Below are 46,888 nucleotides of genomic sequence, written 5' to 3'. Positions count from 1 at the left end.
TTGAGGCTCAAAGAATCTCACCGTTAGTTCGTTATGAATTAACTGCGCTTCACTCTTCAAGACTTTAAAACGTATTTTTTTGTGATACGGTCTTGTGAGTGCCCACACAGATTGTCTGATTAATTGTTAAAGAGCGGGCCAACATAAAAATTATCATTCTCCGTCAGCCGGGCTGCGTATACTACGCTTTTCGCCCGCAGAGTCAAGCGCTTATTGCCTTTTCCCTGCCTGACCTCACCCGGTTTATCCACGTTGTGTCGGTCAGTGGTGGCGCATTATAGGGCCTTCTTCGGCGCTGGCAAGCATTATTTTGAAAAAAGCCAACGACAGACGATTATTTCAGCAGATTTAACTTAAGAATTCAATTTTAAGAATTCAATTGCTCCAATTTTGAGAATCCATATGCCTGCAAAACGGGGATTAATGCATCAGTATCAACATTTATTTTCATACAATAAGCAAGGCTATCTATTGAAGTACAAACCAAGTTTTCTTGATGCTTAACCAACCATGCTGTTCTCCGGGCAATAGCGGCGCCGGAATCAATTAAACGTGTGCCATCAGGTAATACCTGAATTAATTCTTCCGCCAATAGTGGAAAATGAGTACAACCCAATACCACGGTATCAGGTGGTTCTTTCATTCTGAGCCAAGGTCTCAATATCTGTTTTAAGGCTTCGGAAGATACTTTACTACCATGTAATTTAGCTTCAGCTAATTCTACCAACTCAGCTGAACCTATAGATTCAATTCTGCAATCTGCCGCAAATCTTTCGATAAGTTCTTTTGTATAGGATCGGTTAACTGTTGCTCTCGTCGCCAACAGCCCAACTATACCATTACAAGTCAACTTTGCTGCGGGTTTTATCGCAGGGACCACACCAACTACCGAGAAATGAAATCGTTCACGCAAAGCTGGCAAACTGACGGTACTTGCTGTGTTACATGCAATAACAACTATTGCTAGAGGGTGTTTTTGCTGAACAGCACCAATAATTTTAACAACTCGTTCAATAATAAATTCTTCCGATTTTTCACCATAAGGGAATGCTTCATTATCAAAAACGTATATATAATGAAGATCCGGCAATAGCCGTCGGATTTCCTGGTAAACAGATAAGCCGCCTACACCAGAATCAAACACTAAAACTGTCGGGCGCACAGTTTTATTCATCAACTCAGAAGTTATAGCTCCCAGTGAGGTAGTATTCACGTCCTGGAATGCGATAGCCATAAACTGTCTCATAATCTTTATCAAGCAGGTTGGCTATTCTACCACGAATTGTCAGAGAAGAAGTGACCGGATATGAAACAGTTAAATCCCAGAGACTAACTCCACCTAATTTCACACGTTTAGCAGGAAATGTCTTGAAATCATTATCATAGCGCTGGCCCAGATATTGATAAGTTAGCCCCCAATCAAAATCATATAGCTGCCAGTCAAGTTGATATTTCACTTGTTGCTTCGCACGACGAACTAAAATTTCATTAGTTTCACCATTACGTGATTCGACATATTGTAATGTCAATTGGTGTTGGAATATACCTGTATCCATTGAACCAGTCCACTCAGTACCTTTAATTTTTGCTCTTCCAATATTGTAGTAATGGCTATTTGCATAATTAATTAATTGCTCAATGTCATTGTGATATACAGTAAAACGCCAATTTAGTAGGCCCGTTATTCCCTCAATACCACCCTCCCATTGCTTACTTTCTTCAGGTTTTAAATCATGATTTCCACCAAAACCATACATCTGGCTGAGAGTCGGCGCTTTAAACGCCGTACCATAAGAAATAATCAAACGATAACCTTCAATAAACTCCCAGCCTGCGCTGGTTTGCCACGTTGCATTCCAACCAGCATCTGAATGTTTGTCTGAACGAACTGCACCTTCCAAAATTAAATCTTGTAATTGCTGCTGTGCTGTTAAATATATCCCCGTATTACTTACTGTTTCACTCGTCGGAATATAATTTGTTCCAGCTTCTATAGATTGTTTTTGGAAATCCACACCGGTACTCACCATCCCCTGATATAGTTGAAACGTATTTCCCCATTGCAGGTTATATTGTTCAGAATCATCAAAGCTAGCGGATTCATCATAACGTCCATATTTAGGATCAAAATTATAGTCTTTTATATGGCTGTAGCTTGCGATCAATTGAGACGAATAGATCCCTTGGTTAAATCGAATCCCTGTGTCATAGTGACGGTTATAAAGTTCACGGGTATCCGGTCTGGCATATCGATAGCTCCAATTAATATCTACATCATAAGAGGTTCTATTGTTATAGCCATAAGCTCGAGCAAACCCGCTGAATTGATCATTAAATTTTTGATCGACCCCCAGCCAAAGCATTTTACTCATAAAACCGTCACGGTCAGGCTGTCTAAAACCACCGGTATTACCATCAGCAACAATATCGTATCCTTTGGTATAGGTATAACTAGCTGCTGCTGTCAGTACTGTGTTTTCAGTTAGCTCTTGCTGAATTGCACCATCGTAAGTCTGATAACCATATGAGCCAATACCTACGCTAAGGTTAGTTCCTGATTTTTCCCTAGTAGTGATGATATTAATAACACCACCAATTGCATCAGAGCCATAAACAGCAGAACGCGGTCCACGGATATATTCAATTTTCTGAACCAATGATACAGGTATTTGGCTTAAATCAGAAGAACCACTAATACCAGCCTGATTCAAACGTATTCCATCCATTAGTACCAATACATGACTAGATTGAGTGCCACGAATAAACAAAGAGCTTAATTGTCCAATGCCACCATGCCGCGCAATATCAACACCAGGTAGACGACGTAAAATATCGGCTACACTATTTGATTGCCAGCGAATAATTTCATCTTGTGTTACAACCGTATAAGGAGCCAATATACTGGATACAGGCTGTTTAAAACGGCTTGCCGTAACAACCAATGAATCCTGCGCATCCTCTGCAACAGAGGAATGATTCCAACCAAAAAATACCACGATTGAAACAACAGATAATAAAAATCGGTTTCTATTTATCATGAGAGAAAACATCCCACAATCTATTGTCAGAAAGACACGTTACGACGAAGCATTAAGCTCTACCCAAATACATAGTAAGCATAGACAAGATTATGCATGAGTTATAAGAAAACTGGACATCCTTTGTTCTTTCCCTACAATTTCGCACGAAAATTTTTCTCACTACTAAGATAAGAGAACAAACATAATGCAAAATCCCCTGCCAACGGAAAGTTATGAACAACAACTTACAGAGAAAGTAAGCCGCTTAAAAAACATGATGGCGTCTTTCCAAACCCCGGAGCCAGAGGTTTTCCGTTCACCAGTATCTCATTACAGAATGCGTGCAGAATTTCGTATTTGGCATGAGCAGGATGATTTGTACCATATTATGTTTGATCAACAAACGAAACAGCGTATTCGTATTAATCAATTCCCTATTGCTAGTAACTTAATCAACAAAATGATGGAAGTACTAATTGACTCCATTAGATTTGAACAGACCCTACGCCATAAGCTATTTCAGATTGATTATCTATCCACTTGCAGCAATAAAATCCTTGTTTCTCTGCTTTACCACAAAAAATTGGGTGACGAATGGATACAACAAGCATTAAAACTGCGTAATGAATTAAGAAATAAAGGGTTTGATGTTGAACTCATTGGCAGAGCAGCTAAAACTAAAATCATGTTGGATCATGATTACATTGATGAGGTTTTATTTGTTGCAGGCCGAGAAATGATCTACCGCCAAGTGGAAAACAGTTTCACCCAGCCAAATGCCAGCATCAATATTCATATGCTCGAATGGGCGATTGATATTACCAAAGGCTCAAAAGGAGATTTGCTTGAGCTTTACTGCGGTAATGGAAATTTCTCTCTGGCATTAGCTCAGAATTTTAAAAAGGTACTGGCAACAGAAATTGCCAAGCCATCTGTTGCTGCCGCTCAATATAATATCGCAGCCAACAATATTGATAATGTGCAAATTATCCGAATGTCAGCTGAAGAGTTTACTCAAGCAATGAATGGACAACGTGAGTTTAATCGCCTTCAGAACATCGATTTGAAAAGCTATCAATGTGAAACTATTTTTGTCGATCCACCACGTAGTGGCCTTGATAAAAAAACCGTTGAAATGGTCCAGGCATATCCGCGAATTCTTTATATTTCCTGTAACCCGGAAACTCTTTGCCACAACCTAGAAACATTAATCCAAACGCATAAAATCAGCCGTCTGGCTCTATTCGACCAGTTTCCTTATACACATCATATGGAATGTGGAGTACTTTTGGAAAAATTAAGTTAATATTTAGCTGCTATATAAGACAAAAGCGCCGCAAATATTTTTTATCCTTGCGGCGCTTTTGACCAACTAATCGCAACCTTCCACAATTGCCTGATTTTTACGGATTCTTATTTTTCTATAAATCCAAAACACCAATACGGTACCAATTACCGCAGGTAGAAAATTAGAACCAATTTCAGGATATTCAACCCTAATAATTGCACTATAACCAAATAATCCTAACAGGAAGCAAGCAGCAACCAGTTTAGGCATCCCATCTGACATTGAATAATTCAAATAGCGCTGATGGAGACAGTAAATAGATAAAACCAGTGTTATCAGTGGGAAAACTGAAAAAGAAACAACTGAGCTAAAAACTGCTGAAAACGTTCCATTAGTTGCTAATCCGACAATAAAAGCAAGTAACAATGTACTTTTGTCCTGGCGGTATTGTTCCATCATTTCGTTCTCCTTATTCATAATTATTTAAGTTTAGGGTCCGGTGAATTCATTTCTCTGCGATACCAATAATATGCACCTTTAGCAATCATCCGTAGTTGCAAGACTAAACGTTCTTCCAAACGCTGTCTTTTCTCCAAATCAATATCCAGTGCTTCTGCACCTGCACTGAATACTATTGTTACCATCGCCTCTGCCTGCACTTCTGTAAAATGTCTCGGCATATGACTTTCTTGTTCTAAATAGTCTGCCAGTTCAGCAATAAAATGTTGGATTTCTCGTGCTACAGCGGCACGGAATTCAGCAGAGGTTCCTGAGCGTTCACGTAATAGTAATCGGAATGCATTTGGATTATTACCAATAAATTCCATAAAAGTTGAAACAGATGTACGGATAACACTGCCACCTTTAGCAATACGTTGTCGGGCTTGCCTCATTAACTGACGTAGCATTAAGCCACTTTCATCAACCATAGTCAGTCCTAATTCATCAACATCACGGAAATGACGATAAAATGAAGTTGGCGCAATGCCGGCTTCACGGGCAACCTCACGCAAGCTAAGGCTAGTAAAACTCCTTTCAGCACTCAGTTGGCTAAATGCAGCCTCAATCAGTGAACGACGGGTTTTTTCTTTCTGTTTCGCTCTGACGCCAGTAATATTACTCACACGAATCCTGAATCTTTGCCTGAATATAATCAAATTTTATGATGATGCTCTCATCATGTCACTGATACTGATCTGTTTCATCATTAAACTGTGACCCAAAATCCTTATGACGTTTGGGTTATTAAGTCAACCAATGTTAATATGGCGTTGTAATTTTGTGTAAAAACAGGTCTTTCCTCTATGCAACATATTCATTTTGACGCCATTGTCATTGGCTCCGGCCCCGGTGGAGAAGGAGCAGCAATGGGACTGGTGAAACAGGGTAAAAACGTTGCTGTTATTGAACGTTACAATAACGTCGGTGGCGGTTGTACTCACTGGGGTACTATCCCGTCTAAAGCCCTTCGCCATGCAGTCAGCCGTATTATAGAATTTAACCAAAACCCTCTATACAGTGATAACTCTCGTATTCTTCGTTCTTCATTTGCTGAAATCTTACGCCGTGCTGAAATTGTCATCAATCAGCAAACTAAAATGCGTCAAGGATTTTACGAACGCAACGGGTGCCGTATGTTTTCCGGGGAAGCCACTTTTATTGATGAACACCGGGTAAGTGTGCGCTATGCCGATGGTAACCACGATATTTTAAGTGCAGATAAGATTATTATCGCAACCGGTTCCCGTCCCTATTGCCCACCAGATGTTGATTTCACACATTCACGTATTTATAACAGCGATTCAATTCTGAAACTGGATCACGAACCACGGCATGTCATTATTTATGGTGCCGGAGTGATTGGTTGTGAATATGCCTCAATTTTCCGAGGATTAGGCGTGAAAGTTGATTTGATCAATACTCGTGACCACTTGCTGGCTTTTCTTGATCAGGAGATGTCAGATGCACTTTCCTACCATTTCTGGAATAGCGGTATTGTGATCCGTCACAATGAAGAATATTCCAAAATTGAAGGTGTTGATGATGGTGTCATTGTTCACCTCAAATCCGGTAAAAAAGTCAAAGCTGACTGTCTGCTTTATGCCAACGGTCGAACAGGCAATACCGATACTTTAGGGCTGAAAAATGTTGGTCTGGAACCAGATAACCGAGGTTTATTAAAGGTCAATAAGATCTATCAAACCAACAACGAAAATATCTATGCTGTAGGAGATGTTATCGGTTATCCAAGCCTTGCATCCGCTGCTTATGACCAAGGCCGAATTGCCGCTCAAGCAATGACCAAAGGAAGTGCAGAAGCTCATCTAATTGAAGATATTCCAACGGGTATCTATACCATTCCTGAAATCAGCTCTGTAGGAAAAACAGAACAGCAATTAACTGCAATGAAAATACCTTATGAAGTTGGACGCGCTCAATTTAAACATCTTGCACGTGCCCAAATTGCAGGAATGAATGTAGGAAGTCTGAAAATATTATTTCACAGAGAAACAAAAGAGATTCTTGGAATTCACTGCTTCGGGGAACGTGCTGCTGAAATCATTCACATTGGCCAAGCTATTATGGAACAGAAAGGTGAAAGTAATACTATCGAATATTTCGTCAATACTACTTTCAACTATCCAACCATGGCTGAAGCTTATCGTGTAGCGGCCCTAAATGGCCTGAACCGACTATTTTGATTGCCCGTAATAAGCGCTCATTTTTGCTTTAATCGCCTCTGCCAATCGCTCATAGCGACTACGCAGAGGTGAACCAGGACGATAAATCAAAATGATAGATCGTTTAGGTTCAGGGTTGCTGCATTCCAGATAACAAACGCCATCACGTTTTCTCTCCTGTGGAACGGCTAAGTCAGGCAATAACGTCACTCCACTTCCGGCAGCAACCATATTACGTAGAGTTTCCAGGCTGGTTGCTCGAAAATGTGTATCTTCTTTCGCCCCAGCCTGAAAACAGAAACCCATTGCCTGTTCACGTAAGCAATGGCCATCTTCCAGCATTAACAATTTCTCACCAGCCAATTCATTCATGGCAACTTTTTCTCGATCTGCCCAAGGATGGTCGTCAAAGATTGCCAGTTTCATCGGCTCTTCAAACAACGGTACTTCAATGAAAGCGCCTGTCTCCTTAACCATCGCCAAAATCGCACAATCCAATTTACCACTATCTAACTGAGCTAACAGACTTTGCGTTTGGGCTTCGTGCAGATACATTTCCAGTTTAGGGAACAAACCATGAAGCTCAGGAATGATATGAGGTAATAGATATGGGCCAACCGTTGGGATCAAGCCAATATGCAGAGGACCAGCCATATTTTCCCCTTGAAGTGACGCCATTTCCTGTAAAATCCTGACCTCACGGAGAACCGTTCTGGCCTGTTCCACTAATAACATCCCTTGCTGAGTGAACAAAACCTTACGGCTGGTACGCTCCAATAGCATTACACCTAGCTCATCCTCAAGCTTACGAATTTGCCCACTTAACGTAGGCTGGCTAACGTGGCAAGAATCAGCAGCATGGCGAAAATGCCGGTGCTCCGCAAGAGCCACAAGATATTCCAGATCGCGGATATTCATTCACACCTCAACATATTTAATATAAATAATAGAAACTACCAATAGATAATTATATCAATGTGAGGGAATAACTATCAGATAATCCTTAAAAATTTATATAAAGATCTTATTTTACAGGAGATATATTTATACCCCCTACTACTATCATTAACTTAGTTTCAGTCTCTGCTTAGCATCCACAATCGCTTTCATGACCTGTTTTTGTGATACACCACCTTTGGCAAGGCGCTTATTCAAACAAGATTGTAGAGACAAAATATCGTATACATCTTCAGTAATTGTACTGCTGAATTTCTGCAACTCTGTTAATGGCAGCTCTTCCAGCGCCTTACCCTGTGCAAGTGCCATCACCACAATTTCCCCGACTATATGGTGAGCTTCACGGAATGGAACACCTTTTACAACCAGGTAATCAGCCAATTCAGTTGCGTTGGCATAGCCTTGTTTAGCCGCTTCTTCACAACGTGAACGCCTTACCTGAATTCCATCTAACACCAGCACTACCATATGCAAACAATCCAACCAAGTGTCCAGTGCATCGAACAATCCCTCTTTATCCTCTTGCATATCTTTATTATAAGCAAGTGGTAGACCTTTCAGAGTCATCATCATCCCAGTCAATGCACCTTGAACCCGACCACATTTCCCACGAATTAACTCCAATGCGTCCGGGTTTTTTTTCTGTGGCATCAGAGAAGAACCAGAAGTTACCCGCTCGGACAGTTCAATAAACCCTGCTTCACCACTATTAAAGAAAATCAGGTCCTCAGCAAAACGAGAGAGATGGATCATGCTAATGCTAGCATCAGATAACAATTCCAATACATAGTCACGATCTGAAACGCTATCCAGACTATTACGGGTCGCAGAAGCAAAACCTAACCATGATGCCAGTTGTTCACGATCAATATCATACGCAGTCCCTGCTAATGCACCGCACCCAAGCGGGCTCATATCCAGTCGTTTTAAGGCATCCTGTAACCGGCTTTCATCACGGGCTAACATTTCTGTGTAGGCCAAACACCAGTGAGCAAATGTGACAGGCTGTGCTCTTTGTAGATGGGTATAGCCTGGCATAACCGCATCTTGATTATTTTCTGCGGTCATTACTAATGCCTGCTGTACTTCCACAATTGCCTGATGAATATGTGAAATTTGCTTCTTACACCAAAGTTTGAGATCTGTCGCCACCTGATCATTACGGCTACGACCAGTATGGAGCTTTTTACCCAGATCGCCGACTTTGCTGATCAACTTGCCTTCCACCCAACTATGAATATCTTCTGCATCACTTTGCAGGATGGCTTGTGGATTGACTTGAACTTCATCCAATAGTTCATTTAATGCCAACTCCAGTTTTTGTTGCTCCTCAGTAGTCAGTACATCAACTGTCACCAACGCTTTTGACCATGCAACTGACCCCATAATGTCTTGCTCCACCAGTCGATAATCAAAACATAATGAATCGTTAAACTGTTTGAACTGTTGATCTGTTTCCTGGCTGAAACGTCCACCCCAAAGTGCCATATTTTCGTTCCTGATTATCTGATGTCTGAGTGATTATTACCTTTCTATAAACCACAATTTCATTCACTGTAATGGAAATAATAGGCCAGAAAAGTCAATTCAAGGATAAATCCATGATCTGGCCTTATCTCCATTACCTCGGGTGATGAAATTATTTCTTACTATTTAATGCCCGAATACGTGAAGGGAGAGAATACAGACGAATAAATCCTTCAGCATGGCTGTGATCATAGACCTCATCTTCACCAAACGTTGCAAATTCCTCAGAATAAAGGCTATTTGCTGATTTCTTCTGGATCGCCGTCACCTGACCTTTATAAAGTCTCAGTACCACTTCACCGCTAACATCTGCTGCTAAAACCTCAGCAGCCGTTTGAATAGACTGACGCAACGGTGCAAACCAACGCCCGTCATAAACGACATAAGACATTTCCAATCCAAGTTGCTGACGCCATTTGAAACTATCGCGGTCTAGAACCAATTGTTCGATACCACGCAATGCAGCCATCATGATGGTTCCTCCTGGAGTTTCATAACAACCACGAGATTTCATACCTACTAAACGGTTTTCCACGATATCGATCCGGCCGATACCATGCTTTGCACCTAAAATATTCAATTCTTCAAGACATTGATATGGGGACAGCGCTTTACCATTAACCTCAACAATTTCGCCTTTCTCAATAGTAACGTTTACCAGCTCAGCTTCATTTGGTGCTTCTTCTGACGCTGTCGTCCATACCCAGCAATCTTGATTAGATGCGTTCCAGGTACTTTCCAGTACTCCACCTTCTGTAGAAATATGCCATGCATTCTCATCACGGCTGTAGATCTTCTCGAGTGTTGCTGTAGTTGGAATATCTCGTTCTTTCAGGTAAGCCAACAGCGCTTCGCGGGAACGTAAATCCCACTCTCTCCACGGTGCTACCACTTTCAACTGGGGTGCTAACGCAGTATAAGTGTTTTCAAACCGAACCTGATCGTTGCCCTTACCTGTTGCGCCATGAGCAAGTGCATCTGCTCCTACTTTCAATGCCAGCTCAACTTGAGCTTTAGCAATAATTGGTCTCGCCATTGAAGTTCCCAGTAAATAACTACCTTCATACAGCGCACCGGTTTTCAGTACCGGATAAACATAATCTTTGATGAACTCCTCACGTAGATCTACGACATGGCATTCCGATGCTCCAGAGCGCAGAGCTTTCTGCTCCACCCCCTCCAAATCTTCACGGCTTTGGCCCACATCTGCGACAAAAGCGACAACTTCACAGTTGTCATAATGCTCCTTCAGCCAAGGAATAATGGCAGAAGTATCCAGACCACCAGAGTATGCGAGAACTATTTTTCTAATATCTTTAGTATGCATGAAGTTACCCTTTAAAATTCCGTTGTTGTTTATCAACAAAGCCTTGCTAAAAATTAATCAAATTGATTTAAGCCAGAATACGAGTACCGACAGGAATACCATTAAATAAAGCCGTCAACTGGTCCGCATGACGCCAACTGGCGATATCTACTGGGCGGCCTAATGTTCTGGCTGCATCCAGAGCGGCATTCACCTTCACAATCATGCCGTCAGTAATGATACCCTGTATGATAAGTTGTTCAGCTTTCTGAGCATTCATGTCAGGGATTTTCTGCCCTTTACCATCCAAAATACCGCTAACATCAGATAGCAAAACCAGATCAGCCCCCAGCGTCTGAGCTATCGCCGTTGCTGCTTGATCTGCATTCACATTCATCAGTTCCCCTTTATTCGTCACTCCAATCGAACTGATAATCGGTATATAGCCAGCATCCAACAGAGTTTTCAGCAAGTTAGCATCACCAGGCACCGCTTTCCCCACGTGCCCCAGCTCTTCACTCAGTCGGGAAACTGTCACAACATTACCATCGCCTAAATATAATCCAACTGATGCCAACTGATATTTAGTTGCCCACGACAGCAAAGCTTTATTGGCTGTACCTGCCAATGCACCAGTGATAATTCCAATCTGATCAGACGGTGTCACCCGTAATCCTTGTTCCTTCACTATTGGCAATTGCAACTTCTGCATCAGTTCATCTACCAGATAACCACCGCCATGCACAATAACCAACTGACGCTTGTGTGTTTTCCGATATTCCTGTAATGCAGTAAACACACGCTCCAGTGCTTCTTCATTATCCAGTAACACGCCACCTAACTTTATGACTAAAGGTTCCATCTGCTTTACTCCTTCACGTCAATAACTAAAGTAATGCCTGAGTTTCTTCAAACCCAAAACGTATATTCATACACTGAACTGCCTGAGCTGCTGCACCTTTTAAGAGATTATCCTCTGTACCTACAATAATCAGGTGATCACCCTGTACAACAAAACCGATATCACAGAACGGCAATCCAACAACCGATTTCAGCACCGGAATCCCTTTGCTGTAGAGTCGTACCAATGGCTTATCTTTATATGCTTTCTGATAAGCTTCACTAATTTGTTCTTCGGTAACACCGGGCTTCAATTTACAGGTAATTGTGGCAAGAATACCCCGCACGAAATTTCCAAGATGTGGAGTAAAAATCACTCTGGTGCCCAAATGTTCCTCAATCTCCGGTTGATGACGATGAGTAAATATCCCATAAGGTTGCAAACTGACCTCACAGAAACTATTAGTCATGGTAGCTTTCCGGCCTGCTCCACTCACGCCACTGGTAGCATTAATTACTGGCCAGTGGTTAGTATCTAGCAAACTATTTTCCAGCAGTGGCTTCAGGGAGAGCTGAGAAACCGTTGGATAACACCCCGGAACAGCGATCAACTGAGCTTGTTTGACTTTTTCAGCCTGCCATTCAGCAAGTCCATATACAGCTTGTTCTAACCATTCAGTATGCTTATGTTTAAATCCGTAGTATTGTTTATAAATCTGAGCATTTTGTACGCGATAGGCACCAGAGAGATCGAACACTATGCAACCAGCTGCCAAAAATGCTGGCGCAATGTCATGACTGACTTCATGGGCTGTGGCAAGGAAAACCACATCAACCCCTTTAGCAGTATCAGTGATGTCAGTAAGCGGTTGTAATGGCAGATCAATGATGCCTTTATACTGTGGATGTAAATCTGAAAAACATTTATCTGCATCAACACTTTGAGCAGAAACCATCAGTCCAATCAGATTTGTATACGGGTGACGATGCAGATATGCTGCCAGCTCCGCTCCGGTATAACCACTTGCACCAACAACCAGCGTATTCAACATAAGATATCTTCACCTTGTGCTCAGTATTTAAACGGCATAATGGATTTTTATTCAAAAAAAATGCATTAATATTGATACTATCATGGATAAAGGCTGTCAACAGTGAATATGAAATTACCTCCATTTATTGAGCTATTTCGGCAGATAATCGCTACTCCATCTATCAGTGCTAGCGATGCAAGCATTGATCAGAGTAATGAGTCTTTAATCAATCTTCTGGCAAGTTGGTTAAAGGAAATTGGTTTCGAGATTGAGATACAACCCGTACCCGAAACCCGCGGAAAATATAATTTACTGGCGACTCTGGGGGGTGGCTCAGGTGGGTTACTACTGTGTGGACACACTGATACTGTACCTTTTGACGAAGGACTCTGGACTAAAGATCCTTTCACCCTGACAGAACGCGATAACAAACTGTACGGTTTGGGTACGGCAGATATGAAAGGCTTCTTCGCTTTTATCATTGATGCCTTGCGGGATATTGATGTCAGTAAGATGACCCATCCACTGTACATTCTGGCTACCGCAGATGAAGAAACGACAATGGCTGGTGCTCGTTATTTTGCCGCAAGCGCAACTATCCGGCCAGATTTCGCTATTATCGGAGAACCAACATCATTGCAACCTATCTGTGCACACAAAGGACATTTATCGAACGCTATCCGCATTATCGGCCAATCAGGGCACTCCAGTGATCCAGACCGTGGGATAAACGCCATTGATCTGATGCATGAATCTATTGGTCATCTGATTGAATTGCGCAATACACTCAGAGAACGTTACAACAATCCGGCGTTTGCCATTCCATATCCCACAATGAACTTCGGTTATATTAATGGAGGTGATGCGGTAAACCGTATTTGTGCACATTGTGAATTACATATGGATATTCGCCCATTACCGGGACTAACGTTACAGGATTTAAACGGACTGTTAAATAAAGCCTTGGAACCCGTGAAACAACGTTGGCCTGGTCGCCTGACTATTAACGAATTACATCCCCCAATTCCTGGTTATGAATGTCCAACAGATCATAAGATGGTTGGTGTAATAGAGACATTGCTAGGCCGTAAAGCGGAAACAGTGAATTACTGTACCGAAGCACCATTCATTCAGGAATTATGTCCAACACTAGTCCTTGGCCCGGGTTCTATTGAGCAGGCACATCAGCCAAATGAATTTATTGATACGTCATTTATTGAACCTACCAGAAAGATAATTTCTCAATTAATCGATCATTTCTGTCTGAACAATAATTAGTTGTTTCAATATGTCCCTCTAAAAATCAGAGGGACTTAAGACAACAAAAGCACTTTTCCAAGCTCTCTAGCACATAAGTAATACTTATAAGACATGACCGACCATTAAATTTTAGAAATTTCTCCCAAACTGATCATTTTCTGATATGAATATGAAGGCTTAGGGTCAATGCAACACTGTGGCGCCACAAAAATAACTTTCCGCTACTTAAATAAAATTTTCCTACAGTAACAGAATCAACATTCTACCAGCAATAAAAGCCAGGAGTCACATGAACCAACAATATTCCGCAATGCGCAGTAATGTTAGCCTGCTAGGTAAGCTGCTCGGAGATACCATCAAAGAAGCGTTAGGGGAAGATATTCTTGATAAAGTCGAGACTATCCGCAAATTATCCAAATCATCCCGCGCCGGCAATGAAGCACACCGCCAGCAACTACTATCTACATTACAAAACCTATCTAATGATGAACTGTTGCCAGTTGCCCGTGCTTTCAATCAATTTCTCAACCTGACAAACGTCGCAGAGCAGTATCACAGCATCTCTCCACACGGTGAAGCTGCCAGCAACCCCGTTGCATTAGCGAAATTATTCACCCACTTAAAAGAAAGAAACTTCAGTAACGACAACCTAAAAGAAGCGGTAAATGAATTATCTATTGAACTAGTCCTCACCGCTCACCCAACTGAAATCGCGCGTCGTACATTAATCCACAAACTGGTCGCAGTTAACACCTGTCTATCGCAATTAGACCACGATGACCTGGCGGATTATGAACATAACAACATTATGCGCCGCCTACGTCAGTTAGTTGCCCAGTCATGGCATACTGATGAAATCCGTAAAATTCGTCCTACTCCAATTGATGAAGCTAAGTGGGGCTTCGCGATGGTGGAAAACAGCTTATGGGATGGTGTGCCAGCGTTCCTGCGTGAATTCAATGAACAACTGGAAGAATCAATTAATTACAGCCTGCCGGTCGAAGCAGTACCCGTCCGTTTTACTTCTTGGATGGGTGGCGACCGCGACGGTAATCCAAATGTGACGGCTGAAGTAACTCGCCATGTGTTACTACTTAGCCGCTGGAAAGCCGCAGACCTGTTCCTTAAGGATATTCAAGTACTGGTTTCCGAGCTATCCATGTCTGAGTGTACACCCGAAGTTCGCAAACTGGCAGGTGGTGATGAAATTCTGGAACCTTACCGAGAAATTGCCAAAAAGCTACGGACGCAACTTAGCAACACACTGACATATTTGGAGAAACGGCTGAAAGGCGAACAAGTTCTGCCACCAACTGATTTGCTGTTAGATAATGAACAACTCTGGCAACCACTTTACGCCTGCTACCAATCACTGAAAACCTGCGGGATGGAAATCATCGCCAATGGCCAATTATTAGATATCCTGCGTCGCATCCGTTGTTTCGGTCTATCTCTAGTCCGCATTGATGTACGTCAGGAAAGCGCTCACCATACAGCGGCCATTTCTGAACTAACCCAATACCTGGAATTAGGTGACTACGCAAGTTGGTCAGAAGAAGAAAAACAGGCTTTCCTGCTACATGAACTGCAATCCAAACGTCCTCTAATCCCACATAACTGGCAACCAAGCGCTGAAACGCAGGAAGTTTTCGCAACCTGTAAAGTAATTGCAGAATCACCTCAAGATGCCATCGCGGCTTACGTTATTTCAATGGCTAAAGCGCCTTCTGATGTATTAGCCGTTCACTTGCTGCTGAAAGAAGCCAGTTGCCCATTCACCTTACCTGTTGCCCCACTGTTCGAAACCTTGGATGACTTGAATAATGCCGACAATGTCATTCAACAATTGATGAATATTAAGTGGTATCGCTCACTGATTCAGGATAAGCAGATGGTGATGATTGGCTATTCTGACTCAGCAAAAGATGCCGGAGTCATGTCTGCCGCTTGGGCGCAATACCGGGCACAAGATGCCTTGATTAAAATCTGTGAACAAGAAGGCGTTACACTGACTTTGTTCCACGGTCGCGGAGGTACCATTGGCCGCGGAGGCGCACCAGCACATGCAGCGCTGCTTTCCCAACCACCGGGAAGCCTGAAAGGTGGCCTACGTGTAACCGAACAAGGTGAAATGATCCGCTTTAAATTCGGTCTACCACAGGTCACTATCAGTAGCTTAGCGTTGTATGCCAGTGCTATTCTGGAAGCAAATCTGCTGCCACCTCCGGAACCAAAACCGGAATGGCATCAGGTAATGGATACTCTGTCTGATGTTTCCTGCAAAATGTATCGTGATTATGTGCGTGAGCAGCCCGATTTTGTGCCTTATTTCCGCTCTGCAACACCAGAGCAAGAATTAGCTAAACTGCCTTTGGGCTCTCGCCCTGCCAAACGCCGCCCGGCAGGAGGGGTAGAGAGTCTGCGCGCTATTCCGTGGATTTTCGCCTGGACACAAAATCGTTTGATGTTACCAGCCTGGCTAGGTGCAGGTGCTGCGCTACAAAGAGTGGTGAATGATGGTAAACAGGATGTACTGGCAGAAATGTGCCGTAACTGGCCTTTCTTTACAACTCGTATAGGTATGCTAGAAATGGTCTTCGCCAAAGCTGATTTATGGTTGGCAGAATATTATGATCATCGTCTGGTAGATAAGAACCTATGGCCGTTAGGCCAAAAATTGCGCAAACAACTTTCCGCGGATATCAAGACGGTATTAACCATTTCCAAAGATGAGCATCTGATGGCAGATTTACCGTGGATTGCAGAATCTATCGCTTTACGTAATGTTTATACTGACCCATTAAATGTCTTACAGGCAGAACTACTACTGCGTTCTCGTCAGCAACAATATCCTGATCCACAAGTTGAGCAAGCATTAATGGTAACTATTGCCGGTATAGCAGCCGGAATGCGAAATACAGGTTAGTTGCTGTACGCAGGAGACAATCTCCGCGCAACAGAAGTAACATTATTGAGCACAGTACTGGTCTCTTTTCCCCCAGACAGCCCGTACAAAATGTGCTCAAAAAAACAATAAAAAAGAAGCTATTTCTCACCAAGCCAGGTCTAATTTAAGAAACATTACTTATCATTAATCCTATCCTTGCCACACAAGAGATACGAAAATACGCAATAACAGATACCAAAACCCTGATCATTGCATAAATAAAATTTAATAATGTGATTTTTGCTCACTTCCCTAGAATTGTGTCTTTTCCATTTCTCAGAGGGTTCAATTATGAAGAAAAGTAAACTCGCTATTTTGTTATCTCTTGCTTCCTTATTTGGCGTTAATGCCTATGCCCAAACAGAGCAACTGCCAGCAGTCCCTGCTACTCAAAAAGTCCTGATAGAGCAATCCCAGCTACTGCCTAACGCTAAGAACCCCATCCGGGTTGAAGAACGGGATCTCAAAATTGATGATGGTGCTGTTCACGCTCCTGCACCTTCACTAACCAATATGTGGGTCTATGCCGTTGGTTCGACAAATTGCGGATGGGAATACACTTCCAACTTGTTTGCAACGACCTGCGATCACGGAGGACAGCAGCTCCGCGCCGCTGTTCTGGAAATTGGCTACGGATACAGCTCCTTTGCTTGGATGAATGGCGGTCTACTGCCTAACTCGGCGATGTATTCTTCTCAAACCGTTTGCATTACAAACGGGTACTACACTTGGCCATGTACTGCGGGCCAAACTGTGGTTGGCTACCTTAAGGAATATAATCTCGACGGCAACCAGAATGGTACCTTCAGGTATCAGAATACTTCAACTAATTCGCCTTGGAATACCATGTCAGTACAGATCAACATTCTTTAACCTGCTGAAACTCACTTAATCCACAAGGGCTGGGAAACCGCCCTTGTTCATTTCTACACACAGGTATCAACACAATTATCCTATTAGACAACAAACATTTACTCTTTATCGAAATAAAGCAGCAAAAAATATGCTCTTACTAAAAGATTCTTAGTAAGAGCCAACGATTAAGGACGAACACCCAAAGTATGGCAGATTGCATAACTCAGTTCCGCACGATTTAAGGTATAAAAGTGGAAATCTTTCACACCTTCACGGCTTAAAATCTTCACCATATCCATTGCAATAGAAGCACCAACCAAATTAGAACTTTCTGGATCATCATCTAACCCATCAAACATTCTGGTCATCCAACTCGGAATACGGACATTGGTCATTGCAGCAAAACGCTGAAGCTGACGGAAATTGGATACCGGCAAAACTCCCGGGACAATTTCCACATCAATCCCAGCAGCAACACAACGGTCACGAAAACGCAGGTAACTTTCCACATCAAAGAAGAATTGGGTAATGGCACGGCTCGCACCCGCATCGATTTTCCGTTTTAGGCTAATCAAATCGGCCTGAGAACTTTTCGCTTCTGGATGAACTTCAGGGTATGCAGCAACTGAAATGTCAAAATCAGCTTCTTTCTTAAGTAACTCAACCAGATCAACCCCGTACATTTTAGGTTTTTCACCGTTATCCGGTAAATCACCACGTAAAGCCACGATATGGCGGATACCATTATTCCAGTAATCACGGGCTATTTTGCGCAATTCATCACGGCTGGCATCAATGCAAGTGAGGTGAGGAGCAGCTTCAAGACCAGTTTTCTCTTTTATTCCCTTGATAATGCTATGAGTTCGATCACGTTCACCAGAGTTAGCACCATAAGTAACGGAAACAAATTTAGGTTTAAGGATGCTCAACCGACCAATAGATTTCCACAGGGTTTTTTCCATCTCTACTGTACGTGGTGGAAAGAATTCAAATGAAACACGGATCTGCCCTTCCAGTTCAGCCAGATTCTGATTCAGCGCCTCTCGCTGATTAGCGTGAAAAAAACTCATACCCTGTACCTCGTTAACAAGCGGAATAATTTCTTATTTTATAATTTGCCAGCCATTCTTATTTAAACATCTAAACACCTATACGTTTAGACGTCTAAATAAGATGAAGGATTGGCATTTCTTAGTCAACAACAAATTTGAGTTAAGCGAGTGAGGAATATTCATCCTGAATCGGAAGAAAATTCATCAATGGATATTTAGTTATGTTTACATCGACTTGGCGGATCAAAATGTCCAAGATAAACAATGAGGAAGAGCGCCCTTCTCAGCACTACCTTCCTCACGTTTCCTAGAAATATTAAGCGAAGGAAATCACATCAGATAAAGTGAAAATTTTGCAACTCAAAGCAACTGAGACAAACGGTTAAGATCAGATTGAATTGCTCCTGCTGTCACATCACGACCAGCACCCGGCCCTCGGATCACCAGCGGATTATCACGATACCAGCGACTCTCAATCGCAAATACATTGTCGCACGGCAACAAAGAAGCCAGAGGATGATCAGGACATACAGCCTCAACACCTACTTTTGCTTTACCATTCGCATTAAAACGAGCAACATAGCGCAACACCATCCCCATTTCCTGTGCAGCAGCAAATCGCTGCTCCATTTGCTCATTGATAACGCTACTGTTATCAAAGAATTGCTCAACAGAACCTGATTCTGCTTCTTTCGGGACAAGTGACTCAACACGTACCTGCTCTGGTTCAATCTCATACCCTGCTTCACGGGCGAGAATAATTAATTTACGCATCACATCCTGACCTGACAGATCAATACGTGGATCAGGCTCTGTCAAACCCTGTTGCCACGCTTGCTCGACCAAGTCACTGAATGGCACAGAACCATCAAATTGCAGAAACAGCCAAGATAATGTACCGGAGAAAATACCACTAATCGACAGAATGGTATCACCACTCTCTCGTAAATCTCTCACGGTATGGTTGATTGGTAAGCCAGCACCCACTGTCGCATTATAGAACCAGTGACGGCCTGTTTTAGCGAATGCATCACGGATAAGACGATAATCGTTACTACTGGAAGAACCAGCAATTTTATTAGCACTGATAACATGGAAACCGTAGCTGGCGAAATCGGTATAACATCGGGCTAATTCTTCACTGGCAGTCACATCCAAAACGACCAAATCATCATAAGGATGCGCTCTCATCCACAAGAACAACTCATCGACATCATGCTCTGTCGCCTCATTATCAAAGAAAGCTAATGCCCGACTAGCATCAATTCCCTGATAATCGAGCAAACTTCGGCGACTATCCACCACCCCGGCCAGAATAAATTCAAAATCACTGCGAGCAGAAATATTTTTCTGCTCACGAGTGAATAACTCCAACCAACGGGAACCAATATTTCCTTTACCGAATAAGATCAGGCCAATCCGCTTTTCAGCACGGAATAAACTCTGGTGCAACCCCTGAATTACATGTTCAGTCTGATTGGTTCGCAGCACAGCAACAAGGCTAATTCCATCCTCTGCATGCCAGATAAATTCTACTGGCTGATCTTTAAGTTGCTGATAAAAACGATGACAATGCAATGGATTCTTACATACACCTGCACCAACCAGAGCCACCAGCGCCAGACCTTCTCTCAGGGAGAGTTTCCCCGGCAACGCAGCATCTTCCAGAACGTTCAAAGCGCTACTCACCACTTCAGAAGTGTAACAAAGCTGAATCAGATTACAGTCAGGATGAATACCTGTTGCCAACGGACGAATCTGCCCCTGTTTTAACAACAAATCAATATCTTTATGGATTTGTTTAAAATCATGATGCGCGGCCACATGCAACTCAATCAGGCAAACATCATCATGACTAGTAACAATTTTTGCTCCCGTCCCAGTTGCCAATACTCTTTCAATACGAGTGGAACCCTGCTCTGGTTGATAGCTGCAACGCAGCAACAGATCAATATCACTGGCAGAAACAGGCTGCAAGGTACGAGTATGCAACACAGGCGCAGCAAGACGAGCCAATTCACTGGCTTCATCCAAACGCAATAAAGGTAACAAGCAAGCATCTTTTACCTTTCTTGGATCAGCACTGTAAACGCCAGCGACATCACTCCAGATAGTCACTCGTTTAGCCCCTGCCAAAACGCCAACCTGAGTTGCAGAATAGTCACTGCCATTGCGTCCCAGCAGAACTGTTTCTCCCTCATAATTACTGGAGATAAACCCCGTCACAACCAATCGCTTATTTGGATTTTGAGTCAACAACTGCCCCAGCAATGGCTGAGAAAATGCAACATCAATTTGTGGCTGAGCTGCTCGTTCTGCACGTAAGAATTGACGAGCATCCACCCAAGCACTCGGCACTCCCTGGGCTTCGAGTACAGCTGACATCAAACGTGCAGACCAGATCTCCCCATGACCCACAACTTCAGCATAAGTCACATCACTGATCGGCTTATCCAGTAATACGCCCAATCTTTCCAGATCAGCAATAAAGCACTTCATTAATTCTTCAGCAACAGTTTCAGGTAGCAATCCCTTGATCAGATCCTGCTGATAACGGCGCAGAACTTGCTGTACCTGATGGGCAGAAATACGGTCACTCTGACTGAGCTTAAGCCAGTTAATTAACTGGTTAGTGGTGCTGCCTGCCGCGGATACCACCATCAAATCACCGGGTTGGCTATAATTAGCCATAATTTTGGCTACCCGTTGATAACATTTCACATCCGCGAGACTGCTTCCCCCAAACTTATGTAATTGGCGGCCATTTTCCGCCCCTGCTACTGCCAGTGCACTCATGGTCACTCCTTTACTACTGCCCGAAATGCATTTTCTAAATCAGTGATTAAATCCTGACTATCTTCGATACCCACAGAAACACGCAATAGTGAATCCGTAATCCCCGCTTCTGCTCTTGCCTGTGCTGACATTCCAGCATGAGTCATCGTCGCCGTATGGGAAATCAAAGTTTCCACACCACCTAATGATTCCGCCAAAGTGAATAATTTTAACTCAGACAGAAAACAACGTATTGCTTGTTCACTACCATCTAACTCAAAACTTATCATTGCGCCAAAACCGGATTGCTGCTTACAAGCAATTTCATGTCCTGGATGATCTTTCAAAGAAGGGTAAAAAAGCTTTTTCACTAACGGCTGCTGTTGAAGATAATTCACGATTTCCAGCGCATTATTTTGCTGTAAAAGCACCCGTGGCGATAAAGTACGTATTCCACGTAGCAACAGATAACTATCAAACGCTGCACCAGTTACACCAATATTATTTGCCCACCAAGCAAGCTCCGTTACTATATCTTCATCCTTTGCAATAATCGCCCCGGCAATAACATCAGAATGCCCGTTAAGGTATTTAGTACAGGAATGAACAACCAGGTCCGCGCCTAATTCCAGAGGTTTCTGCAATACAGGGCTTAGAAAAGTATTATCAGCAATAACTGTCGCCCCTACTTCATGGGAAAGCTGACATATACGGGCAATATCTACAATACGCAATAAAGGATTACTTGGCGTCTCAATCAATACCAACTTTGGCTTTCTGGACAACACTCGCTTTAACTCCTGTTCATCCCCCTGATTGACAAAAGCAACTTCATAAGCACCACGTTTACTCTGACTGTCAAACAATCGGTAACTGCCACCATAACAGTCATGAGGAGCAACCAACAAATCGCCAGGCTTCAGAAAAACGGTGCATAGTAGATGAATCGCTGACATGCCACTGCTGGTTACTACAGCACCTGCCCCGCCTTCCAATTCAGCCAATGCCCGCTGCACCATATCACGACCTGGATTACTCCTCCGGGAATAATCATGTGTCCTCGGCTGATTAAAATCAGTAAAATTATAAGTACTGGAAAGATAAATAGGTGGAACAACGCAGCCATATTGTTCATCATGATTCAGCCCACTGCGAACTGCTATTGTTGCCTGCTTGCGTGTCATATCAGTTACCACTATCTGCCATAAATTGAATCAAGGAAGAATATCCCCTCCCATAATAGACGTCAACACATCTAGACATCTAAACCTCTTTACGGTTAGATTAAGCAGTGGGATAATTATCCATCATAATTATGATACTTTTATTAGTGGCGATTAGTTTATCGAATATACTATAACTGTATAATTGATAAGGAAATCACGATAAAATGGCAATATTTCACAACGAAAGCTGCCTCTGTTATCTGGCTTAATTTTATGACTATACGACTATTTAAGGTACCCCATGGCTGAATGGAACGGTGAATATGTCAGCCCTTATGCTGAACATGGCAAAAAAAGCGAACAAGTGAAGAAAATCACAGTTTCAATTCCTTTGAAAGTGCTGAGAATTCTCACTGATGAACGTACCCGTCGCCAGGTAAATAACCTGCGCCACGCAACTAACAGTGAATTGCTATGTGAAGCATTCCTGCATGCATTTACCGGGCAACCACTTCCTAATGATGATGACTTACGCAAAGAGCGTAACGATGAAATCCCAGAGGCTGCAAAAGAGATCATGCGTGAATTGGGCATTGATCCCGACACCTGGGAATATTGATAGTGGCGCAACAAAACCTACTGAAAAATTAAGGTCTTTTGTCATGTTCATTTAAAATGCAAAACGCCCGATGCAAAACACCGGGCGTTTGTACCAGTTGGCCCACTTTATTAGTGGGCGCAATTCTGCAATTACTTGCTGACACCTGGAACGTTGAAACGTTTCTTGAAGCGATCAACACGGCCACCAGTAGCAACATCACGTTGTTTACCCGTATAGAATGGGTGACATTGACCACATACGTCCAGATTCAGGGAGTGACCAACGGTAGATCTGATTTGTATTACATTACCGCAAGAACAAGTTGCAGTAACTTCTTCATATTTAGGATGAATACCTTTTTTCATGGGATAACCTCTATTTAAGGCCGTGTCGCTATCCAGCCCTGTTGCCGCCAAACACCACACGTCGCGTTGATAAAATAAGTTTGGCATCTTCCGTACCAAAGGCGGCGGATCATACAGAATATCCATCTATCTCGCAATGAAATCCGTTCATGGTCTGTGATACTCTATAGTCAATTTTTGACTATACTCTGACTTACTCATTGATCTTATGGAATAATTTTATGGCTGTTGTTCAGGTTGCTTTGCCGGTCCCTCTTACTCGCTCTTTTGACTATCTGCTACCCGAAAACAACCAATTACCCGTTGCAGGGATGCGGGTAACAGTACCTTTTGGCAAACGCAAAGCGATTGGTATCGTTACTGGAACAGCCGATAGTAGTGATATTCCAGCAGAACAACTGAAACCAATAGAATCTATTCTCGATACTTGTTCCTTATTTTCAGAAGCTCTCTGGCAATTATTACTTTGGGCATCCAACTATTACCATTACCCCATAGGAGAAGTCCTGTTTCATGCCTTGCCGGTATTACTTCGTCAGGGAAAGCCCGCTGAATCAACCCCTCTCTGGCAATGGCAGGTGACTCCGACAGGTGCCGAAATACCGCTGGCACAATTGAAACGATCACCAAAACAACAACAAGCGCTGGCTGCACTACGCCAGAAAACGATATATCGCCATCAGATTGCAGAACTGGAATTAAGCGAAAGCGCCCTTCAGTCACTTAAAAAGAAGACACTTATCGATTTGCACCCTGTACAACCTGAGTCTGAAGACTGGCGGAACCATTTTCAAATCACCGGCGAACGCCTGAAATTGAATACAGAACAGGCCACAGCAGTTGGCGCTATTCGTGCAGAAGATCAACAATTTTCTCCCTGGTTACTGGCTGGAATCACTGGCTCAGGTAAAACAGAAATTTATCTCAGTGTGCTGGAGAATATTTTGGCACAAGGTAAACAGGCATTGATACTTGTACCGGAAATTGGCTTGACACCACAGACAATCCGCCGTTTCAATGAACGCTTCAACGTACCAGTTGACGTTCTTCATTCAGCCCTGAATGACAGTGAACGCCTTGCTGTATGGCTACGGGCACAATGCGGTGAGAATGCGATTATCATCGGTACACGCTCAGCCCTATTTACACCATTTGCCTGTTTAGGTGTCATTATTATTGATGAAGAGCATGATAGCTCTTATAAGCAACAGGAAGGCTGGCGTTACCATGCCCGCGATTTAGCTGTGTTCAGGGCAAAAAAGGAAAATATCCCAGTTATCATGGGTTCTGCCACTCCAGCACTAGAAACACTTTATAATGTGCAACAAGGCAAATATCGCCAGCTAACACTATCCAAACGAGCAGGTCATGCTCAGCCAGCCACTCAACATTTATTGGATTTAAAAGGCTTACCTCTAAAAGTCGGGTTATCTCAGCCACTTATAAAGCGTATTGAAGAACATCTGAAAGCGGACAACCAAATAATGCTGTTCCTCAACCGCCGTGGTTATTCACCCGCTTTACTTTGTCATGAATGTGGTTGGATTGCAGAATGCCAACGTTGTGACCATTATTACACTCTGCATCAGCATCATCGTCAGTTACGCTGCCATCATTGTGATCAGCAGCGCCCAATTCCTCGCCAGTGCCCACAGTGCGGCTCTACCCATCTTCAACCTGCCGGTCTCGGCACAGAACAGCTTGAAAGTGGTATTTCAGCCCTGTTCCCTGGTGTACCTATTACCCGTGTTGATCGGGATACCACTAACCGCAAAGGAGCACTGGAACAGCGACTGACAGATATTCATACTGGAGGTGCCCGTATATTGATTGGCACACAAATGCTGGCAAAAGGCCATCATTTCCCCAATGTAACACTAGTCTCCTTGCTGGATGTTGACGGAGCCCTATTTTCTGCGGACTTCCGGGCAGCAGAACGCTTCGCACAGCTCTATACGCAAGTATCTGGCCGTGCAGGCCGGGCAGGCAAACAAGGAGAAGTCGTCCTCCAGACCCATCATCCTGACCATCCGTTATTGCAAATTCTGCTTAATAAAGGTTACGACGCCTTCGCTGCTCAAACTATGGATGAACGGCAAAGCGTATTTTTGCCGCCATTTACCAGCCATATTATCTTACGGTCAGAAGATTACGATAATCAGCAATCACCCGCTTTTTTACAACAATTGCGTCTGCTTTTTGAAAATCACCCCCTGCGCGATGATAACTTATGGATCATGGGGCCAGTTCCTGCATTACAGGCGAAAAGAAGCGGTCGTTATCGTTGGCAACTGCTCGTTCAACATCCATCTAGAATTTCTTTACAGAAAATAATGGCAATGGTCTATCCACAAATAACTACATTGCCGCAAACTCGAAAAGTGAAATGGAGTATTGATGTAGATCCAACCGATGGTTAGTGATTAATAACCTTTATTTTTAAACGCATAAGTTTATCAAATAAAACATACTCCTATAACTACCTGGAAAAATCACTCTTGATAATAAGCAAGCAATGAAAAATTATTTACTAATTTGCGAGCCACATCGAATAAATGATTCATATCACCTTTTTTTGCAAACTAAGGAGCAAACGAATTTGCCAAACTGTTTAGAATGATCCCTTAACAACATTGTCATAATCCTAAACCAAAGGTCATTATTTTCCTTGAAATGACTAATGGATTCCCGGCAACCAGAAAATGACAATCGTTTAACTAATCAGTCAGGAAATGAGGAGTGAGTTTTGGAGCAGAAAAAGAATGGCACCTCCGCAACAATGAAAGATGTCGCAGAGGTGGCTGGCGTTTCTACCGCAACAGTATCAAGAACACTCATGAATCCAGAAAAGGTTTCTTCCCAGACACGACAAAAAGTGGAACAAGCTGTACTGGCTGTGGGCTATTATCCTAATAACTTATCACGCAATCTTAAACGCAGTGAGTCAAAAACTATTTTGGTGATAGTACCAAATATCAGTGACCCTTTCTTCACAGATGTCATTTGTGGTATCGAAGAAACAGCCTCACAACATGGCTATCTAGCGTTAATCGGTGATTGCCAACATCAGCAAAAACAGGAACACGCGTTTCTCAATCTGATTATCACTAAACAGATCGATGGTATACTACTGCTCGGTTCTAACATCCCATTTGATGCCAGTAAAGAAGAACAAAAAAACTTGCCACCAATGGTAATGGCAAATGAATTTGCACCAGATTTAGAACTGCCGACTATTCATATTGATAATCTGACCGCAGCATTCAATGCCACCCATTACTTGCAAACACTGGGGCATAAACGCATTGCCTGTATTTCCGGACCAGAAGATATACTACTTTGCCGTTATCGCCTTCAGGGATATATACAAGCATTGCGCCGTTCTGGCGGGACAATTCGCGAAGATTATATTGTCCACGGCAATTTTACCTATGAAAGCGGTGCAGAGCTGACCAAGCTGTTAGTCTCTTTATCTGAGTCCCCTACCGCCATTTTTTGTCACAGTGATGTAATGGCGATCGGTGTTATGTGGCAGGCCAAAAAAATGGGTTTAAGAATACCGGAAGATTTATCAGTTATTGGATTCGACAACCTAGACTTAGCCATGTACAGCGATCCGCCACTGACCACGGTTGGACAGCCCCGTTATCAAATTGGCCACAAGGCAATGTTATTGTTACTCGATCAAATCCAAGGTCCCACAACATCCGGCGGTTCTCAGTTACTGGAATCTGAATTAATTATTCGGCAAAGCACCTGTTCGCCTAAAAGCTAGGCAAATAACCGCAGGTTAAGTAACATGTCGTTTATTTTCTTTTACTTAAATAACTCAGCGAATTAGACAGTGGCACAACGAGATTATGTGAGTCGCGGGCGTTCAAACACCCGCCGTAAAAATACCGATAGAAAAAAACACCAAACCCAAGGTCTGCCAAAAACAACATTGGCAGTAGCAATAGCATTAGTGGTTATTTTTATTGGTGGCCTTTACTTTATTACCCACAATAAACAGGAAAGCATTCCAGATGCCTTACCAAAACATCCTCAGCAAAATCATGGCTTGCCGCCAAAACCGGAAGAGCGCTGGCGCTACATCAAAGAGTTGGAAAATCGTCCTGTCGGCATAGAGACTCCGCGTGATCCATCATCTAGCGGGCAAATAAATTCACAGACCAAATTAACTACAGAACAACGGCAACTACTCGAACAGATGCAGGCAGATATGCAACAGCCGGCAACTTCATTGCCAGAAGTTCCATACAATGGTGTTCAAGTGCCACGTTCACAAGTTATTATCAAGCCACCAGCAGAAACTCAGCAACAGCCGCAGGAAACAAGGCCACAACAACAAGTTCAAACTGCTCAGCCGCAAACACCACCAGCTGAAGCCAGTAAACCTAAACTAGCAGAAAACGCACAACGTACGATTTTACAGTGTGGGTCATTCCGCAATATGGATCAGGCTGAATCAGTACGCGCCAGTCTGGCATTTGCTGGTATTGAAAGCCAAATCACAACAGGAGGCGGTTGGTATCGTGTCGTTCTTGGCCCTTACAGTAAAAGTACCGCAGCAAAAATGCAGGAACGCCTGAAAGGCGTCGGGGTATCCGGTTGTATTCTCCGTGTAACTGGGGGTTGAAAAATTATAATTCTCCCCCATTTATAACTGCTAGCACCGTGCACACGGTATTTTCGACAGTGTATATAGCTATCGAAAATACCGTGCGTCACATTTATCTATTTTTGTAACCAAGGGCTTACTCGTGACTACAATCGTAAGTGTTCGCCGTAACGGCCAAGTCGTAATCGGTGGTGATGGACAGGCAACGATGGGTAATACCGTCATGAAAGGCAATGTCCGTAAAGTTCGCCGCCTCTATAATGACAAAGTAATCGCGGGTTTTGCCGGCGGTACAGCAGACGCTTTTACTCTGTTTGAACTGTTTGAACGTAAACTGGAAATGCATCAAGGGCATCTAACCAAGGCAGCTGTTGAACTTGCCAAAGATTGGCGTACTGACCGTATGTTACGCAAACTGGAAGCATTATTAGCAGTTGCGGATGAAAACAGTTCCCTAATTATTACAGGTAACGGCGATGTTATTCAGCCCGAAAACGATCTGATTGCCATTGGTTCTGGTGGTCCATATGCGCAGGCCGCCGCACGGGCAATGCTGGAAAATACCAATCTCAGTGCCAGAGAAATTGCAGAGAAAGCGCTGACAATTGCCGGTGATATCTGTATTTACACTAACCATAATCACAACTTCGAAGAACTTCCTTCAAAAGCGTAAGGATAGATAGTATGTCTGAAATGACTCCTCGCGAAATTGTCAGCGAACTTGACAACTACATTATTGGTCAGGACAAAGCGAAACGCGCTGTAGCTATCGCACTCCGTAACCGCTGGCGTCGTATGCAGCTAAATGAAACGCTGCGTTATGAAGTGACGCCTAAAAATATTCTGATGATTGGCCCGACTGGCGTAGGCAAAACCGAAATCGCACGTCGACTGGCAAAACTGGCCAATGCACCATTCATTAAAGTTGAAGCAACAAAATTCACCGAAGTTGGCTACGTTGGTAAAGAAGTCGATTCTATCATCCGTGATCTAACAGACGCTGCGGTTAAAATGGTTCGCCTGCAATCTATTGAAAAAAACCGTTACCGAGCTGAAGAGCTTGCAGAAGAGCGTATTCTGGATGTGTTGATTCCACCAGCAAAAAATAACTGGGGGCAAGCAGAAATTCAGTCTGAACCATCAGCAGCACGCCAGGCATTCCGTAAGAAATTACGTGAAGGTCAGCTCGATGATAAAGAAATCGAGATCGACGTTGCTACCGCCCCCGTGGGTGTAGAAATCATGGCTCCTCCAGGCATGGAAGAGATGACTAATCAGTTACAATCCATGTTCCAGAACCTTGCCGGTCAGAAGCACAAATCACGTAAGCTGAAAATCAAAGATGCCTTCAAACTGCTAATAGAAGAAGAAGCATCTAAACTGGTTAACCCGGAAGAGTTGAAACAGCAGGCAATTGATTCAGTTGAACAACACGGCATTGTTTTCATTGACGAAATCGACAAAATCTGTAAACGCGGTCAGACTTCAGGCCCCGACGTTTCCCGTGAAGGTGTCCAGCGTGACCTACTGCCACTGGTGGAAGGCTGTACAGTATCCACTAAACATGGCATGGTAAAAACAGACCATATCCTATTTATCGCATCCGGTGCATTCCAGGTTTCCAGCCCTTCTGATCTGATCCCTGAATTGCAAGGGCGTTTGCCAATCCGCGTGGAACTGCAAGCATTAACCACAGAAGATTTTGAGCGTATTCTAACTGAACCTAGTGCATCCCTAACCGAACAGTACAAAGCACTGATGGCAACAGAAGGCATGAACGTCAGTTTCACAACTGACGGAATCCGCAGAATCGCTGAAGCAGCATGGCAGGTAAATGAATCAACCGAAAATATCGGTGCTCGCCGCTTACACACTGTCCTTGAGCGACTGATGGAAGATATCTCTTTTGACGCTAGCGAACGTCATGGTCAGTCAGTCGACATCGATGCTGACTACGTTAAAGAACATTTAGATGAACTGGTTGCAGATGAAGATCTGAGCCGATTTATCCTATAATCGGGGGTGTGTGATTCCTCGATTCGCGATAATTAATGATGGGAGGCTTGCCTCCCATCGCTTTTTTATAACACCAAAAGGAACGAGTTAACGCAGAAATGAACTCATCAACTTCCATTAGTCAAACCCAAGCATGGCTGGAAAGTTTACGTCCCAAAACGCTTCCCCTGGCACTTGCAGCCATCATTACTGGATCAGCTCTTGCTGCCTGGAGCGGGCATTTCAAACTCCCTGTTGCCTTACTCGCATTATTAACAGCAGCCATACTGCAAATTCTATCCAATCTTGCTAATGACTACGGGGATGTTGTTAAAGGAAGTGATAGCGAAAAACGGATCGGACCGCGGCGCGGTATGCAAAAAGGGATCATTACCGCCTCACAGATGAAAAAAGCACTGAAGATTATGGTGTTGCTGGCTTGCCTATCTGGCGCGACTCTGATTGCTATTGCCTGTGAAGAACCCAGAGACATATTAGGTTTCCTGGTACTGGGTTTGCTGGCAATTATTGCCGCAATTACTTATACAGTCGGTACAAAACCTTATGGCTATATGGGACTCGGTGATATTTCAGTACTGATTTTCTTTGGCTGGTTAAGTGTTGCCGGGACTTATTACTTGCAAGCTGGTTTTTTTGACTCAATCGTCATGCTACCAGCAACGGCCTGCGGTTTTCTATCTACCGCTGTTTTGAACATTAACAACTTACGTGATATTGAAGATGACAAACGACATGGCAAAAACACCTTGGCTGTCCGTCTCGGCCCTAAAAAAGCTCGTTATTATCATGTCAGTCTGATAATCGGAGCAATATTCTGCCTGGTATTATTTACCATACGAAATTTGCCTGGCTGGTCTGGTTGGCTATTCCTGCTCGCTCTGCCTTTATTACTTAAGCACATGTGGCATGTACTTAATGACCCCACACCAGAAGGAATGCGCCCAATGTTGGAACACATGGTTAAAACAGCATTACTGACTAACATTCTTTTTTCTGCCGGTCTTATTCTTAATTAATCAGATAGAATTCTATCTTTTGCACCATTTTATCAATTGATGATTTTGCTAACATCAGCCAGGAAGGGATATACTTATTGTTCCATACCTTAACCAGACGTAAATCCTATGAAATATGATACTTCCGAGCTTTGTGATATCTATCAGGAAGAAGTAAATGTGGTAGAGCCTATGTTCTCCAATTTTGGTGGACGTACTTCATTTGGTGGTCAAATCATCACAGTTAAGTGTTTTGAAGATAACGGGTTACTTTATGACCTGCTCGAAGAAAACGGTCATGGCCGCATTTTGCTAGTAGATGGTGGTGGTTCTGTACGCCAAGCATTGATCGACGCTGAACTTGCACAGCTCGCGGTGCAAAATGAATGGGAAGGCATTGTCGTTTACGGTGCTGTACGCCAAGTTGATCAACTGGCAGAGCTAGACCTTGGTATTCAGGCTATAGCGGCCATTCCTGCCGGCTGTCGTGATGAAGGTACCGGCGCAAGCGATATCCGGGTAAATTTCGGTGGTGTAACTTTCTTCTCTGGTGATTATCTGTATGCTGATAATACAGGTATCATCCTATCTGAAGAGCCGCTAGGACTTGATGATAGTGAAGAAGACGAGCTCATCTAACGACAATACATAAAATTAAGGGCGATTTTTGCATCGCCCTTTTTTATCTGCTGGAAATTGTAATTACTGAACATCTTCCATTTTGCCTAACAAGGCACGAAGGCGCTCCTGCCAACCCTGCTGCTCTTGTTTTAATTGCTCATTTTCATGAGCCAAAGACTCATTACTGCTGGTTGCATTCTGAATTTCCTGAGATAAAGATCTGTTTTTTTCTTTTAATTCTTCAATTTCCATTTGTAGCAGGGTAATAGTATCAACCGCCTGCTGAACCTTAGCTTCCAGCTTTTCAAAAACTTCAAATGACATTCTCGGTTCCCCCTTATAAGCAATCGTCTGATTGTATGTAGCCAAAGCGCCCCTGTCTAGCAACATCCCCGGTACAAGTAAAATAACCATTTAAATAAAAGCCCAAAGCAGCTCATACTTTAATTTTGGCAAAATAATAGAAAGATGCGAATTCGCTCATTTTGTTGACACAACACACACATTTCAATTGCGCTATTTCTCGTTTACGCGCATTAACGATAAATTTACATAATCCACCTTTCAATGCTTGAAAGGCGAAAATAATAATGATCACTCTAACATCTTCTTAGTAGGATAGAACATATGAGCCAAACTACTAACACAACATTAACAGGACAATGTATCGCTGAGTTCCTTGGTACCGCACTACTGGTCTTCTTTGGCTTGGGTTGCGTTGCCGCTGCCCGTATTGCCGGCGCACAACTAGGCTTGTGGGAAATTAGTATTATTTGGGGTCTCGGCGTTGCTTTAGCTGTTTATCTTACCGCTGGTGTTTCCGGAGGTCACCTTAACCCAGCCGTGACCATTGCCTTGTGGCTATTTGCCCACTTTAGCGGCAAAAAAGTCATTCCTTTTATCATTGCTCAGATGATCGGTGGTTTTGTTGCTGCGGCTATCGTCTATACGATGTATTACAATATATTCCTTGATTACGAACAGATACACAATATCGTTCGTGGTACCCCTGAGAGTCTTTTTACCGCAGGTGTATTCTCCACTTATCCAATGGCATCACTTTCTATCTCTCAGGCATTCATGATAGAAACCATCATTGCCGCAGTTCTGCTATGTCTAATTATGGCGCTGACTGACGATGGTAACGGTATTCCTCGCGGTCCTCTGGCTCCATTACTGATTGGTATCCTGATTGCCGTTATCGGTGGTGCATTTGGTCCATTAACAGGTTTCGCTCTGAACCCAGCCCGTGACTTTAGCCCTAAATTAGTTGCTTATCTGGCTGGCTGGGGAGATATTGCCCTAACTGGTGGACGTGAAATCCCTTACTGCCTGGTTACTCTGACGGCTCCAATTATTGGCGGCATTATCGGAGCATTTGGCTACCGTAAACTTATTGGTCGCAATCTGCCAACTAGTATTGATAAAACTGAAAACCAGAATAAAAAGAAAGCGTAAAGTAGAGGATCCCAAAACAGGTTATTATCATGACAACACAGAATACGACTGAGGAAAAATATATCGTTGCCCTTGATCAGGGAACAACCAGCTCACGAGCTATCATTCTTGATCACAACGCTAATATTATCTCCATTTCACAAAGAGAATTTACCCAGATTTATCCGAAACCCGGCTGGGTCGAGCATGATCCGATGGAAATCTGGGCAACCCAAAGCTCAACGCTGGTAGAAGTATTAGCGAAAGCGGATATTAGCTCTGATCAGATTGCAGGCATCGGTATTACTAACCAGCGTGAAACAACCATTATCTGGGAAAAAGAAACTGGCAAACCTATCTATAATGCCATTGTGTGGCAATGTCGCCGTACTGCGGATGTCTGTACTAAACTGAAGCAGAAAGAGGGGCTGGAAGAGTATATTCGCCAGAATACAGGGTTAGTTGTGGACCCTTACTTCTCCGGTACCAAAGTAAAATGGATTTTGGATCATGTCGAAGGCGCACGTGAACGGGCTGAAAAAGGCGAACTACTATTCGGCACTGTGGACACTTGGTTAGTATGGAAAATGACTCAAGGCCGTGTTCACGTTACGGATTTCACGAATGCATCTCGTACAATGTTATTCAATATTCACAATCTGGATTGGGATCAGCGTATTCTTGATGAATTACAAATCCCACGCGCCCTACTGCCAACGGTTTGTTCATCTTCTGAGATATATGGTCAAACCAATATCGGCGGTAAAGGTGGCACCCGTATTCCTATCGCAGGGATCGCAGGTGACCAGCAGGCTGCACTGTATGGTCAGCTTTGTGTTCAGCCCGGTATGGCGAAAAACACCTATGGGACAGGCTGTTTCCTGCTAATGAACACAGGCAAAGATGCCGTGCGTTCCAACCATGGATTATTAACCACTATCGCTTGCGGCCCCCGCGGCGAAGTAAACTATGCACTTGAAGGTGCGGTTTTTATTGGTGGGGCCTCTATTCAATGGTTGCGTGATGAGCTAAAACTCATTGCAGATGCTGCTGATTCCGAATACTTCGCCACTAAAGTTAAAAATAGTAACGGCGTGTATGTCGTTCCAGCTTTTACCGGCCTTGGCGCCCCCTATTGGGATCCCTATGCCCGCGGTGCAATCTTCGGCCTGACCCGTGGTACAAACAGTAATCACATCATTCGTGCAACACTGGAATCAATCGCCTATCAAACCCGCGATGTCCTGGATGCAATGCAGGCTGATGCAGGGACCAGACTGCAAGCACTGCGTGTAGATGGTGGTGCAGTTGCCAACAATTTCTTGATGCAATTTCAGTCAGATATTCTTGGAACCCGTGTGGAACGTCCTGTTGTGCGTGAAAGTACGGCATTGGGAGCCGCCTTCCTCGCAGGATTGGCAGTTGGCTACTGGAAAGATCTGGATGAAGTGAAAAGCAAAGCTACTGTTGAAAAAGAATTTCGTCCGGGCATTGAAACTACTGAACGTAATTACAAATATAATGGCTGGAAAAAGGCTGTTGCTCGAGCGCAAGATTGGGAAGACAAAAGCTAATCTTCTTTAAATAAAAGGGTGGAATTTTCCACCCCTTGTCTTACTGTATGAACACATCATCAAACTACATGTTCTTGACGCTGCATCCTATGCGCCAGAGGTAACCAACAAAGCAGGATCAAAACTGACATCAAGAACATCAGCATACCCACACTGAATTGGCCATTTTGTGGCAACATTGCTGATAACCAGGTTGCTACGCCAGAACCAACATTTTGTAAACCGCCAACTAACGCCCCTGCTGCACCAGCCAGATAAGGAAACGGTTCCATTGCTCCCGTAGTTGCTAGTGGAAATAACATTCCGGCACCGAAGAAAAAAAGCGCTGCGGGAACCAATAACGTCCAGATATTCATGACACCGAACCATCCCGGCAACCACATCAGCACACCAGCCAGTAAACAACAAATCACGGAATACCACATCAGATTATAAAAAGATTTTCCTTCCCGTCCTGCGCACCACGCACCAAAAAAAGCCGCTGGAATTGGCAAAATAAATAAGATACTGACAGCAATACTGTTCAGCCCAAGCACGCCGCCCATCAGCACACCACTACTGGCTTCAAAGACCGCAATACCTGACAAACCACCAATTAACATTATCAAATAGAAAATGAATGGGCCGTTCGATAAAAGATGACGAAAAGAAGTGAACATTTTTCGTTTTTCAATTTGCTGTGGCCGGGTTTCTGGTAGTTTACGAAACACATAATAAACGACACCCACGCACAGAATCAGCAAAAACAGATAACAAGAACGCCAGCCAAAAAAATGCGCGATAACACCACCAATCATCGGCGCTAATAACGGACTCACTAAAATTCCCATATTTAGCAAACTGTTGGCGTAACGCAGCGCAGTACCCGTATACAAATCCCTTGGCATCGTTCTGGACATGACGCCAGCAACCCCCGTCCCTAGCCCCTGTAAGGTACTGGCAACAACTAACACATCCAGGCTGGGAGAAAATAAAGCACAAACAGTAGAGAACAGGAAAATCATCATGCCAGCCAGAATTACTGGACGACGGCCAATCTGATCTGAAAGAGGGCCATAAAAAAGCTGTGAAAGCCCGTAAGAAAACAGATATGCCGCCATCACACGTTGTACAGAACCAGTGGGCATATTAAAGTCTTTAGCAATATCTGCAATAACAGGCACATAGATAGTCTGTGTCATCTGCCCCACAGCAACCAATGCAATCAATATCAGCAACAAATAAAAGTTATCTAATTTTCTCATCGAATTCACAATAAGTTCATACAATTAGCAACAGGATTACCTCCGCGATTAAAAAACGGCTGTAATCTTTTACTCCATCAATGTGACTAACTTAACAAATTTTAGATTTTTTTCGAGATAGTACACAATTTTATTTTCATAAAAAATACCAGATAATTACACCAAAAATGTCAATAATTTTGTACATACTCAACCATACATCAGAAAAAAACCAGTCAATTTCCCTATGACACAGAATCGATAATGGTATTGGTATCCATAGATTAGAATAATGGCGTAAAAACACACTGTTCCGAGATTTCAGGATAGGAGATACGTGCTAATGGCCAACTGGGTTACAGGAAAAGTTACACAAGTTATTCACTGGACGGATACTTTGTTCAGTATCAAGGTGCATGCACCTGTTGAAGAGTTCACTGCCGGTCAGTTTGCGAAACTGGCTCTGGAAATAGATAATGAACGGGTTCAACGCGCCTATTCTTATGTTAATGCCCCGGCAGATAACAACCTTGAATTCTATTTAGTAACAGTTCCTGAAGGTAAACTCAGCCCACGGTTAGCTAAATTGCAACCCGGAGATGATTTATTAGTCACAGAGCAAGCCGCAGGATTTTTTATTCTTGATGAAATACCTGATTGCAAAACATTATGGATGCTTTCAACCGGGACAGCGATTGGCCCTTATCTGTCTATCCTCCAACAAGGGAACTATCTGGATAGATTCGAGAACATAGTATTAGTACATGCGGTCAGACTCACCCAAGATTTGAGCTATCTGCCCCTAATGCAGCAACTGGTCCCGCGTTTCAATGGCAAGTTACGGGTCCAGACTATCGTCAGCCGCGAGCAAAACCCCACCTCATTGACTGGCCGTATCCCTGCATTGATCGAAAATGGCGAACTTGAAGCGGCTGTCGGGCTTCCTATGAACAGCGACAACAGCCATATTATGTTATGCGGTAATCCTCAAATGGTGAAAGACACCCAAAACCTGCTGAAAGAACAACGTGGAATGACAAAACACCTGCGCCGCAAATCTGGACATATCACCAGCGAACAATACTGGTGATTTTAGTCAGCTTTGGCAGAAACAAAATCAACTTTTTCTGCCACTTTGCCAAATCGGTTTGGTCCATCGGTACCACGAAATACACCACAATCAAGTACCATCATAACGATTATCAATGTGGGGATAAAACGTCCAATCCCCCATTGCCAGAATGGTTCCATACCACCCCAATCAACAGCAATCAACAACCATGCCAACAACAAAAGCAGCGACCAACCTCCCCGCTTGTTTCGGTCATGCAAACGCTTAGCCATTATTGCTGCTGCTGGATACATTACCAAACCAACGGCAAAAACCGCATAATGCATGGGCAAATAACCCATTCCCTGAATAGTAAAAATAACCAACATCAGTGCCAGACAAACACCGATGCCAATCCAGAATTCACGCCGCCCAATTCGCCCTTTGAATGAAAAACCCCATTGTTGTAATGTCATCTATTCTTTTCCAATCGTGTATTCTGTTTTCCAGCGCAGTTTAACCTAAGCGAGCGGCAACATGAAAATCGGCGTCAATAAATTTCTGACCATGATATTAATAGCAATCAACACCAATCTGCCGTTGATAGCCAATGCTGATAAATCAACAACAACCCCGGCGATTTATCTTCTACCGAATGCACCATCCTTTGATGAAACCATCCCGTTGTTTCGTGAAAAATATAATCGTCGCAATCCAGCATTACTACTACATGAGTATCGCGTAATCACCGGCAAAGACATACCTCTTCCACTGACACGGGCAGCCAGCAAAATCAATGAAAAACTTTACTCTTCCGCCGTTCTGGAACGGGGAAATGAGAAAATCAAAAGCCTGCAACTTACGTTGTTACCATCGGAAGATGAAATAGAAACCCAAAAAAATCAAATTTTGATAGAGCAATATATGATAGCTCTGATGCGCCACTTTAACCCGACCCTCTCACCAGAGCAAGGCAAAGAGAATATTGATAATTTATTGAAAAACAGCAAAAAATTGCCATTTTACAGTCAAAATATCGGAGCAATTCGCTATATTGTGATAAATAGTAGCGAAAAGGTACTTACTTTCTCGATTGAACCGATTAAGCTGTCACTATCTGAAGCGAGCAACTAATCAAGATTAGTGATAAAAAACAAAGCTATTGTTTGTAATGATCACTATACTGTGGACTCTGACTACCGAATCTATTCCAAGAATGAATTTCATTCAATTCACTACTTAAACATTCTCTGGTTGGAGGAAAAAACATGCGGCATCCACTCGTTATGGGCAACTGGAAATTAAACGGCAGTACCCACATGGTTAACAAACTTATCACTGACCTGCGTAAAGAATTGAACAATGTCGCTGGCTGTGAAGTCGCTATTGCGCCACCAGCACTTTATCTTTCTCAAGCTAAACAAGCACTGGCAGGCAGTCACATCAGTCTGGGCGCACAAGACGTCGACGTAAACTTGTCTGGCGCATTTACGGGTGAAACTTCTGCCGAAATGCTGAAAGACATTGGCGCAGAATACATTATCATCGGCCATTCCGAACGCCGTACTTACCACAAAGAAAGCGACGAATTCATTGCGAAAAAATTTGCTGTTCTTAAACAACAAGGTCTGATCCCGGTTCTGTGCATCGGAGAAACGGAGCAGGAAAACGAAACCGGTCAGACTGAAGCTGTATGTGCAAGGCAAATTGATGCTGTGTTGAACTTACTGGGAGTAGAAGCATTCCAGGATGCAGTAATCGCTTACGAACCTGTCTGGGCGATTGGTACCGGTAAATCAGCAACACCAGCACAAGCTCAAGCTGTACACAAATTTATTCGTGATCATATTGCGAAGAAAGACGCGGCAATCGCAGAACAAGTCATTATCCAGTACGGTGGCTCTGTGAATGCAAATAACGCGGCTGAACTATTCGCTCAGCCAGACATTGATGGTGCTCTGGTTGGTGGAGCTTCCCTGAAAGCTGACGCTTTCGCTGTTATCGTAAAAGCTGCGGCAACAGCGAAAAAAGTATAATTCATAGTTTTATCAATATGACCATATAGTCATCATTGGCCGCCGTAGTTATACGGCGGCTATTTATTTCTGGCGCTGAATAATCTCATCAAACACACCTCCGGTCGCGAAATGTACCTTCTGGGCTTTTCCCCAACCACCGAATACTTCGTCGACAGTAAATAACTCCAATTTAGGGAAAACAGCCCTGTATTTATCGGCAATCACTTTATCGCGTGGACGATAATAATTTTTAGCGACTATCTCTTGCCCAGCCGGAGAATACAGGTATTGCAGATATTCCATTGCCAGCTCACGGCTACCGCGTTTATCAACCACTTTATCAACAATAGAAACCGTTGGTTCAGCAAGGATTGAAGAGCTTGGTGTCACAATTTCGAATTTGTCTTTATCAAGCTCATTGATAGCCAATAACGCCTCATTCTCCCAGGCAATTAATACATCACCAATACCACGTTCGACAAAAGTATTAGTCGCCCCCCTTGCACCTGAATCCAACACTTCAACATTTTGGTAAAGCGCTTTCACAAACGCTTTTGCTTTATTCTGGTCCTGATTGTTATGAGCCAATCCATAACCCCATGCAGCCAGATAATTCCAGCGTGCTCCACCAGATGTCTTTGGATTAGGTGTCACAACAGATACACCTGTACGAGTTAAATCTGACCAGTCTTTAATCTGTTTTGGATTACCTTTACGTACCAGAAAAACAATAGTTGAAGTATAAGGTGCTGAGTTATCTGGCAAACGCTTAATCCACTCTTTATCTATCCGACCATGCTGTGCAATCGCATCTACATCATAGGCCAGGGCTAGTGTCACAACATCCGCATCAAGACCATTAATAACAGAAGTTGCCTGCTTACCGGAACCACCATGAGATTGCCGGATTACCACCTTATCCCCAGTCTTCTGCTGCCAGTAATGACTAAATTCCTGATTATATTGTTGATATAACTCTCTGGTTGGATCATAGGAAACATTAAGAAGCTGCAAATCCTTTGCCCACAGGCTGCTACTAGTAATAAACAGTAACGCCAATCCCACATGCCATCTGCCTTTCATCTGGATTTCTCCCAAGCTATTTTAACTGTTATGAAATTCAAGGCTGACAGAAAGTGTTATCTCTCAGAAATAATTAAAAACATTCACTTATACACAAGAGGAATATGCTGAGGAAAAACTACAGCCCCAGAGAGGCTGTAGCAGATGCAAATTTTCCTGCATTTACAGATAACAGGAAGTGATTAATACAACTTTTTCGCGGTTTCTAGCCAATCCTGTTTAAACACTCTCTTCATATTCTGCACTGCATCAATGATGTCATGATGAACAAGTTTCTCGTTCTGGATACCAACACAGCGACCACCATAACCTTCCAACAGCAATTGAATAGAATATGCTCCCATGCGAGAAGCCAGAATACGGTCATAAGCAACTGGGGAACCACCTCGCTGAATATGGCCTAAAACGGTTGCACGAGTTTCATGGTGAGTCTCTTTTTCAATATGCCTTGCAAGCTCATATACATCGCAAACGTGTTCAGTAATCGCAACGATAGCATGGCGTTTACCTTTATCGATACCAGCTTTAATTTCAGCAACCAGTTCATCACGGCTAAATGAGACTTCGGGCAACACGATAAACTCACACCCCCCTGCAATCGCTGCTGACAAAGTCAAATCACCACAATAACGCCCCATAACTTCAACAATGGAAATACGTTTGTGAGAAGTCGATGTATCACGCAGACGGTCAATAGCTTCGACAACCGTCTCCAGCGCTGTGAAATAGCCGATAGTATAGTCTGTACCCGCCACGTCATTATCAATAGTGCCCGGCAGGCCGATACAGGGGAACCCCGCTTCCGTCAGCTTCTTAGCCCCCAGATAAGAACCATCACCACCAATGACAACCAGCGCATCAAGACCATTCTTTCTCATATTCTCAATAGCAATGGTCCGTACCTTCTCATCTCTAAACTCAGGAAAACGCGCTGAGCCGAGAAAAGTACCACCACGGTTAATCATATCGGATACGCTGAAACGATCGAGTTTCTTCATGCGGTTTTCATACAAGCCAAGATAACCGTCATAAATCCCGAAAACCTCTAACCCTTCGGTTAATCCTGCACGAACCACACCACGAATAGCAGCATTCATACCTGGCGCATCACCGCCACTCGTTAAGACACCGATTCTTTTGATCTCATTAACCATGATGACCTCTGACTTGTAGATGTAATATTTGCAAACCCGCTGATGGCCGACTTCGTATGCTATCACTTTGCTTAAAACAGAAATCTGCCTTTTTAACCTGTTATTGCTTTCAACCTGTTACTACCATCGTATTGAAACAACCATGCTGAATTGATTCAACCCTTCATATAATACGGTAAAAAACCAAGTCTGCATTAACAATGAACCCTTTTTGAGATCTATTTGATAAAAAGTAATTTAATTATGCTCTTAGCTCTTACGGCTCATCAGTCAACCGCTAGGAAACCCATCCTTAATATCCCCATCCATAACAAGAGAACCTATGCCAGACATCAATCTATGCCACTATTTAATCAATATCGGACCATCCAAAAGCACCATTCAATCATCCTTCATTTACTCTTTTAACATTTTTCCAGCATGCTCCTTACCAACAGATGACCATAGGTCACAACACAGCGGAAACCAGCACTAATGGTAAACACACTACAGTGCTAACATTTATAACCCTCATTCATTACACTAATAACCTGTTATCTTTCAAGTTGCCTCTTTGTTGGCTGCTCTCACTCACCCCGGTCACATCGTTATCTATGCTCCCGGGGATTCGCTCCCTTGCCGTCTCGATCCATCTTGAAATCTATTGGGTATATCTTTCCATTACGTATAAAAATAACGTGTCAGATGGAAAAATACTGGGGCAGAAAAACATAAAGAATCGATTCGGTCTAACATGCCTCCATGACCTTCAATCATTTCACCAAAATCTTTAATGCCACTATCGCGCTTTATTGCTGACATACACAAGCCACCGATAAAACCCATCAGCGTAATCGCTAACGACATCCAGCCTGCCTCCCACGGAGAAAATGGCGTTACCCAATAAAGCGACATGCCTAATAAAACTGAAGCCAAAATACCACCGACGAAGCCCTCAACTGTCTTATTAGGACTCAATTTAGGTACAATAGGATGTTTGCCAAATAATTTACCGAACACGTACTGAAAAACATCCGACATCTGTACCACAATCATCAAAAACAGGAGTAATTCGACATTTTCCCCTTCATAGCCAGGAATTTTCAACATTAATAAAGCAGGTGCATGACTGATACAAAATACAGCAACTAACATTCCCCACTGTATTTTAGCTGTCCGTTCCAGAAAATTCGTTGTATCTCCAGCCAATGCAATACGGGCCGGTAAAAACAAGAAAACATAAACAGGAATGAAAATAGAAAACACACCATACCACTCAATACCAACGGCAATGTATTGCAATGGCATGAAGATAAAGAAACACCAGAACATCGCCTCATGGTCACTTCGTCGTGTTGGTGTCAGAGTAAAAAATTCCCGTAAAGCGAAAAATGACATACTTGCAAATAATAGAATGGAGCCGATTGGGCCAATCATCACTGATAACAAACAAATAACACACATCCCCCACCAACCTCGGATGCGAGCATTCAGATTATCGATTGTCGCATTACTGTTATCCTTTGAATATTTCGAGGACAATACTGCCCCAACAATACTGGCAATAATTAACGGCACGAACATGCCCCCCAGCAACAGGAGTAATTTATTATTAAGCACAGTCATAATATTAACGCCTCCAATGCCAGACGAGCTCTCTGGAGAAAATCGGCTTTTTCCTCTTTTTCCCTCAATTTTGCCAACGGCTGGCCAAATGTTGCTGAACAAATAACAGGAACAACAAGCGCCGATCCTTTTGGTAAAACCCTGTTTAAATTTTCCAGATAAACAGGAATTAGCTCAACATCAGGATATTTCTTCGCTAAATAATACAGACCACCTTTAAATTTATTGATTTGCTCCCCACTTCCTCGTGTCCCTTCAGGAAATAAGATTAAAGACTCTCCTCGTTTTAATACTTCCTCCATGGGAGTAAGAGTATTTTCTTTTAAACCATCCTCCCCTTTACGATCAATCAGGACAGACCGAAAAACTTTATTTATAAAATATCTGCGCAGACGAGTTTTACTCCAATAATCACGAGCAGCGACCGGATGCACCCGATAACGTAATACTCGAGGAAACCCAGCCCAAATAACTAATCCATCCAAGTGGCTAGTATGATTGGCATAATAAATCCGAGAAGCCACTGATGGCTGACAGCCAATCCAACGAATTCTCACACCTGTTAATAAACGGCAAAGTCCAGACAAAAAAGAACCCATTCCTTTACTGACCAGTGTTACTTCTTGGGATTTATTCATTACAAGTATCCTTCTCTTGCAATTCATTCAATATGACTCTGGTTCTCCGAATACATGTCCAGAGACAACCCAATGTGATCACGATTAATAGTACAAGTAAAAAATACTGGCCCCATAACTGAGGTAAAAAAGCCGCAACAATTGAACCGACAGTAATTAACGCCATCCTATGCTGCTTCGCCATCGGGCCAAGGAAACGCTGAGGTAAACCGCAAGTACCACCTAATAATCGAATATAAGCTGTCAAAACAGCCAATAACGCAGCAATACAACCAAGAGAAATCGCAAATGGAAAAAGAGTTAAACCATAACCTAAACCAATTAAAATAAAAGAATCAGCGATACGATCTGGAAGATCATTAAAAACAGTGCCGACAGAAGTCCTTAGTCCCCCCTCAATAGCAACCATTCCATCCAATAAATTACACACTAATCTGGCTTGAATAAATAAAGCTCCAATAATCAATAACACTGAAGTTAGCCAGAAAGATCGGCTCCAAAAACAAGTCGCGAAACACAATCCAGCTAATGCAGCAAAAACAACGCTAGCAACAGATATGCCATTTGGTGTCACCCCACGATATTGCAGCCATTTAGCCGCTTTTCCAGCCCATATTGCATTGCGCGTTTTAATCGGACGCCGATCTTTTATCTCGTTACCAGACATAAGTATTTCCCTTCCTGAGAACCATGAATAATTAAATCTACTTAAGTTAAATGAAATAAGATAAACAGGATTGTTCAGAATAACAACAACAAACCGCCAAATCAGTGGGAGAAAAGACAAAGGAATTATTTGACGTTGATTACGAAAGCTTTCGTACAAAGCTAAAGTCAATAAAACCTGATTTACCAGAAGGACAAGCAACGCACGTTCTACGCCACACATTCGCAAGTCATTTTGTGATGAAAGGTGGAAACATTGTTGCACTACAACAAATACTCGGTCATGCCAATATACAACAAACTATGGCGTATGCTCATCTGGCCCCCGACTATTTGCAATTTGCAATCACGTTAAATCCACTAAATGGAGGCATAGAAATTTAGCAATAACAAACAACCGTAGCACTCAAAAGTGTCCACACTAGTGTCCACACTTAAAAATTTCCACGCTACTTACAGTTGCTTACAAAAATTTTATCTGGTTGATTTTAAAGTAAATTAATCTTAGCCAGATAAAAAAATCCCGCCATAAGAGGGTGTCGCAAAAGGCGTGTATTATCCGTTAAGATCTGCGTACTTCTTTTAAGCGCAGATCTTTTATGACCTTATTCATTCGAAAACGGGAACCTTCCCTTCATACCGGACGTCAGTTTGTCAAAGCTCAACACTTACCTGTATTGGATGGCTCCCTTTCCCTTTCTGATTATCTCAGGCAAATGGGGGAGCGTAGCGCATTTATTGTTACTAACATTCTTGATGAGCAAGATTGGGGCCCCTTTGAACGCCATTATGCTTCGACAGGGAGAGCCCCTTATTCTCCACGCTCCATGATAGGGATCCTGCTTTATGGGATCATGAAAGGACACTGCTCGCTCAGAGAACTTGAACGACTTGCGCGTTTAGATTTAGGCTGTATTTTTGTCAGTCAGGGAATTACGCCCGATCATGCCAGTCTTGGGCGTTTTATTTATTAGCACCAATCCGTCCTGACGGGCTCGTTTTTTAAGGCACTGACCTTATCCATTTTGCACCGTAGTCATTCGGACGGCTCGTGCCTGGCCGGTGACGGGACAGTGATAGAGGCGGCTTGTTCTCATTACCACCTTTTAACTCAGGAAGCGATTTCACGTGAAAAAAATACTCTCACGGCCACCCCTGCCACAGCGCAGACAGAAAAACGTATAAAGCAATTGGAACAGGGAGCCGGCGTATTACGGTGCCGACAAGAAAATTGCGAAAAAAAAGGAAGGATGCCAGCCAACTGCGTATCAATCCAACAGAACCCAAAGCCGTCGTCCAGAAACTTAAGCGGGGAAGGGGATTTTCAACTTCCTATAAACCGTCTGTTTTAGTCAACAACAGACGTCTTATCGTCGCTCACACAGTCGATCCCTCCAGTGAAACCCAAGTGATGGCCGCGTTATTGGCGCAGAATCTCACTATCTCGGGCGGTCACCCGGAAAAATTGATATTGGATGCCGGTTATTTCCATGACGATGTGATTGCTGAGGCGAAGAAACATCAGATCTTGCTGTTTTGTGCAGAAAATTCAGACCGACAGCGTGCACGAAAAATCTATCCTAAATCATTATTTACTTATGATGCTGAGCAAGATTGCTATATTTGTCCTGCGCATCACCAATTGTCCCTGCAAAGTACAGTGAAAGCCACTGAAAAAACGCGGCCCTATCGGGTTTATAGCGCTGACAATTGTGCCGGATGCCCGCAGAAAGCGGGCTGCACAAAGGCTAAAGGAGGAAGAAAAATAAAACGTTATCCGGAAGATGAAGGGAGGGAGGCGCTTCGTTTGCATATGGCCCGACCCGAGTCAAAACAGATATTGAGTCAACGGAAGAGCCTGGTAGAACCGGTATTTTCGGCATTACGGGGAATTCAGAGACTGGAACGCTTTCGGCGTAAGGGATTGTCAGCGGTAAAGTTGGAATTTACCCTGCATGCGATGGCCTATAACTTATCAAGAGCGGTGGCTCTGATATTAGGGATTATTTTTAGCCTGTTATCCATACAAATAACAGGCTGCCCAAAGTCAGTGATTGAATTTAACTTGATGCTTGAAAAAGTGACCTCAACCCTTTTGCGACACCCTCTTAAAAACGAACAGAAAACGCAATCCGGCGGTGAAAACCACGGCCAGCCCATCGATTGAGGCATTCACCTTTGGCGATCCGATCCCCGTTCTTGACCGGCGCGAGGTGTTTGATTATCTGGAGTGTGTACTGGTCGATAACTGGTATGAACCCCCAATCAGTTTTAACGGGCTGGCGCTGTCGTTTCGCTCGGCGCCGCACCACAGCAGCGCGGTTTATGTCAAACGCAACATCCTGACCAGTACCTTTATCCCACACCGGCTACTTAGCCGACAGGCATTCGACTCATGGGCGCTGGACTTTATGCTGTTTGGCAATGCCTATCTTGAACAACGCAAGAATCGCCTTGGTCAGCCTTTGAAGCTGCATCATTGCCCGGCCAAGTTCACCCGGCGCGGTGAAGA

At 43.3% G+C, this 46,888-nt stretch carries 42 protein-coding genes and 2 pseudogenes; 22 read left to right on the top strand and 22 right to left on the bottom strand.

Annotation, left to right across the window (positions count from 1 at the left end; all coding sequences use genetic code 11):
- Positions 1–119: 119 nt before the first annotated feature.
- The 3 genes from BO26_RS24890 to btuB all read right to left on the bottom strand — a co-directional run bounded on the left by BO26_RS24890 (position 120) and on the right by btuB (position 3,038).
- Entirely contained in the window at positions 120–251 is a 132-nt protein-coding gene (locus BO26_RS24890) for a hypothetical protein (protein WP_477707004.1), read from the bottom strand.
- 116 nt (positions 252–367) lie between these two features.
- Positions 368–1,234: a glutamate racemase gene (gene murI / locus BO26_RS13045; protein ID WP_036771989.1), complete on the bottom strand. Its 867-nt coding sequence runs from the start codon at positions 1,232–1,234 to the stop codon at positions 368–370.
- Complete coding sequence (gene btuB / locus BO26_RS13040) at positions 1,179–3,038, bottom strand: TonB-dependent vitamin B12 receptor BtuB (RefSeq protein WP_036771986.1); 1,860 nt, start codon at positions 3,036–3,038, stop codon at positions 1,179–1,181. The genes murI and btuB overlap by 56 nt, the downstream gene beginning before the upstream one ends.
- 187 nt (positions 3,039–3,225) lie before the next feature.
- Here btuB and trmA point away from each other — a divergent pair, with 187 nt between their 5' ends.
- Positions 3,226–4,326, top strand: coding sequence for a tRNA (uridine(54)-C5)-methyltransferase TrmA (gene trmA, locus BO26_RS13035; protein WP_036771985.1), 1,101 nt, complete (start codon positions 3,226–3,228; stop codon positions 4,324–4,326).
- Between the two features lie 66 nt (positions 4,327–4,392).
- On the opposite strand, the gene BO26_RS13030 is transcribed toward trmA, so the two are convergent.
- Both BO26_RS13030 and fabR read right to left on the bottom strand, forming a co-directional pair.
- Positions 4,393–4,764 carry a YijD family membrane protein gene (locus BO26_RS13030; protein WP_036772000.1) on the bottom strand — a complete coding sequence of 124 codons (372 nt, stop codon included), beginning with the start codon at positions 4,762–4,764 and terminating at the stop codon, positions 4,393–4,395.
- A gap of 23 nt (positions 4,765–4,787) precedes the next feature.
- Positions 4,788–5,423, bottom strand: coding sequence for an HTH-type transcriptional repressor FabR (gene fabR / locus BO26_RS13025; protein ID WP_165602849.1), 636 nt, complete (start codon positions 5,421–5,423; stop codon positions 4,788–4,790).
- 189 nt (positions 5,424–5,612) lie between these two features.
- Here fabR and sthA point away from each other — a divergent pair, with 189 nt between their 5' ends.
- Positions 5,613–7,010, top strand: coding sequence for a Si-specific NAD(P)(+) transhydrogenase (gene sthA / locus BO26_RS13020; RefSeq protein ID WP_036771982.1), 1,398 nt, complete (start codon positions 5,613–5,615; stop codon positions 7,008–7,010).
- Here the strand turns inward: sthA and oxyR are convergent.
- The 5 genes from oxyR to argC form a co-directional block, all read right to left on the bottom strand.
- Positions 7,002–7,907 (bottom strand): DNA-binding transcriptional regulator OxyR, encoded by a 906-nt coding sequence (oxyR, locus tag BO26_RS13015; RefSeq protein ID WP_036771977.1) that lies wholly within the window; start codon positions 7,905–7,907, stop codon positions 7,002–7,004. The two genes, sthA and oxyR, sit on opposite strands and share 9 nt — an antisense overlap.
- Before the next feature lie 147 nt (positions 7,908–8,054).
- Positions 8,055–9,434 (bottom strand): argininosuccinate lyase, encoded by a 1,380-nt coding sequence (argH, locus tag BO26_RS13010; protein WP_036771976.1) that lies wholly within the window; start codon positions 9,432–9,434, stop codon positions 8,055–8,057.
- Positions 9,435–9,585: 151 nt separating this feature from the next.
- Entirely contained in the window at positions 9,586–10,800 is a 1,215-nt protein-coding gene (locus BO26_RS13005) for an argininosuccinate synthase (RefSeq protein WP_036771975.1), read from the bottom strand.
- 67 nt (positions 10,801–10,867) lie between these two features.
- Positions 10,868–11,641 carry an acetylglutamate kinase gene (argB, locus tag BO26_RS13000; protein WP_036771974.1) on the bottom strand — a complete coding sequence of 258 codons (774 nt, stop codon included), beginning with the start codon at positions 11,639–11,641 and terminating at the stop codon, positions 10,868–10,870.
- 25 nt (positions 11,642–11,666) lie between these two features.
- Complete coding sequence (gene argC, locus BO26_RS12995; RefSeq protein WP_036771973.1) at positions 11,667–12,671, bottom strand: N-acetyl-gamma-glutamyl-phosphate reductase; 1,005 nt, start codon at positions 12,669–12,671, stop codon at positions 11,667–11,669.
- A 108-nt stretch (positions 12,672–12,779) separates the two neighbouring features.
- Between argC and argE the strand changes: the two genes are divergently transcribed.
- From argE to BO26_RS12980, 3 genes are all read left to right on the top strand, one after another.
- Positions 12,780–13,931: an acetylornithine deacetylase gene (gene argE / locus BO26_RS12990; RefSeq protein WP_201771273.1), complete on the top strand. Its 1,152-nt coding sequence runs from the start codon at positions 12,780–12,782 to the stop codon at positions 13,929–13,931.
- A gap of 271 nt (positions 13,932–14,202) precedes the next feature.
- A complete protein-coding gene (gene ppc / locus BO26_RS12985; RefSeq protein ID WP_036771970.1) occupies positions 14,203–16,839 on the top strand; it encodes a phosphoenolpyruvate carboxylase in 2,637 nt (878 codons plus the stop codon).
- 312 nt (positions 16,840–17,151) lie between these two features.
- The gene (locus tag BO26_RS12980) at positions 17,152–17,733 is read left to right on the top strand and encodes a YolA family protein (RefSeq protein ID WP_051690973.1); all 582 of its coding nucleotides are present in this window, start codon (positions 17,152–17,154) and stop codon (positions 17,731–17,733) included.
- A gap of 167 nt (positions 17,734–17,900) precedes the next feature.
- Here BO26_RS12980 and metF read toward each other — a convergent pair whose 3' ends face one another.
- The 3 genes from metF to metB all read right to left on the bottom strand — a co-directional run bounded on the left by metF (position 17,901) and on the right by metB (position 22,726).
- Complete coding sequence (gene metF / locus BO26_RS12975; protein WP_036771967.1) at positions 17,901–18,785, bottom strand: methylenetetrahydrofolate reductase; 885 nt, start codon at positions 18,783–18,785, stop codon at positions 17,901–17,903.
- Positions 18,786–19,127: 342 nt separating this feature from the next.
- Positions 19,128–21,563, bottom strand: a complete 2,436-nt coding sequence (locus BO26_RS12970) for a bifunctional aspartate kinase/homoserine dehydrogenase II (RefSeq protein ID WP_036771966.1) — start codon at positions 21,561–21,563, stop codon at positions 19,128–19,130.
- A 2-nt stretch (positions 21,564–21,565) separates the two neighbouring features.
- Complete coding sequence (gene metB / locus BO26_RS12965) at positions 21,566–22,726, bottom strand: cystathionine gamma-synthase (protein ID WP_036771964.1); 1,161 nt, start codon at positions 22,724–22,726, stop codon at positions 21,566–21,568.
- Between the two features lie 283 nt (positions 22,727–23,009).
- On the opposite strand from metB, the gene metJ reads away from it, so the two are divergent.
- Complete coding sequence (gene metJ, locus BO26_RS12960) at positions 23,010–23,327, top strand: met regulon transcriptional regulator MetJ (RefSeq protein WP_015836311.1); 318 nt, start codon at positions 23,010–23,012, stop codon at positions 23,325–23,327.
- Between the two features lie 131 nt (positions 23,328–23,458).
- On the opposite strand, the gene rpmE is transcribed toward metJ, so the two are convergent.
- Positions 23,459–23,674: a 50S ribosomal protein L31 gene (gene rpmE, locus BO26_RS12955; protein WP_036771993.1), complete on the bottom strand. Its 216-nt coding sequence runs from the start codon at positions 23,672–23,674 to the stop codon at positions 23,459–23,461.
- Positions 23,675–23,895: 221 nt separating this feature from the next.
- Between rpmE and priA the strand changes: the two genes are divergently transcribed.
- The 7 genes from priA (at position 23,896) to rraA (ending at position 31,945) form a co-directional block, all read left to right on the top strand.
- Positions 23,896–26,094, top strand: coding sequence for a primosomal protein N' (gene priA, locus BO26_RS12950; protein WP_036771962.1), 2,199 nt, complete (start codon positions 23,896–23,898; stop codon positions 26,092–26,094).
- A 326-nt stretch (positions 26,095–26,420) separates the two neighbouring features.
- A complete protein-coding gene (gene cytR, locus BO26_RS12945; RefSeq protein ID WP_036771960.1) occupies positions 26,421–27,449 on the top strand; it encodes a DNA-binding transcriptional regulator CytR in 1,029 nt (342 codons plus the stop codon).
- Positions 27,450–27,518: 69 nt separating this feature from the next.
- Positions 27,519–28,313, top strand: coding sequence for a cell division protein FtsN (gene ftsN, locus BO26_RS12940; protein ID WP_036771958.1), 795 nt, complete (start codon positions 27,519–27,521; stop codon positions 28,311–28,313).
- Between the two features lie 124 nt (positions 28,314–28,437).
- On the top strand, positions 28,438–28,968 hold the full coding sequence (gene hslV / locus BO26_RS12935; RefSeq protein WP_015836316.1) for an ATP-dependent protease subunit HslV: 531 nt from the start codon (positions 28,438–28,440) through the stop codon (positions 28,966–28,968).
- A gap of 11 nt (positions 28,969–28,979) precedes the next feature.
- Positions 28,980–30,311: an HslU--HslV peptidase ATPase subunit gene (gene hslU / locus BO26_RS12930; RefSeq protein ID WP_036771956.1), complete on the top strand. Its 1,332-nt coding sequence runs from the start codon at positions 28,980–28,982 to the stop codon at positions 30,309–30,311.
- A gap of 98 nt (positions 30,312–30,409) precedes the next feature.
- Positions 30,410–31,327, top strand: a complete 918-nt coding sequence (locus BO26_RS12925) for a 1,4-dihydroxy-2-naphthoate polyprenyltransferase (RefSeq protein WP_036771954.1) — start codon at positions 30,410–30,412, stop codon at positions 31,325–31,327.
- 108 nt (positions 31,328–31,435) lie between these two features.
- Positions 31,436–31,945, top strand: coding sequence for a ribonuclease E activity regulator RraA (gene rraA / locus BO26_RS12920; RefSeq protein ID WP_036771952.1), 510 nt, complete (start codon positions 31,436–31,438; stop codon positions 31,943–31,945).
- Positions 31,946–32,008: 63 nt separating this feature from the next.
- On the opposite strand, the gene zapB is transcribed toward rraA, so the two are convergent.
- Positions 32,009–32,251 (bottom strand): cell division protein ZapB, encoded by a 243-nt coding sequence (zapB, locus tag BO26_RS12915; protein WP_036771948.1) that lies wholly within the window; start codon positions 32,249–32,251, stop codon positions 32,009–32,011.
- Positions 32,252–32,554: 303 nt separating this feature from the next.
- On the opposite strand from zapB, the gene BO26_RS12910 reads away from it, so the two are divergent.
- Complete coding sequence (locus BO26_RS12910) at positions 32,555–33,385, top strand: MIP/aquaporin family protein (protein ID WP_036771946.1); 831 nt, start codon at positions 32,555–32,557, stop codon at positions 33,383–33,385.
- A gap of 29 nt (positions 33,386–33,414) precedes the next feature.
- The gene (glpK, locus tag BO26_RS12905; RefSeq protein WP_036771943.1) at positions 33,415–34,938 is read left to right on the top strand and encodes a glycerol kinase GlpK; all 1,524 of its coding nucleotides are present in this window, start codon (positions 33,415–33,417) and stop codon (positions 34,936–34,938) included.
- Positions 34,939–34,997: 59 nt separating this feature from the next.
- Here glpK and emrD read toward each other — a convergent pair whose 3' ends face one another.
- Positions 34,998–36,182 carry a multidrug efflux MFS transporter EmrD gene (emrD, locus tag BO26_RS12900; RefSeq protein WP_036771940.1) on the bottom strand — a complete coding sequence of 395 codons (1,185 nt, stop codon included), beginning with the start codon at positions 36,180–36,182 and terminating at the stop codon, positions 34,998–35,000.
- Between the two features lie 322 nt (positions 36,183–36,504).
- Here emrD and fpr point away from each other — a divergent pair, with 322 nt between their 5' ends.
- Positions 36,505–37,251 (top strand): ferredoxin--NADP(+) reductase, encoded by a 747-nt coding sequence (fpr, locus tag BO26_RS12895; RefSeq protein ID WP_036771939.1) that lies wholly within the window; start codon positions 36,505–36,507, stop codon positions 37,249–37,251.
- Positions 37,252–37,253: 2 nt separating this feature from the next.
- Here the strand turns inward: fpr and BO26_RS12890 are convergent, their stop codons facing one another.
- Positions 37,254–37,688, bottom strand: coding sequence for a DUF805 domain-containing protein (locus tag BO26_RS12890; protein ID WP_036771938.1), 435 nt, complete (start codon positions 37,686–37,688; stop codon positions 37,254–37,256).
- 61 nt (positions 37,689–37,749) lie between these two features.
- Between BO26_RS12890 and BO26_RS12885 the strand changes: the two genes are divergently transcribed.
- Positions 37,750–38,346, top strand: coding sequence for a DUF1454 family protein (locus tag BO26_RS12885; RefSeq protein WP_036771937.1), 597 nt, complete (start codon positions 37,750–37,752; stop codon positions 38,344–38,346).
- Between the two features lie 134 nt (positions 38,347–38,480).
- Positions 38,481–39,248, top strand: a complete 768-nt coding sequence (tpiA, locus tag BO26_RS12880) for a triose-phosphate isomerase (RefSeq protein WP_036771936.1) — start codon at positions 38,481–38,483, stop codon at positions 39,246–39,248.
- A 63-nt stretch (positions 39,249–39,311) separates the two neighbouring features.
- Here the strand turns inward: tpiA and BO26_RS12875 are convergent, their stop codons facing one another.
- From BO26_RS12875 to BO26_RS12855, 5 genes are all read right to left on the bottom strand, one after another.
- Positions 39,312–40,313 (bottom strand): sulfate ABC transporter substrate-binding protein, encoded by a 1,002-nt coding sequence (locus BO26_RS12875; protein ID WP_036771935.1) that lies wholly within the window; start codon positions 40,311–40,313, stop codon positions 39,312–39,314.
- Between the two features lie 182 nt (positions 40,314–40,495).
- Positions 40,496–41,467 (bottom strand): 6-phosphofructokinase, encoded by a 972-nt coding sequence (pfkA, locus tag BO26_RS12870; protein WP_036771934.1) that lies wholly within the window; start codon positions 41,465–41,467, stop codon positions 40,496–40,498.
- A gap of 660 nt (positions 41,468–42,127) precedes the next feature.
- The gene (locus BO26_RS12865; RefSeq protein ID WP_201771272.1) at positions 42,128–43,072 is read right to left on the bottom strand and encodes a phosphatidate cytidylyltransferase; all 945 of its coding nucleotides are present in this window, start codon (positions 43,070–43,072) and stop codon (positions 42,128–42,130) included.
- A complete protein-coding gene (locus BO26_RS12860; protein WP_036771933.1) occupies positions 43,069–43,710 on the bottom strand; it encodes a lysophospholipid acyltransferase family protein in 642 nt (213 codons plus the stop codon). Before BO26_RS12860 ends, BO26_RS12865 begins: the two co-directional genes overlap by 4 nt.
- A complete protein-coding gene (locus BO26_RS12855) occupies positions 43,703–44,377 on the bottom strand; it encodes a CDP-alcohol phosphatidyltransferase family protein (RefSeq protein ID WP_036771932.1) in 675 nt (224 codons plus the stop codon). Before BO26_RS12855 ends, BO26_RS12860 begins: the two co-directional genes overlap by 8 nt.
- 110 nt (positions 44,378–44,487) lie before the next feature.
- Between BO26_RS12855 and BO26_RS12850 the strand changes: the two are divergent.
- The 4 genes and pseudogenes from BO26_RS12850 to BO26_RS12835 all read left to right on the top strand — a co-directional run.
- A pseudogene (locus tag BO26_RS12850) lies at positions 44,488–44,760 on the top strand (tyrosine-type recombinase/integrase); the annotation flags it as partial.
- A 215-nt stretch (positions 44,761–44,975) separates the two neighbouring features.
- Positions 44,976–45,350 (top strand): transposase, encoded by a 375-nt coding sequence (locus BO26_RS12845; RefSeq protein ID WP_051690972.1) that lies wholly within the window; start codon positions 44,976–44,978, stop codon positions 45,348–45,350.
- Between the two features lie 242 nt (positions 45,351–45,592).
- On the top strand, positions 45,593–46,543 hold the full coding sequence (locus BO26_RS12840) for a transposase (RefSeq protein WP_036771930.1): 951 nt from the start codon (positions 45,593–45,595) through the stop codon (positions 46,541–46,543).
- Positions 46,515–46,888 (top strand): annotated as a pseudogene (locus tag BO26_RS12835) (phage portal protein); the annotation flags it as partial. The gene BO26_RS12840 and the pseudogene BO26_RS12835, both read left to right, overlap by 29 nt.

The organism is Photorhabdus australis DSM 17609, from assembly GCF_000711895.1.
Taxonomy (GTDB): domain Bacteria; phylum Pseudomonadota; class Gammaproteobacteria; order Enterobacterales; family Enterobacteriaceae; genus Photorhabdus; species Photorhabdus australis.
This window is presented reverse-complemented; position numbering and strand designations above follow the sequence as displayed.

Coding starts and splice junctions, on each gene's coding strand:
- BO26_RS12925 (WP_036771954.1), top strand. CDS start 30,410: ATGAACTCATCAACTTCCATTAGTCAAACCCAAGCATGGCTGGAAAGT.
- BO26_RS12860 (WP_036771933.1), bottom strand. CDS start 43,710: ATGAATAAATCCCAAGAAGTAACACTGGTCAGTAAAGGAATGGGTTCT.
- tpiA (WP_036771936.1), top strand. CDS start 38,481: ATGCGGCATCCACTCGTTATGGGCAACTGGAAATTAAACGGCAGTACC.
- oxyR (WP_036771977.1), bottom strand. CDS start 7,907: ATGAATATCCGCGATCTGGAATATCTTGTGGCTCTTGCGGAGCACCGG.
- BO26_RS12885 (WP_036771937.1), top strand. CDS start 37,750: ATGAAAATCGGCGTCAATAAATTTCTGACCATGATATTAATAGCAATC.
- argC (WP_036771973.1), bottom strand. CDS start 12,671: ATGTTGAATACGCTGGTTGTTGGTGCAAGTGGTTATACCGGAGCGGAG.
- argE (WP_201771273.1), top strand. CDS start 12,780: ATGAAATTACCTCCATTTATTGAGCTATTTCGGCAGATAATCGCTACT.
- glpK (WP_036771943.1), top strand. CDS start 33,415: ATGACAACACAGAATACGACTGAGGAAAAATATATCGTTGCCCTTGAT.
- rpmE (WP_036771993.1), bottom strand. CDS start 23,674: ATGAAAAAAGGTATTCATCCTAAATATGAAGAAGTTACTGCAACTTGT.
- sthA (WP_036771982.1), top strand. CDS start 5,613: ATGCAACATATTCATTTTGACGCCATTGTCATTGGCTCCGGCCCCGGT.
- BO26_RS12890 (WP_036771938.1), bottom strand. CDS start 37,688: ATGACATTACAACAATGGGGTTTTTCATTCAAAGGGCGAATTGGGCGG.
- metB (WP_036771964.1), bottom strand. CDS start 22,726: ATGACACGCAAGCAGGCAACAATAGCAGTTCGCAGTGGGCTGAATCAT.
- hslU (WP_036771956.1), top strand. CDS start 28,980: ATGTCTGAAATGACTCCTCGCGAAATTGTCAGCGAACTTGACAACTAC.
- zapB (WP_036771948.1), bottom strand. CDS start 32,251: ATGTCATTTGAAGTTTTTGAAAAGCTGGAAGCTAAGGTTCAGCAGGCG.
- BO26_RS13030 (WP_036772000.1), bottom strand. CDS start 4,764: ATGGAACAATACCGCCAGGACAAAAGTACATTGTTACTTGCTTTTATT.
- murI (WP_036771989.1), bottom strand. CDS start 1,234: ATGGCTATCGCATTCCAGGACGTGAATACTACCTCACTGGGAGCTATA.
- BO26_RS13005 (WP_036771975.1), bottom strand. CDS start 10,800: ATGCATACTAAAGATATTAGAAAAATAGTTCTCGCATACTCTGGTGGT.
- emrD (WP_036771940.1), bottom strand. CDS start 36,182: ATGAGAAAATTAGATAACTTTTATTTGTTGCTGATATTGATTGCATTG.
- metF (WP_036771967.1), bottom strand. CDS start 18,785: ATGAGTTTTTTTCACGCTAATCAGCGAGAGGCGCTGAATCAGAATCTG.
- argH (WP_036771976.1), bottom strand. CDS start 9,434: ATGGCACTTTGGGGTGGACGTTTCAGCCAGGAAACAGATCAACAGTTC.
- BO26_RS12875 (WP_036771935.1), bottom strand. CDS start 40,313: ATGAAAGGCAGATGGCATGTGGGATTGGCGTTACTGTTTATTACTAGT.
- BO26_RS12910 (WP_036771946.1), top strand. CDS start 32,555: ATGAGCCAAACTACTAACACAACATTAACAGGACAATGTATCGCTGAG.
- BO26_RS12980 (WP_051690973.1), top strand. CDS start 17,152: ATGAAGAAAAGTAAACTCGCTATTTTGTTATCTCTTGCTTCCTTATTT.
- fpr (WP_036771939.1), top strand. CDS start 36,505: ATGGCCAACTGGGTTACAGGAAAAGTTACACAAGTTATTCACTGGACG.
- btuB (WP_036771986.1), bottom strand. CDS start 3,038: ATGATAAATAGAAACCGATTTTTATTATCTGTTGTTTCAATCGTGGTA.
- BO26_RS12845 (WP_051690972.1), top strand. CDS start 44,976: ATGACCTTATTCATTCGAAAACGGGAACCTTCCCTTCATACCGGACGT.
- priA (WP_036771962.1), top strand. CDS start 23,896: ATGGCTGTTGTTCAGGTTGCTTTGCCGGTCCCTCTTACTCGCTCTTTT.
- BO26_RS12970 (WP_036771966.1), bottom strand. CDS start 21,563: ATGAGTGCACTGGCAGTAGCAGGGGCGGAAAATGGCCGCCAATTACAT.
- trmA (WP_036771985.1), top strand. CDS start 3,226: ATGCAAAATCCCCTGCCAACGGAAAGTTATGAACAACAACTTACAGAG.
- ppc (WP_036771970.1), top strand. CDS start 14,203: ATGAACCAACAATATTCCGCAATGCGCAGTAATGTTAGCCTGCTAGGT.
- argB (WP_036771974.1), bottom strand. CDS start 11,641: ATGGAACCTTTAGTCATAAAGTTAGGTGGCGTGTTACTGGATAATGAA.
- BO26_RS12855 (WP_036771932.1), bottom strand. CDS start 44,377: ATGTCTGGTAACGAGATAAAAGATCGGCGTCCGATTAAAACGCGCAAT.
- rraA (WP_036771952.1), top strand. CDS start 31,436: ATGAAATATGATACTTCCGAGCTTTGTGATATCTATCAGGAAGAAGTA.
- BO26_RS12865 (WP_201771272.1), bottom strand. CDS start 43,072: ATGACTGTGCTTAATAATAAATTACTCCTGTTGCTGGGGGGCATGTTC.
- metJ (WP_015836311.1), top strand. CDS start 23,010: ATGGCTGAATGGAACGGTGAATATGTCAGCCCTTATGCTGAACATGGC.
- pfkA (WP_036771934.1), bottom strand. CDS start 41,467: ATGGTTAATGAGATCAAAAGAATCGGTGTCTTAACGAGTGGCGGTGAT.